This is a genomic window from Bradyrhizobium sp. 179 (assembly GCF_023073535.1).
In the GTDB taxonomy this organism is placed as follows: domain Bacteria; phylum Pseudomonadota; class Alphaproteobacteria; order Rhizobiales; family Xanthobacteraceae; genus Bradyrhizobium.
The window spans coordinates 57,672-110,960 of sequence record NZ_JADPJR010000059.1; the positions used below are offsets into that span (position 1 = coordinate 57,672).

The window sequence follows — 53,289 nt, forward strand, 5'->3', positions numbered from 1 at the left end:
TTTGCCAGCCATGCGCCGGGCTCGATTGGCGTATTCGATGCCGCCATGCTGGTGGCGCTCCCCGAATTCGGCCGCGAGGAGCTTCTGGCGACGCTGCTGGTGTTCCGCATCCTCTATTTCGTGATCCCGTTCGGTCTCGCCATCTCCATCATGGGCACGCGCGAGCTCTGGATGAACGTGGTCGCGCCGTGGCAGGAGCGGCGGCGGCTGGCGGAGGCCTGCACCCAGGCCAACCTGCCCAAGCAGGTGGCCGCGATGGAGCGCGAGCGTGCGCTGCGGCAGGCCGGCAAGCGGTAGGCCACTCAGACAAAGGTTGCGGGCGGGCAGCGATCCTCTCTTATTTCCGCCTCAACTTTGCCGTTGAACACGCGGGCCATGATCCCTCCCTCCTTTCGCACCCTCTCCGCAGGCGCCCTGCTGCTTGCCGGGATTCTGACCGCTTTGCCGCTCGAGCGCGCCGCCGCTCAAGACGCCGGCGCCATTCAGATCAGCTGGGAGGTGCGCAACCGCTTCCGCCTGTTCCGCGAGGAGCGCGATTTCCTGCTCCATGTCGAGAATGCGCGCAACCGCAGCATCCTGGCCGCCGAGCAGTCGCTGGAGCTCCAGAGCGAGGGCCGCGGCTGGGCCCGCAACATGGTCAACCGGCTCTGCATCGATCTCCAGGGCCGGGTCAACCAGCCCTGCACCCGCGACAACGTCAAGGAGAACTACATCACCCCGATCGATCATCCCGTCACCGTGCGCCTCGTCGGCACAGTGCCGGTCGGCGCCACCTGCGCCTGGTCGTTCGATGACGGCGACGGGCCGCAAGCGTCGACCTTCGATTGCGCCGAGCCGGTCAATTTGCGCGTCCGTTACGGCAAGCAGACGGTCGCGACCGTCGACGTCTCCTCCGGCTCCGATCCGACCCAGCGGGTCCAGGCCGAGATCCAGGTTCGCGACATTTTCGTCGCCGGCCTCGGGGACAGTATCGCCTCCGGCGAAGGCAATCCGGACCGGCCGCTGGCGCTGTCGGACGAAGGTTTCTGCTTCCGCTCCTATCTCGGCACCGCCGGCGCGCAGTACTATCGGCCGAGCCGCGCCGGCTTCAAAGGCGGCCGCGCCTGCGAGGCGCCGGACACGCTCGCCAACTGGCAACGCTACAGTGCGCTCTGGTTCAACGCGCCCTGTCACCGCTCGCTCTACAGCTATCAAGCCCGCACCGCGCTGGCGCTCGCGGTGCGCTACACCCATATCGCCGTGACCTTCCTGCCGCTCGCCTGCACCGGCGCCAGCATCGGCGACGGACTGCTCGGCTCGCAGCGCGCCCGCGAATGCCCGCCCGGCAAGACCGGCGTCTGCAACACCAGCGTGAACGCGCAGGTCGCCGAGCTGCGCGAAGCGCTCACCGCGGCGAAGAAGCGCCAGCCCGACCGCACGCTCGATCTCGTGCTGCTCTCGGTCGGCGCCAACGACGTCTATTTTTCCGGCCTCGTCGCCGACGTCATCGTCGACACCGCGACCGAGCGCGCGCTGTTCCGCCGCTCCGGCGTGATGGCGAGCGTCGACGATTCCCGCGACGCGCTGGCGCGCGAGCTGCCGCAGAATTTCGTCAAGCTGCGCGAGGCGCTGAAGCCGCTGGTCGGCGGCGACCTCTCACGTGTGGTCTATGTCTCCTACGCCAACCCGGCGCTCGCCGATGGCGGCGTGCCCTGCCGCGGCGGCCGTGGCGGCTTCGACATCCATCCATCCTTCAATGCCGATCCGCAGCGCCTCGCCCGGGTCTCCACCTTCGTCGACACCGAATTCCTGCCGCAGCTGAAGGGCCTCGCCACCTGCACCCGTGGCGCGCTCTGCCGCGATCCCGAAGCCGATCGCATGACCTTCGTCGATGCGCACCAGGCCGCGTTCGCCGATCACGGCTTCTGCGCCCATTCCGGCAACGATCCCGAATTCGACCGCACCTGCTTTGCCGAGAACGGCCAGAGCTTCAATCCCGACATCGTGACGGCGGCGAGTCAGCCGATGCTGTGCGGTCGCGGCGCCTCGGAATATCGCGCCTACCTGCCCCGTGCCCGCTGGATCCGCGACGCCAACGACAGCTATTTTGCTGCGATGACCTATCCGCAAGGATTGCCGGCCGCGAGCCAGCCGACCGACATCCATGACGCCACCTGGGGCGTGCTCTCCGCCGTCTATGGCGGCGCCGTGCATCCAAGCGCCGAAGGCCACGCCGCGATGGCCGATGCCGCACTGCCTGCCGCGAGCGCCGTGCTCGGGCTGGATGCAGTACCGCCAAGCGTGACGCGCGGATTTCTGCCGCAGCTATTGCCGAGCGCCCGGCAGTAAAAGCAAGAGCGAGCTCTCTCCACACCGTCATTGCGAGCGCAGCGAGGCAATCCAGAGTCCCTCTGCGGAAAGAGCCTGGATTTGCTTCGCTGCGCTCGCAATGACAAGTGCGGGGCTCACGGCTCTAATCTCCTCGCATCGTTCCCCTCATCTGCCGTTCCATCAATCCAAAAACGGCATCGATCGATACTCCCTTGAACTTGGACACTTTGCCCCGCGCGCCTCTAGGAGTCGCCTTGAGGAAATGTTCGAGTTCTAAGGAGGCGCGTGATGAGCGCAGTGGTGTCCGCGGCGGACGTGAGGAGGTCTCGCGTCAGGCTGTTCATCGTGACCATGTTGTTCCTGGTCACCACCGTCAATTATGCCGACCGCGCAACGCTGTCGATCGCAGGCCCCGCACTCTCCAAGGAGCTGCATCTCGATCCGGTCGCGATGGGCTACATCTTCTCGGCGTTCGGCTGGTCCTATGTGATCGCGCAGGTGCCGGGCGGCTGGTTGCTCGACCGCTACGGCTCGCGCCTCGTCTATGCCTTCAGCATCATCGTTTGGTCGATCTTCACGATGATGCAGGGCTGGGTCGGCTTCTTCAGCGCCGGCACTGCGATCGTCGTGCTGTTCGCGTTACGCTTCCTGGTCGGCATCGCCGAAGCGCCCTCCTTCCCCGCCAATGCGCGCATCGTCGCGGCCTGGTTTCCGGGCAACGAGCGCGGCACCGCGTCGGCGTTCTTCAATTCGGGGCAGTATTTCGCGACCGTGATCTTCGCGCCGCTGATGGGCTGGATCGCGCACGCCTACGGCTGGCGCTTCGTGTTCTTCGTGATGGGCGCGCTCGGCATCGTCATGGGCCTCGTCTGGATCAAGACCATCTACGGCCCGAAGGAACATCCTTCGATCAACGATGCCGAGTTCGACTACATCAAGGAGGGCGGCGCGCTCGTTGATCTCGACGCGCCCAAGGACGATCTGAAGCAGGAGCGCGCGCCTCAATCCGGCTCCGGGTGGGACCACATCCGCCAGTTGCTCTCCAACCGCATGATGCTCGGCGTCTATCTCGGCCAGTATTGCATCAACACGTTGACCTATTTCTTCCTGACCTGGTTTCCGGTCTACCTCGTCAAGGAGCGTGGGCTGTCGATCCTGCAAGCCGGCTTCGTCGCGACGCTCCCGGCGCTGTGCGGCTTCATCGGCGGCGTGCTCGGCGGCATCATCTCCGACGCCATCCTGCGCAAGACGGGCTCGCTGACCCTGGCGCGCAAGATCCCGATTGTCGGCGGCATGCTGCTGTCGATGTCGATCATCGCCTGCAATTATGTCGACGGACAGGCATTCGTGGTCGGCTTCATGGCGCTCGCCTTCTTCGGCAAGGGCATCGGCGCGCTCGGCTGGGCGGTCGTCTCCGACACCTCGCCGAAGGAAGCCGGCGGCGTGTCCGGCGGCCTGTTCAACACGTTCGGCAATCTCTCCTCGATCACCACCCCGATCGTGATCGGCTACATCCTGGCCGCAACCGGTTCGTTCAACGGCGCGCTGGTGTTCGTTGGTCTCAACGCGCTGGTGGCGGCGTTCGCCTACCTCGTGATCGTCGGCAAGATCGAGCGGGTGGTGCTCAAACGTTCCTCCTGAGAGCTCCGAGCAATCGGAGCGGACCAGGCAACTCAACGGCGGCTTAATCAGCCGCCGTCTTTGTTTTGGGGGTGATCGATGCTAGAAGTGCCGGGGAAACGCCTTATCCATCTAAGGCATGTATCGATGTTCGACCTCAACCAGCTCCGCTGTTTCGTCACGGTGGCGGAGGAATTGCATTTCGGCCGCGCCGCCGCGCGGCTGAACATGACCCAGCCGCCTTTGTCGCGGCAGATCCAGGTGCTCGAGCACATCATCGATGCGCCGCTTCTGGAGCGTACCAGCCGCTCGGTGCGCCTGACGCCCGCGGGGCGCAGCTTCCTGCCGGAGGCGCGGCGCATTCTCAAGCTTGCGGAAAGCGCCTCGCAGGTCGCCCGCCGCATCGCGCTCGGCAAGACCGGCTCGCTGAAGATCGGCTTCACGGCCGCCGCGGCCTACGGCTTCCTGCCTGAGCTCGTCGCCGCCTGCCGTGCAAAGCTGCCTGAAGTGGATTTCTCGCTGAAGGAGATGGTGTCCGGCGACCAGTTCGAGGCGCTGACCTCGGGCCAGATCGACGCCGGCCTGCTGAGGCCGCCGATCGCGCGTCCCGAGCTTGCCAGCCGCCGCGTCGTTGCCGAGCCCCTGCTCGCCGCGATCCCGAAGAAGCATCCGCTGGCGAACGCCGACAGCGTCACCATCAAGGATTTCGACGACCAGCCCTTCGTGATGTATTCGCCTTACGAGAGCCGCTACTTCCACGATTTGCTGGTGGCGCTGTTCACGCGCGCCGACGTGCTGCCGCGCTACGTCCAGCATCTCAGCCAGATCCACTCGATCCTCGCCATGGTGCGCGCCGGGCTCGGCCTCGCCATCGTGCCGGCGGCGGCGGCGAGCCTGAAGATCTCCGACGTGCGGCTGGGGCCGCTGAAGCTGCGCACCCGCCTTCCGGTCGAGCTCTTCATGGTCTGGCGCCGCGACGACGAGAATCCGTTGCTCTCGGCCCTCGTCAAAATCGCCGGTGAATTGTCCTCCGCGGAGGTGATAGAGGATTGATGCTCAATCTGCATCAGTCGATATAGGCTTTGGCTTGGACGCGCATCGAACGGTTTCCTAAACACCGGCCCATGGACGCGCAGGCTTGCGTCCTCCACAACACGCAAGAAGGGAGCCGCGCCCATGAGCAAGATGACCCCGCCGGAGATGGCCCAGAAGATCGGATCTGGCCTCCTGTCCTTCCCCGTCACGCCGTTCAGCGCTGACTACTCCTTCGACGAGGCGACCTATCGCGCTAACATGGACTGGCTGTGCGGCTATGACGTCGCCGGCCTGTTCGCCGCCGGCGGCACCGGTGAGTTCTTCTCGCTGACGCCGACCGAGGTTCCGCAAATCGTCAAGATCGCCGTCGAGGAGACCAAAGGCCGCGTGCCAGTGCTCGCCGGCACCGGCTACGGCACCGCAATCGCCCGCGAAATCGCCCTTGGTGCCGAGAAGGCCGGCGCCGACGGCCTGTTGCTGCTGCCGCCCTATCTCACGCATGCCGAGCAGGAGGGTCTCGCCGCCCATGTCGAGGCAGTCTGCGCTGCCGTGAAGATCGGCGTCATCGTCTACAACCGCGACAACGCCATTCTCCAGCCCGACACGCTGGCTCGCCTTGCGGAGCGCTGCCCGAACCTCGTCGGCTATAAGGACGGCATTGGCGACATCGAGCTGATGACCCGCGTCTATACCAAGCTCGGCGACCGCCTGACCTATATCGGCGGCCTGCCGACCGCGGAGACCTTCGCGCTGCCCTATCTCGACATGGGCGTGACGACCTATTCCTCGGCCGTGTTCAACTTCGTGCCGGAATTCGCCACCAACTTCTACGCCGCCGTGCGCAAGCGCGACCATGAGACGATCCACGCCGGCCTGAAGAACTTCATCCTGCCGCTGATCGCGATCCGCAACCGCAAGAAGGGCTATGCAGTCTCGATCATCAAGGCCGGCATGAAGGTGATCGGCCGCGACTCCGGCCCGGTCCGTCCGCCGCTGACCGATCTCACCGAGCAGGAGGTGGCGGAACTGACCGCGCTAGTAAAGAATCTGCCCGCCATCCGATCGACACAACAGGCAGCAGAATAGCGAACGACAATAGAGAGGAGCGTGCGATGGTCCAGACGGAGATCTCTGGCGCACCGGTCGTCACATCGATGCAAGTGATCCCGGTCGCGGGCCGCGACAGCATGCTCCTCAATTTGAGCGGCGCGCATGCGCCGTTCTTCACCCGCAATATCGTCATCCTCACCGACAATTCCGGTCATACCGGCGTCGGTGAGGTGCCCGGCGGGCAGAAGATCTGGCAAACGCTCCAGGACGCCCGCGATCTCGTGATCGGCAAGACCGTCGGCGCCATGAACAACATCCTCGCCGACGTCCGCACCACTTTCGCCGACCGCGATGCCGGCGGTCGCGGTAAGCAGACGTTCGACCTGCGCGTCATGATTCACGCGGTCACAGCGATCGAATCCGCACTGCTCGATTTGCTCGGCCAGCATCTGGGCCTGTCCGTCGCGGCGCTGCTCGGCGAGGGCCAGCAGCGCAACAGCGTCGAGACGCTCGGCTACCTCTTCTTCGTCGGCGACCGGCGCAAATCCCGCCTGCCCTATGTGGAAGGCGAGACCGGCAAGGCGGAATGGTTCAACCTCCGCCACCAAGAGGCGATGACGCCGGAGAGCGTGGTGCGGCTCGCGGAGGCCACCCACGACCATTATGGCTTCGCCGATTTCAAGCTCAAGGGCGGCGTGCTCCGCGGCGAGCAGGAGATCGAGGCCGTCACCGCCATCGCAAAACGCTTCCCGAACGCGCGCGTCACGCTCGATCCCAACGGCGCCTGGTCGCTCGATCAGGCTGTCCGGCTTTGCAAGGACATGCACGGCATGCTCGCTTACGCTGAGGACCCCTGCGGCGCCGAGGCCGGCTTCTCCGGCCGCGAGATCATGGCCGAGTTCCGCCGCGCCACGGCCTTGCCGACCGCGACCAACATGATCGCGACCGATTGGCGGCAGCTTTCTCATGCGCTGCGTCTCGGCGCGGTGGACATTCCGCTGGCCGATCCCCATTTCTGGACCATGCAAGGCTCGGTGCGCGTCGCCCAGACCTGCCGCGACAATGGCCTGACCTGGGGCTCGCATTCCAACAACCATTTCGACATTTCGCTCGCCATGTTCACGCATGTCGGCGCCGCCGCACCTGGCAAGGTCACCGCGATCGACACCCACTGGATCTGGCAGGACGGCCAGGCGCTCACCAAGGAGCCGCTCCAGATCAAGGGCGGCAAGATTGCCGTCCCGGACAGACCTGGTCTGGGTATCGAAATCGACAGGGCCGCCATCGACGCCGCGCATGACCTCTACAAGCAGCATGGACTTGGCGCCCGGGATGACGCTATTGCCATGCAGGACCTGATCCCCGGCTGGACCTTCGACGACAAGCGTCCCTGCCTCGTTCGCTAAGAAACTCAGGCATGATTCCGGAAAAGTGGGTACCGGTTTTCCGAGAGGGATCATGCCCCTAATGACTTGGAGGAATACATGACTGCGATCCTGAAGAACTTCATCGGCGGCGAATGGGTCGACGGCTCCGGCGTCACCAGGAATATCAACCCCTCCAACACCAACGACCTCGTCGGCGAATATGCCAAGGCCGACAAGGCGCAGACCGAAAAGGCGATCGCCGCCGCCAAGGCCGCCTTCCCCGCCTGGGCGCGTTCGACGCCGCAGGAGCGCTATGACGCGCTGAACAAGATTTCTCTCGAAATCCTGGCCCGCAAGGAAGAGCTCGGCCGCCTGCTCGCGCGCGAGGAAGGCAAGACGCTGCCGGAAGGCATCGGCGAAGTCGCCCGCGCCGGCCAGATTTTTGCGTTCTTCGCCGGCGAAGCGCTGCGCCTGATCGGCGAGAAGGGCGCCTCGGTGCGTCCCGGCCTCGACGTCGAGCTCACCCGCGAGCCGATGGGCGTCGTCGGCATGATCACGCCCTGGAATTTCCCGATAGCGATCCCCGCCTGGAAGATCGCGCCCGCGCTCTGCTACGGCAACACGGTGGTGTTCAAGCCGGCCGAGCTGGTGCCGGGCTCGGCGCACGCGCTGTCCGAGATCATCACCCGCTCCGGCATTCCCGCGGGCGTGTTCAACCTTGTCGTTGGCTCCGGCTCCGTGGTCGGCCAGACGCTGCTCGAACACCCGGACGTCGCCGCGATTTCCTTCACCGGTTCGGTTCAGACCGGCCGCAAGATCGCGCAGGCCTGCGTGCTGTCGAATCCGATGAAGAAGTTCCAGCTCGAGATGGGCGGCAAGAACCCGCTAGTCGTGCTCGACGATGCCGACCTCAAGACCGCCGTCGAGGTCGCCGTCAACGGCGCCTATTTCTCGACCGGCCAGCGCTGCACCGCTTCCTCCCGTCTGATCGTCACCGAAGGCATCCACGACCGCTTCGTCGCCGCGATGGCCGAGCGCCTGAAGGGCCTGTCGGTGGACGACGCGCTCAAGGCCGGCGTGCATATCGGCCCCGTCGTCGACCAGAGCCAGCTCGATCAGGACCTGCGCTACATCAAGATCGGCCAGGACGAGGGCGCCAAGCTTGCGTGGGGCGGCGAGCTGCTCAAGCGCGAGACGCCGGGCCACTACCTCCAGCCGGCGCTGTTCACCGAAGCCAACAACAATATGCGCATCGCGCGCGAGGAAATCTTCGGACCCGTCGCCGCCGTGATCCGCGCCAAGAACTACGAAGAGGCGCTGGCGATCTCCAACGACACCGAGTTCGGCCTGGCTTCCGGCATCTGCACCACCAGCCTGAAATACGCCTCGCACTACAAGCGCAACAGCGAGTCCGGGATGGTGATGGTCAATCTGCCGACCGCCGGCGTCGACTATCACGTGCCGTTCGGGGGGCGGAAGGGCTCGAGCTACGGCGCCCGCGAGCAGGGCTCGTACGCGCGCGAGTTCTACACCACGGTGAAGACGGCTTATACCTTCCCTGGCTGATAGGCCGGGATCGCGTCGCAAGCGTAGGTGCCCACCTCTCCCTTTGGGAGAGGTGAGCGAAAGCACGGCTTCTCCCGTTCTTGAGGAAAGCGTATGGACCAGTCAGTCGCAGCGAAAGAGCAACCCCGCTACATCAAGCTCAACGAGCGCGACAATGTTGCGATCGTCGTCAATGATTTCGGGCTTCCCGCCGGCACCCGCTTTGCCTGCGGGCTGACGCTGCGCGCCTTCGTGCCGCAGGGGCACAAGACGGCGCTGGTCGACATCGCGCGAGACGCGCCGATCATCCGCTACGGCGAGGTGATCGGCTACGCGCTGTCGCCGATCCTGGCCGGCGAATGGGTGGATGAGGCGCGCATTCGCATGCCGGAAGCCCCTGCCCTCGACAAGCTCGAAATCTCGACGGCCGTGCCCGCGCCGCTGCCGCCGCTCGAAGGTTTCACCTTTGAGGGCTATCGCAATCCCGACGGCTCGGTGGGCACCAAGAACATCCTCGGCATCTCCTCCTCCGTGCAATGCGTCAAGGGCACGATGGAATATGCGGTGAAACGCATCCGCGCCGAGCTGTTGCCGAAGTACCCGAACGTCGATGACGTCGTCCCCCTCACCCACGCCTATGGCTGTGGCGTCGCCATCACCGCGCCCGACGCGGTGGTGCCGATCCGCACGCTGCAGAACATCGCGCTCAATCCGAATTTCGGCGGCGAGATTCTGGTCGTCGGGCTTGGCTGCGAGAAGCTCGCGCCGGAGCGGCTGGTGCCGGAAGGCGTCAGCGATGCGATCGTGCGCATGCAGGACGAGGCCTTCGATGGCTTTGGTGCGATCGTCGATGCGATCATGACCCAGGCCGAGGCGCGGCTGAAGGTGCTCAACACGCGCAAGCGCGAGACCTGCCCGGCCTCCGACCTCGTGATCGGCCTGCAATGCGGCGGCAGCGACGCGTTCTCCGGCGTCACCGCCAATCCCGCCGTCGGCTTCGCCGCGGACCTGTTGGTGCGTGCCGGTGCCACCGTGATGTTCTCGGAAGTCACAGAGGTGCGCGACGCCATCCAGCTGCTCACGCGACGCGCCATCAACGAGGACGTCGGCCGCGCGCTGGTGCGCGAGATGGCCTGGTACGATTCTTATCTTGCCCGCGGCGGCGCCGATCGCAGCGCCAACACCACGCCCGGCAACAAGAAGGGCGGCCTTGCCAACATCGTCGAGAAGTCGCTGGGCTCGATCGTCAAGTCCGGATCGTCCGCCATCACCGGCGTGCTTTCGCCCGGCGAGAAGGCGACTCAGAAAGGCATGCTGTTCGCGGCAACTCCTGCCTCCGACTTCATCTGCGGCACGCTCCAGCTCGCCTCCGGCATGACGCTGCAGGTGTTCACCACCGGCCGCGGCACGCCCTACGGCCTTGCGGCCGCCCCCGTCATCAAAGTCGCAACCCGCAGCGAACTCGCGCGGCGCTGGAAGGACCTGATCGACTTCGATGCCGGCCGCATCGCCACCGGCGAGAAAACCATCGAGGAAACCGGCTGGGACCTGTTCCGCCTGATCCTCGACGTCGCCAGCGGCCGGACAAAACCGTGGTCGGACCGCTGGGGCATCCACAACGATCTCACGCTGTTCAATCCGGCGCCGGTGACCTGAAGAAAGCGATCGACGAAACGATCTTGAAACCGAACCCTGAAGCGTTTCGTCTTCCTTTCACCGCCGCTACCCATCGAGGACTTACCTCGTTCACGTCATGCTGCCCGGCATGAAGCAGCGCACGCGCGGATGGCCGTCGATATAGTGTTTCCACACCATGGTGCGGCCGATCTTGTTCGGCACGGTGATCACCGCGCCGTCGGGCACCACGACCCATTCGTTGTCGATGCGCACGCGGTAGCGGCCGCGATCGGACGCCCAATCGACGTCGGCGATGACGTAGCCGTCGGCGTCGGTGCAGCATTGTCCGAACTCGCTGTGCAGGCTTTCGAACCAGGGTTTTAGCGGCGAGTTGGCGTAGCGCCCGTCGTCGCGCGCCAGCGCCGATGTGGCCAGCAGCGTCATAAGGCCCAGCAGCGGGGCCGCACGCGATGTTGCAGATCTCATGTCGTCTCCGCGGATCGAAATCATCGCCGCGAGGGACAACGCCTGCCGTTCGCCTTTCGCGGCTCGGCGAAAGGCGTGAAGGACAGCGACTCACCCCCCAACAGCTTTGCGGAGGCTATGCAATTCCAGCGCCAGCACGCATTCCGGGGAACTACTGGCGGAGGGCGGAATGATCGACGCGTTGCGGCGGATGCGCACCATCATCGGGCTCGCCGAAGGCGAGACCCGGTGGCGGGCCGATGACGCCAGTGAATGGGAAAGCAGCCGGGATGATACCCAGCGTGAAGCGCCCTTACTGCTTGGGCGCCGGCGCCACCATCGCGCCGCCCTTCTTCGCCGCAGGTGCCGCCGGCTTCGCGGCGGCGGCCTGCGCAGGGAGATATTTTGCCACGATGGCAGGATCAATCTGCGCGATGTTGGCATCGGGCAGCCGCGTCCAGGTCTCGTCCTTACCGAGCAGCGCGATGCCAAGATAGCCGCGCAGCGTCAGGGTCTGGCCATCGGGACTGATCTTCATGTTGGCTTTCCAGATCTGGCCGTCGCGCGGATTGAGCACATTGCCGCCTTCGTACTTCAAGCCTTCGCGCTTCATGTTGCGGACGAAGGAGATGCCGAGCACCGGCGCGTTCTTGCGGTCGTCCGTGCACTTGCTGCAGACCTCGTTCGGATCGTCGCCGGGCCGCGGGAAGGTCTTCGCGATCACGCCTTCGAAGATGCCGTTGCGGTCGATGAAGAGAAACCATCCGACCGTCTTGCCGTCTTCGACCTTCTGCCAGAGCCCCGCCGCCGTTGGCTCGGCGGTCTGTGCCGCAGACGGTGTCACCGCAAGAAGCGACAACGCGAGCGCGAGGAGGGGGAGCAGCCGAGAGCTGGAAAGAAGATTCTGCATTAGATCACCTTGCTATGCCAATCACTTGCTAGCCAGGACTGGATGGCCACAGAGTACGGCGATTTCGCGAACGGCTCCAGCACCAGAAACATGGGACATGGCCTTCCGGCCCCAACCGCTCAGTTGACGCCGAGCTTCTTTTGCAGACTGGAGGACGAGGTCGTGTACTGGAACACCAGCCGCTTCTCCGGATAGACGTAGCGATGGGCTTTTTGCGACATCAGCGCCCCCTCGTGGAAGCCGCACAGGATCAGCTTGATCTTGCCGGGATAGGTGTTGATGTCGCCGATTGCGAAGATGCCGGGCACGTTGGTCTCGAACGCGGATGTCTCGACCGGCACCAGATTGTTCTCCAGCGCGATGCCCCAGTTCGCAACCGGCCCGAGCTTCATGGTCAGGCCGAAGAAGGGCAGCATGGTGTCGCAGGCAATTTCAGTCATGGTGTTGTCGTTGCCCTTGATGGTGGCACCAGAGAGCTTGCCATCAATGCCGGAGAGCGCCGTGACTTGGCCGAGCCGCAGATCCATCTTGCCGCCTGCGACCAGCGCGCGCATCTGCTCGACGCTGTGGGGCGCGGCGCGAAACTCGTCGCGCCGGTGCAGCAGCGTGATGCGCTTGGCAAGTGGATGCAGATTGAGTGTCCAGTCCAGCGCGGAATCGCCGCCGCCGACGATCAGCACGCTCTTGTCACGAAATGTCTCCATCTTGCGCACGGCGTAGTGCACTGAAGTGCCTTCATAGGCCTCGATCCCCGGGACCGGCGGGCGCTTGGGCTGGAACGAGCCGCCGCCGGCCGCGATCACCACCACCTTGCATTCGAACACCTTGCCGGCATCGGTGGTGCAGCGGAATGCAGGATCGCCGATCTTCTCCACGGTCTCGACCATCTCGCCGAGATGGAAGGTCGGATGGAACGGCTTGATCTGCTGCATCAGCGCCTCGGTCAGCCCCTGGCCCGAGAGCTGGGGAATGCCGGGAATGTCGTAAATCGGCTTTTCCGGATAGAGCTCGGCGCATTGGCCGCCGACCTTGTCGAGAATGTCGACGAAATGCGCCTTCATGTCGAGAAGGCCAAGCTCGAAGGCGGCGAACAGACCGCACGGGCCGGCGCCAATAATCAGCACATCGGTTTTGATCACGTCGCTCATGTCGTCTCTTTTATCGGTCGTTACCGGTTGGACGGCGTCCCTTAGGCCGAGGGTGACCCTGCCTGTCTAGCCAACGGGGATGGATCAGGGAAGGCATAAAAGCGGGAGCGCCCCGCAGCCGCACCCACTTGCCGGGTCAAACTAACTGGGCTGTAACGAGCAAGGATATGACGGAGATCAATCGGTGAACGCACCAAGCCACCTCGATACGACGCCGCGCCTGGAAGACTACCCATATCGCCTCAGCGACAACGTGCGCTTCGGCGATCTCGATCCCAACCAGCACGTCAACAACGCCGTCTACGCCACCTATTTCGAGACCGGCCGTGTCACGCTGATGAAGCTCCCGGAATATGGGCTGACGCCGCCGGGTCTTGCCTGGATCATGGTGCGGCTCGACATCCATTTCCGCGCCGAGCTGCACTGGCCGAACACCATCGAGCTCGGCCTCGGCGTGGTCAAGCTCGGACGAACGTCGGTGACCTTCGAGCAGGTCGTATTCTCGCAAGGAAAGTGCATCGCGTCGGCGAATTCGGTCGGCGTGATGATCGACGAAGCGTCGCGGCGGCCGACGCCGCTCACAGCGGAAGTGATCGCAAAGCTGAGACCCTGGCACAAGCGCGGCATCGAGGTCGCGCCGGCGAGGACATAGTTACCTAATCGAGTGGATCAGGCCTGGCGTTCCGGCGTCGCGACGACGAGCCCGTCGAGTTCGTCGGAGACCTTGATCTGGCAGGACAGGCGCGAGTTCGGGCGCACGTCGAAGCCGAAGTCGAGCATGTCCTCTTCCATCGGCGTCGGGTTGCCGACCTTCTCGCGCCAGGCTTCGTCGACATAGACATGGCAGGTCGCGCAGGCACAAGCGCCGCCGCATTCGGCCTCGATGCCCGGAATGCTGTTGCGGATGGCGGCTTCCATCACGGTTGCGCCGTTCTCGATTTCCACCGTGCGGGTTTCGCCCTTGTGGTCGACAAAGTGAATCTTGGCCATGTGTGCTCGTGCTGCCGCGGTGCTTGGAATGAAGGAGGGGTCCCGGCCTGTCCTATAACGGGTCGGTCAGCCCGGCGCCATAGCGTTTTCGGCGCGCGGTGAATCCCGCTTCGCGGGAAGAAAACGCGTCAAAACAAAAGAGTAGAACCCGGTTCTGACAGTACGCGCCTTAAGGCTTCAGCATCGCCTCGATGGCGGCGCGAGCCTCGGTGACCGCCTCTTTCAAGGCAGCAAGGGCGTGGGGCCGACCATGGCCGGTGCGGATCGCGGTCTCCAGGCTGCCTGCGGCATCGGCCACGGCAAAGGCGCCGATCCCTCGTGCCGAGCCTTTGAGCTTGTGGGCCAGTGCGCCCGCCTCGGCCGGCAGCGCCGTCATCGCTGCAACCAGGCGGACCGCCTGCTCGGCGAACATCGCCAGCACTTCCCGTTCCAGCTCGGCATCGCCGAGCGTCATGCGGGCAAGGTGATCGAGGTCGAGCGGACTGTCGATGGGTGCAAGCGGGGGCGAGGGCATCCAGTCCATCCGTTGCAGTTCAGGCGTCATGACCCAGGCCCCGGCAGCGCGCGATCGTCCCGCCGGTCCGGCGGTCAGGTTCCTCCCACCCAAGCATGAAAATGGTTAACGAAATGTTTGGGCCGTTTTACGCAATTCCGCCGATTTGTTGACGAGAAGTTGCCGCAATCGGCCGAGTTCGGTGGAGAATTGCATTTAGTGCTAAGGCGTTACGGCGCGATCCTGTTAACGATGATTAACATTGTCTTAATCGCAGCCATTTCATTCGCGACGCTCTGCCAATAGGATGTTGCAGAAATTGGCGGACAAGCCGTCCGGGTGGGGACGGCTCGGAGATCCGCGCAAGCGGCATGATCCGGTCTGTGGGCTTGCGTATCGCGCAGGGCTCGCGGGGGGACGCGTACAAGTAACGAGGGCTCGGACTGAACATGGCGAACACTCCGAAAAAGGCCAAAGACCCCACAGAAGTTGCGCTTTCTGCGATCCAGGAAGCCCTTAACATTAGTGACACCGCTGCGGATACCAGCCGCAACGCCGCGATGCGCAACGAGACGGTGCCTCCGGTGGGGCCGCCCGCGCCTCCGGTCTTCGACGAGCCGAGCTTCGAGTCGCGCCCCGCCGCCAACGAACGCGCAACTGCGTTCGACCCGATCGAGGAGCCGCGCACCTCCCGCCGCGCCGCCAATGATGACCGTGAGACCATCGGCCAGTTGCTCCAGGCGCTTCAGAGGGGCCGCCCTGCCCGCAACGTCTACACCTTCGCCACCATCTTCGCCGGCGTCTGGCTCGCCGCCTGCGCCGCGCTGACATTCGGCTTCCTGCCCTCGATCCAGGCCGCCATGGGCCAGAGCGGCGGCGTGCTCGTCGTTGCCGGCCTGATCGCGATGTTCTTCGCGCCCATCATGCTGTTCTACTTCCTGGCGAGCCTCGTTTGGCGCGGCCAGGAAATGCGCATGATCGCGCAGGCGATGGCGCAGGTCGCGATCCGCTTCTCCGAGCCGGAAGGCTCGGCCTCTGACTCCATGGTCACCGTCGGCCAGGCGATCCGCCGTGAGGTCGCAGCGATGGGCGACGGCATCGAGCGCGCCATCGCGCGCGCCGGCGAGCTCGAGACGCTGGTCGCCAACGAGGTCGCGGCGCTCGAGCGGGCCTATTCCGACAACGAGGTGCGCATCCGCGCCCTGCTCCAGGACATCGCGCATCAGCGCGACAACCTGGTCGGCCAGGCCGAGCAGGTCCGCAGCGCCATCTCCGGGGTGCAGATCGACCTGCGCCACGACATCGCGCTGATCTCGGACGCGATCGCCTCGCGCGTCGACGAGGTCGCCAAGTCCATCACCGGCGCGCTGGAAGAGCGCGGCGCCCACATCACCCAGGCCCTGAGCAATGCCGGCGACAACATGATCCTGGCGCTCGGTGAGCGCGGCGGCGACCTGCTCGATCGCCTCGAGGAGGCCAGCAACGAGACCACGCGCGCCGTGCTCGACGCCAGCGAGCGGCTGACCACCAGCCTCAACTTCAAGACCGGCCACGTCCACGACGAGTTCGTCGATCTCGCCGACCGCGTCCACGAGATGCTGAACGAGCGCATCGACCGCATCACCGGCGAGTTCGAGCAGCGCTCCGCCGCGATCGTCGACGGCATCTCCGAGCGCACCGAGCTGGTGCATGATTCCCTGAAGAATTCGTCGGACTCGCTGCTGCTCGAGCTTGAGCTGCGTTCCAACGACATCTCCGCCAAGATCGACGATGCCGGCAACCGGCTCGCCGGCCAGATCATGACGAGCGGCGACAAGGCGAGCGAGGCGCTGGACGCCACCGTCAACAACCTGGTCGCCAAGGTCGTCAGCCAGACCGAGACCGCGCACGACTCGCTGTCGCTCCAGATGAGCGCCTTCGACGAGCTCGTCAGGAACCAGGGCACCGAGCTGGTCGAGAAGTTCGCCCGCGATTCCGGCACGCTCGGCGCGCTGATCACGCGCCACATCTCCGAGTTCGACCGCACCGTGAAGACCTTCGGCGGCGAGATCGTCGAGCGCATGGGCCAGCGCACGCAGGACATCGCCGAGACGTTGAAGACCTATGTCGACAATTTCGACACCCGTTTCACGTCGAACGGCGGCCAGATCACGGCCGTGCTCGACCAGCGGCTGGTGCAATTCGAGACCACGATCGGGGAACGTGTCAGCAATCTCGACGCCTCGCTGGACGGCAAGATCGCCAGCCTCGACGGCACGATCGAAGGCCACATCAGGACCTTCGACCAGCAGCTCGTCGGCCGCGTCGCCGCGCTCGAACAGTCGTTCGACACCCGCGCCAGGTCCATGACCGAAACCATCGATGGCCGCATCAATACGCTGGCGACGTCGCTGAGCGATGGCGCCGTGCAAGCGATCCAGTCGATCGATAGCCGCCTCACCCACCTCACGACCTCGCTGACCAGCGGCGCATCGCAGGCCATCGAAACCCTCGACGCGCGCCTTAACCACCTCACCACCTCTCTGACCGACGGCGCATCGCAGACCATCCAGTCGATCGACACGAGGCTGACGCAACTCACGACGACGCTGACGGGCGGCGCCTCGCAGGCGCTCGAATCCATCGACTCCCGCCTCACTTACCTGACCTCCGCGGTGACGAACGGCGCCTCGCAGGCCGTGCAGTCGATCGACACGCGCCTCACGCTGCTGACCTCGACCCTCACGGACGGCACCGCGCAGGCGATCGAGGCGGTCGACCGCCGCATCACCGGCGTCACCGAGGTCATCGACGGCCGCACCGTGCATCTGACCGACACGGTCACGGCGCGCTTCCAGGAGATCCACCACGCCATCGAGACCAAGGTCGGCTCGGTCGCGAGCGACATCGACGTGCGCGTGGCGCAGTTCGAGGACCTGCTCGGCTCGCGCGTCGAGGCGGTCGCCGGCCGCATCGAGAGCAGCGGACGCCAGGCCAGCGAGGACATGATGTCCCGCGCCGAGATGATCTCGACCGCGATCCGCTCGCATGTCGAGGACGCCGAACGTTCGCTCACCAACCTCGTCGTCAACACCAGCGAGACCATCCAGACCGGCGCGCGCACCGCTCAGCAGTCGCTGCTGACGGTCTCCTCCGATGTCAACGCCCAGCTCAAGATGACCTCGTCCGAGGTCGAGCGCGCGCTGACCGCGGTCGGCACCGGTGCTGCGAACTCGATCCTGACCAGCGCCCGCGAGGCGCAGTCAACCCTGGTCGCCGCATCGGGCGATGCCTCCAATCAGATCAAGGGGCTCGCGGCCGACGTCGAACGCACGCTGTCCGCAGCGGGCTCGGCGACCGCGGCCTCGATCCTGGCCGGCGCCCGCGAGGTGCAGACCACGCTCGTCACCGCCTCTTCGGATGCGGCCAACCATGTCAAGACGCTCACCGCCGACGTGCAGCGTTCGCTGTCGCTGGCCGGCACCACCACAGCGGAGGCGATCGTCGCCGGCGCCCGCGATGCGCAGGGCGCGCTGATCGCGGCTTCGACCGAGACCGCCAACCAGATCAAGGCGCTGTCTTCCGATGTGCAGCGCTCGCTCTCGATGGCGGGCACTTCGACCGCCGAGACCATCATGAGCGGCGCCCGCGAGGCCCAGAGCACGCTGGTCACGGCGTCCTCGGATGCAGCGAGCCAGGTCAAGTCGCTCGCGGCCGAAGTGCATCGTTCGCTCTCGCAGGTCGGCCAGTCGACCGCCGAGACGATCACCACCAGCGCCCGCGACGCCCAGAGCACCCTGCTCACGGTCTCGGCCGAGCAGACCAGCCAGGTGCGTTCGCTCGCGGCCGAGATGCAGCGCGCGCTGGCAACCGCTGGCGGCGCCACCATCGAAGCGCTCACCAGCGGTATCCGCGAGGCCCAGGGCACGCTGATCTCCGCCTCGACCGACGCGGCGAGCCAGATCAAGTCGCTGACCACGGATATCGAGCGCACGCTGACCGCGGTCGGCGCCGACACCGCCTCGACGATCCTCAACAGCGCGCGTGAGGCGCAGACCTCGCTGACCTCGACCTCGGCGGATGCCGCGAGCCAGATCCGCACAATCTCGACCGAGATCGAGCGTACACTGAGCGCAGCCGCCGCGAACGCGACCAACGACATCCAGACCAGCGCGCTCAGCGCCCAGAACGCGCTGATATCCGCCTCTAACGAGGCCAGCTCGCGGGTCAAGTCGAGTTCGGCCGACGTCGAGCGCTCGGTGCTCGCCGCCAGCAGCAGCTTCGGCCAGGCCATGACCGGTAAGACCGACGAGATCGTCACCTATGTGCAGCAGCAGGCCGACCGTCTGTCGAACATGATTGACGCCAAGCGCGGCGCCCTGGTCGACGCGATCGGCTCCCAGACCAACCAGCTCACGCTCGACATTGATCGCGTCACCTCCGACGCGCTGAAGTCGATCGAGACGCGCGGCCAGGCCTTCTCGCAGACTATGATGGGCAACGGCTCGGAAGTCGCCCGCGCCATCAATACGGCGAGCGAGATCGCCACCGGCGCGGTCGGCAAGTCGCTCAAGGACCTCGAGCAGGCCTCGCGCTCGGCGATCGACCAGTCGCGCCAGGTCTCGATCGCGGCCGTGACCGAGATGCAGGAGACCAGCAAGATCCTACGCACCGACACGGTGGCGCTGTTCGAGCGGCTGCGCGAAGGCAACATCCTGCTTCAGGAGGTGCTGACCGGTGCGCACGACAACCTCAACTCGCTCGAGCGGGCGCTGGTGACGCGCGTCGCCGACTTCGTCTCGGCGATGAACGACGTCACCTCGCGCAACGGCGCCGCGACGCAGAACCTGGAAGACCAGCTCAACGTCTTCAACAGCAAGACCACGAAGGCGCTCCAGGACCTCGGCGAGCTGTCGACCCAATTCGACAAGCATGGCAAGGCGCTTGTCGAGGCCGCGCAGGTCGTCGAGCAGAGTAACAAGAACACCACCGCCTCGCTCGCCGAGCGCAAGCAGGCGCTGGAATCGCTCGTCACCACAATCGACCTGCGTACGGCCGATCTCGACCAGCGCCTGTCGCGCTTCACCGGCCTGCTCGATGAATCGCTGGCCGCAGCCGAAGAGCGTGCCCGCGACATCGCCCGCGTCGTCGCCGAGACCGCCGGCGCAGGCTCTGCCGCAATCACCCGCCAGTTCGAGGCGGTGCGCGCGGCGTCCGAAGAGGAGCACCGCCAGACCATCGAAGCCATGCACGACATCTACCGCCAGACCACCGACGAGGCGGATGCGATGTTCAAGCAGTCGACCGAGCGCTTCAGCAATCTGGTCGCAAGCATGAAGCAGATGGCGCTCGAGATGCACAACGAGCTCGAATCCACCCGTAACGAGCTGCGCCGCGGCGTACTCGAGATGCCGCAGGAGGCCGCCGAAAGCACCGCGCAAATGCGCAAGGTGATCGTCGACCAGATCGAGGCGCTCGCCGAGCTCAACCGCATCGTAGCCCAGCATGGCCGCGGCCTCGACGTCACCACGACGAGCCGCGGCAGCGTGCAGCGCCAGGAAGAGCCGGCGGTGCTGGCCGCAGTCGCAGGCCGCGCCACCGAGACCCGCATGCGCGACACCGGCAGCGCCTCGACGCTGCCGCCGCCGGATCTCGGCATGCCGGCTGCGCGCCGCACCGAAGCGCCGTCGGTCGCGCCTGCCGGCAATGACCAGGGCCGCGACGGCTGGCTGTCGGACCTGCTCAACCGCGCCGACACGGGTCCTGCCGCCTCGGCCGGCCGTGAGGCTCCCCGCGGCCGCGCGGCACCCGCTCCGCAGCCGCAGGCGCTGCAAGGTGGTGGCAATCCGCTGGAATCGTTGTCGCTCGACATCGGCCGGCTGATGGACCGCAACCTCGCCGCCGAGATGTGGGACCGCTACCAGCGCGGCGAGAACAAGGCCTTCACCAAGCGCCTCTACACGCCCGCCGGCCAGAAGGCCTTCGACGAGGTCGCCCGCAAGTATCGCGCCGACCGCAACTTCAAGGGGACGGTCGACCGCTACATCGCGGAGTTCGAGCGCCTGCTCGACGAAGTCGCCCGCGACGGCCGCGGCCCGCAGGAGCTGCACAGCCACCTGACCTCGGAGACGGGGCTGGTCTACACGCTGCTGGCCCACGCGGCGGGACGGCTCGGGTGAGCGGCTCGTAGCGTCACCGATTAGCGGATGAAAACGGAGGCCTCACGGCCTCCGTTTTGGTTTTGGGCGGCATCCTCGCTGTCGTGCCCCGGACGCAGCGTAGCGCCTCTTCGGCGGTGCGCTGCAGAGCCGGGGCCAATGTCGCACATCACACCGTGTTGCCTTCTGGGTCCTGGCTCTGCGCAGCAACGCTAAGGTCGTTGCAGCGCGTCCGGGACACGAGACCTGGCGCTCACAATACGATGGTGAGCGACACGCGAACGCCTCGCCAACTATCGTCTGCGCTCGCTCGCCGTCGGCTTTGGCGACTCGGGCGGCGGGGCGGGTTGCGATGAGTTGCTGGCGCCGAACAGGACGCGGGTCGGGTTGCGGTCGAAGTTGTTCACGGCGCGGCTGATGTCGCCGAGAGTGCGGCGGCCATCGCTCATCAGCGCGCCGGAGCGCTTGTCGAAATCCTCGGCCAGTTCGCGGATCGACTTCACCGCCTGGAACAGCTCGCCGCCGTCCTTGCCGCCGGCCAGCGTGTTGAGGCCGAGCATGAGATTGTCGGCCTTGAGCATCACGCCGTCGACCTTGGCCATCACGCCATCGATCTTCTCGGAGTTGCGGGCGAGCGAGTTGGTGAAGGTCTCCAAATTCTTCAGCGAGTTCTTCACCGATTCCTGATTGTGGGCGACGATCTTGTTGATGTTCTGGAGCGTGCCGCGGATCGCCTCGGTGACGTCCTGGAGCTTGTTGGGATCCGCCGTCAGCGTCGGGATGCCGTCCTGGTCGAGCGGCGGCGGGGCCGCGTCCTCGTCGCCGCCCTTGAGCGAGATGGCGGCTACACCGGTGAGGCCCTGGAATTCGAGCCCGACCAGCGTGTCCTTGCGGATCGGGGCGTTGTTCTCGATCATGGCGAGTGCGACAACCCGCCGCGGGTTGTCCAGCTTCACCGAGACCACCTCACCGACCCGAATTCCGTTGAAATTGACGCTGCCGCCGTTGCGCAAGCCCGCCGCGGGGCCCTCGAACACGACGCGCAGGGGGCTGCGCTGCTTGGTGGTGTGCAGCGACTGAAACCACAGCACGAAGCCGATCGCAGCGGCGATCACCGCCAGCGTGAACGATCCGATCAGCACGTAATTTGCGCGCGTTTCCATCAGCTACTCCGGCACCTCAGCCCATCACCGCGCGGGCGCGCTTGCCATGGAAATATTGTCTCAGCCAGGGATGCTGCGAGGCCTGCATGTCGGCGATCGACCCTGCTGCAATGATCTTACCGTTTCCTAGAACGGCGATGCGGTCACATGCTGTGTAAAGGCTATCGAGGTCGTGCGTTACCATGAAAACGGTCAGTCCCAAAGTGCGCTGGAGCGTCCTGACCAGCTCGTCGAAGTCGCCGGCGCCGATCGGATCGAGGCCCGAGGTCGGCTCGTCCAGGAAGACGAGATCCGGATCCAGCGACAGTGCACGGGCGAGTGCCACGCGCTTGATCATGCCGCCGGAGAGCTCGGACGGGAAGCGCTCGGCAACTTCCGGCCTGAGACCGACCATGGCCAGCTTGGCCATGGTGATCTCGTCCATCAGCCGCTGCGACACGCGCAAGTATTCGCGCATCGGAAACTGGATGTTCTGCCGCACCGTGAGCGAGGAGAACAGCGCGCCCTGCTGAAACAGCACGCCCCAGCGCCGCTCGACATTTCGCCGTTGCGACGTGCTGGAGGAATCGAGGTCGACGCCGAACACCTCGATGGAGCCTGCGACCTTCGGCACGAGGCCGATGATGGTGCGCGTCAGCACCGATTTGCCGGCGCCCGAGGGACCGACGAAGCCAAGGATCTCGCCGCGCTTGACGTCGAGGTTGAGGCCATCGAGCACGCGCGTTGCGCCGAACTGCACGGTGACATCGCGGACTTGGATGATGGGGTTCTGGATCTCGCCTGCCATCGTCACATCCCGATCGAGGCGAAGAAGATGGCGAAGATGCCGTCCATGACGATGACGAAGAAGATGCCCTTCACCACCGACGCGGTCGTGTGCTGTCCGAGCGATTCCGCGCTGCCCTGCACGGCAAGCCCTTCGACGCAGGCGACGATGCCGATCACCGCGGCCATCACGGGTGCCTTGACGATACCGACGATGAAATGATCGATCGAGATGGCGTCGCGCAGCCGCAACAAGAAGGCCTCCGGCTGGACACCGCCATAAAGCCAGGCGACGAGCCCGCCGCCATAGAGCGCGGCCATCGCGCCGAGGAAAGCGAGGATCGGCAGCGCAATCACGAGCGCCATCATGCGCGGCAGCACCAGCACCTCGATCGGGTCGAACCCCATGGTGCGCAGCGCGTCGATCTCCTCGCGCATCTTCATCGAGCCGAGCTCGGCGGTGTAGGCGCTGCCCGAGCGGCCGGCGACCATGATCGCGACCAGCAGCACGCCGATCTCGCGCAACACCAGCACGCCGAGCATGTCGACGACGAAGATATCGGCGCCGAACCTGCGGAAATGGAAGATGCCTTGTTGGGCGATGATGCAGCCGATCAGGAAGGTGATCAGCACGATGATCGGCACCGCGCGCCAGCAGACCTGCTCCATGTGGTGCACGGTCGAGGTCAGGCGGAACGAGCGCGGGTGGATCAGGACGCGAAAGCCCGCGGCGAGCACCGCGCCGAGCATGTCGACGAGGCCCGCCATCGTACCGGCAACGCCGGCGACCGCCCGGCCGATCTGCTCCAGCATGCCGATGATGGTGATCGTGCTGCCGTCGACCACGGGTGTCGCCCTGACCCGCCGCACCTCGTCCACCAGGCTCGAATAATTGGCGGAGAGCCCCGCGATCTGGGCCTCGACAGGTCCTTTCGTCAGGCTGCGGCGCAGCCGCTCGATCAGCCAGGCGCCGAACGTGTCGAGCTTGGCGACCTCGGAGACGTCGATGAAAATGCTTTGGGGGTTGCCGGCGAGCTGCTCGGCATCGGCCACCAGCCGCTCCAGGACCGGCGCGAAGCTCGCGGTCCAGGTCCCGGTGGCGCAGAGTGCAAGCGCATTGCCCTTGGCAACCCGTTCCAGCTTCGGATCGCCGCTCAAGATGTCCGCTCCCCTGCCGGGACGGAGGAAAACAGAAGGTTGCGCACGCGCCCTTACCTAGAGAAGGTATCCCCAACTGGCCACTATTAGTTGCTACAGGTAACCAGCAGGTTCAGATTTCGCCAGAGTTCAAAATGACTTCCAGCAAACTTGTCTCCCTGGCGGCACGAATCGAACGCTTTCCGATTGCCGGCAGCTTTACCATCAGCCGGGGGGCCAAGACCGAGGCCGTGACCGTCGTGGCGGAGGTCAGTCAGGACGGGCTGACCGGCCGCGGCGAGTGCGTGCCCTACCCCCGCTACGGCGAGACTCCGGAGGCGACGCTCGGCGCCATTCAGGCCATGCAGCAGGCCGTGGCGGGCGGGCTGACGCGGCAGGCCCTCCAGGCGGCAATGCCGCCTGGGGCGGCTCGTAACGCGCTAGATTGCGCCCTGATTGACCTCGAGGCCAAGGTGGCCGGCCTGCGCGCCTGGAACCTGCTGGGCCGCCCGGAGCCCGGCGAGCGTACGACCGCCTACACCATCTCCCTCGGCACGCCCGAGAGCATGGCCGCGGCAACCGCCAAGGCCGCACACCGGCCGCTGCTCAAGATCAAGCTGGGCGGCGAAGACGATCCGGCGCGGATCGCGGCGGTGCGCAAGGCCGCCCCCGAATCCGAGCTGATCGTCGACGCCAACGAGGGCTGGAGCGAGGCCAATCTGGAGCACAATCTTGCCGCCTGCGCCGACGTCGGCGTCACGCTCGTGGAGCAGCCGCTGCCCGCCGGCAAGGACGAGGCGCTGGCACGGATCAAGCGTCCGGTCACGGTCTGCGCCGACGAGAGCGTGCACGACCGCTCGTCGCTCGAGCCCCTGCGTGCGCGCTACGACGCCGTGAATATCAAGCTCGACAAGACCGGCGGCCTCACCGAGGCGCTGGCCATGGCCGATGCCGCGCAGTCGCTCGGCTTCGAGATCATGATCGGCTGCATGGTCGCGACCTCACTGTCGATGGCGCCTGCGATGCTGGTGACGCCGCAGGCGCGCTTCGTCGATCTCGACGGCCCGCTGCTGCTGGCGCGCGATCGCGATCACGGCCTGCGTTATGACGACAGCCTGGTTTACCCGCCGGACGCTTCGCTCTGGGGATGAGACTTGAGCCGGTGCCGCGCCGACCAGATCACCAGCGCACCGGCAGCGGCCATCGCGGCCATGACGTAATACAGGCCGTCGCCGATGCGGGCGTAGATCGCGCCTGACGCGATCGAGGTCGTTGCGCCCAATAGACCGTTGCACGCGGCGTAGTAGCCCTGTCCCCGCGCGATCTGGTGCGGCGGCACGCGCTGCACCAGGAGATTCATGGTGCCGACGATGGTCATGCCGAAGGTGAGACCGTGGCCGAGTTGCACGATCGCGAGCAGCGCCAGCGGCGGCTCGTTGGCGGTGACGATCCAGCGCACCACCGCGCTGAGCCCCCCGATCGCCATCATCGTGGACGGATGCAGCGAGAAGCGCGGCGAAAGGGCGAACACGACGATCTCCGCGATCACACCCAGCGTCCACAGGGCCGCGATCGTCAGCCCGCCGAGACCCTGGAGCTGCCAGTTGATGGCCGAGAAGGTGTAATAGGCGACGTGGCTGCCCTGGATCAGCGCCGCCGAGGCGATGATCGCCCAAAAGCCGCCATCGCGCAGCAAGGCCTTGCCGGCATGCGTCTCGGCGGTCCTGCGCCTGACCTCGTCGAGCGGCTGAAGCAGCAGGCTGGCGAGAACCGCGACTACGGTCCATGCGACGATGACCCAGATCAGATCACGCGGCGCGATGCTGTCGACGAGATAGCCGCAGGCGAGCGAGCCTGCGGCGAACGCCGCCGAGCCCCACAGCCGCAACGGCCCGTAATCGAGCCCGTAACGCGCGACACCGCGCAGCGCGTAGGCATCGGTCAGCGGCATCGTCGGCGTCCACATCATGCAGGTCAGCGCATAGATCAGGAACAGCGCCAGCGGCTGCTGCTGCAAGCCGACCGCGGTAAAGCCGATCGCCGTCACCAGCACCGATACCATCATGGCGGCGCGAATAGCCTGCCGCTTTTCGGCAAAGGCGGTCACTTGCGGCAGCGTGGTGAAGCGCGTGATCGCCGGCAGCGCGTTGATGAGGCCGATCCAGGCCGCGTCGACGCCGATCGCCTTCAGCCACACCGGGAAGAACGGCAGATGCGTGCCCGAGACCGCGAAGACGGCCGAATAGAACAGGGCGAGGCTCACGGCGAATCGCCGCTTCTTGGCTTCCGCGATGGGGATTTGTGATTCGCCTGCCATCAAACCAATTGCGATTCGGTCGATATCGTGGTGATCGTTACAGTAACGCGCGGTGATTTGCGCGACGAGATTGTCATGGCCAACGAAGCATTCGCCCTTTCGCCCATGTCTGCCCGCGCGGCCGAGCCGAACGAGCAGGATTACGACGCGATCCGCGAAGCCTTCATGGAGACCGCGCGCGGCCGCTGGTTCCTCGGCGAATATGCCAAGCGCAACCGCAATGCCGACACCCGCATGGTGCTCGATGCGGTTGCGAAGATCGAAGAAACCCTTGCGGCACAGCGACAACCCGTCGTCGAGGACCGCCTGCCCGAGGCGCTGGTCGATATCCGCCGCGCCATTCGCGAGGCCGAGACGATTGCGATCGCGGCGTTCGATCCCGCCGCGATCGAGGCGAGCCTCGCGCCGATCCCGCGCGGGGTGCGTATCATCAAGGAGATCTCCTGGCGCTGGCGCGAGATCGGCGCCGACGGGCGAATCTGCGACCTCATTGATTCGCAGCTCGCCTCGATCGAGGCGGCCTGCGGACAGATTTCGACCATCGACCCCCGCGTCGAGCTCCAGGCGGCCTTCGATCTGCTGAGGGATCGGCTCGAGCAACTCGACGGCGGCGCAACGCCCCAAGCGGCGCCTTACGAGCCGGCTCCGAGGCAGGAGGCGCCGTCGTCTGCGGCAGACCTGCCGCCTGCCGAAGTCGCACCTGGCGCGATGGCCAGCGAAGCCCCCGTGGCTTCTACGGAGGCGCCGCAGGACATCGCAGCCACTCCGGAGGTCGAAGCACCTGGCGTCACTGAGACGTCGGCCGTTGCCGAGCGGGCCATGGACACCGCAGTCGCGCCGGAGATCGTCGCCGAAAGCCAGATCGCTCCCGAAAGCGCTGCGCTCGACAATGTCGTGCCTGATGATGCCGAGCTTGAAGGCGCCTCGTTTGAAGAGCCGGCCACTGAACCGGCCGCCTTGACGGAAGCAACCGATGCGTTCGCGCTCGATGCCGCCGCGGAAGCCGAGGACGAAGCCATCCTCGAGGCCATCGCGCTGGAGATGGCCGCGCCGGATTCCGACTTCGACGAGATCATCGAGCCGGTGGAGAATGAAGCGGTCGCTCCGGAGCCGGCAGCTGCCGAGGTCGCAGCTCCCGTTGCGGCGGAGTTGCCGGAGCCGATCGCGCCAGAGCCGGTCGTCGCAGCGGTCGAGGAAGAGCCCGCAGACGCGCCGATCGCGATGGAGTCGCTCGCGCGCCTCACCGACGCCATCGCGGAAGCTGCCGCCGAAGTGATGGAGCAGCAGGCCCCGGCCATGGCGGCCACGGCAACATTCGCGGCAGCGCCAACCGCGCCGCTGCCGATGCCCTCGCCGCTGTCCGCGTCCTTGCCGGAGCCCTCGCTCGGCGCCACCATCCTCGCCAGCGGCATCTTGCAGAAGCCCCGCGCGCCGGCGAACGACCCGCTCGCGCCCATCCGCCGCATGACCCAGGCCGAGAAGATCGCGTTCTTCTCGTAAACCTCAGCACCCCACTCCCGTGTCCCGGATTAGCAGCAACGCCCTTTGCGTTGATGCGCAGAGCCGGAACCCAGAAGCCACGTTCCCCGCTGCTACATGGGCGCCGACTTCGCGATCTTGTACGATCTCGTCTGCCGATTGCGAGCAAGCGTCGCGTCAGGCTGCCACGGCCGTACTTGGAACAAGCCGCAATCAACGCGTCCACATCGGCCGAAGCGTAGGTAGCTCCGCGACAACCGTTTCGCTGTTGATGCTCTCGGCTTGCGAGGTCAGTGCACATCTTGGCGGCAGCGCAATGCCATCTCCTGGTGCGAGGAGATTAAGCTTGTGACTATCCAGATCGTGAGTGCGTTTGCGGCGTAGGACAGCAATTCGCAGACACATTCGATAAGTTGATCTGTTCCATGTCGAGCGAAACTGGGATTGCTCAATGCGCAACAGTAAACGAAGCATGTGGAACTCTGGGATTCCGTCTGGCCGTAGGGTTTTACCCATGCGCATTTTGCAATTGCATTGCTGCCCGCGGTGCACTTGCATCGAAATCGTGGAGTTGCGCGGTTGAGCGTTGAGATTGTTGTTGAGAGCGAAGGCGTCTGGAAAATGAATTGGATATCAGTGCGTGTAGAGAAAGCAGACTTAAGCAAATGTTGAGATCGCTGTTCGGTGCCGCTTCGAATGGAGGAAGCGGTGCAAGCGTTACCGCGGCTTCGCTGTGGTAATGGCTTCCGGCGGATTTGGTAACCGCCTTCTTGCAACACTTCCGCGATCAGACTTCGATCTGCTGGCGCCCGAGCTGGAGACGGTCGTCCTCGATCACAACGCGGTGCTCTCGCGAGCGGGCGAGCAGGTCGATTACGTCTTCTTTCCTCATGCCGGCGCCATCTCGCTGATGGTCGACATGGCGGATGGCCGGACGGTTGCAACCGCAGTGATCGGGCGTGATGGGGTCGTAGGCAGTCTTTCGGTGCTGGGGCCGTCGCCTTCGGCCATTACCGCCATCGTTCGGGTGGCGGGCACCGCCTCTCGGATTTCCGCGTCGCGATTTCACGCCGCTTTTGGCCGGAGCCCTGCGATCCGCCACGCAATCCAGAGCCACGTTAGAGCGATGCTCATCCAGTTTCAGCTCGGCTCGGCCTGCCATGCGCTGCATCCGGTCGAAGCCCGCATGTCGCGTTGGCTGCTTCAGTTGCGCGACTGCGTCGACCAAGACGTCCTTCCGCTCACCCAGCAGGAGCTGTCGCAAATACTCGGTGTCCGACGAACGACGGTGACGCTCTTGATGCGCAATCTGCGCGCGTCCGCTGCGATCATCTCTGATCGAAGAGGCCAGATCGAAATCGACCGGTCCCGACTGGCGGCGGCCGCCTGCGAGTGCCACGACACCATGCGGCGCGAAATCGAGGAGGTGTTCTCGATGGGGATGGGCCGATCACGCGAAACGGCCGTTTCGCGTGATCGGCGAATCCTGACCAGCGAACCCGGCGGCGCTGGGTAAGCTGCTTTCAATTGGGTCGAGACACGCCGCAACCTTGCACGATTGCCCTCCTCCTTCCGAGGAGGTCAGGAGGGCGCTGGTGAACTAAAAGCCAGTTGCCGGAGAGAGAAGGACGGAGCGTCGAACCTGATCACGTTCTCTCGGGTCGATCACTGTCCCCTGCAGGTTTGCATTGCGCCTCGATTTTCGCAAGCTCGCGCAGCACCGCCGCCACCTCGCGCAGTTCGTTGCGCGCGGGGCCCGGCTTCAGTCGTCGTGCTTCGTCAAGAAATTCTCTGGCCTGCATCAGGAAGACGGAGCGTGCATTGGTTGTTTGCGTCCCCGCCATCGTGTCCCTCCAGATTACGATCCACGAGCTGTGGGGTCGGTCAGGCCGTGTGCCACGGCTGCGGCGCTGCGCGAGCGCTCGGCTCATCCACCCAGCCTTCCTGTGCAAACCAGGCGTGATCGGCCTGACAGATCGGACAATGGGTGCGCCTGAAAAACACAATGCTGCGCAAAAAACTCTCGCGATCGGCCTTGATGCCGGTGGGGATAGCGCGGCCGCTTCGCGGGCATTTGATCATGACCATTCCCATGTGACCTCCCTTTGCACGTCAGCTTGCATTCCGAAACAAAGGCCGGCCCGTCAGATTGCGCCTCTTATTGGTGCGGCTACTTGGGGGGCATCGCGCACCTGGCCATTATTGGTCGAGCATGTGGGGGCATGTTCGTGGCGAGGCTTGTTCCGACGGGCCGGTTTCCCTGCTGAAGGACTCCTGGACGAGAGCTTTTTAGCTGGCCGGATGCAGGACCTTGGCGAAGTACTTCTTGATCGGCTCGCCGGCTTCTTTCGCAAGCTTCTCCCCAAGCCCCCACAATTCCTTGTTCTGGGCGGACGCGGTGTCGAAGGTCTTGCGCGCCTGCGCAACGGACAAGGTGAAAACATCCGGGACTGACTTACTACCCAGGGCCTGCGCGAAGAAGTCGATCGCAGACACCGTATTGGCGTTCGACATTTCGATCAGCTTGGCCGCGTAGTCGGTTGCGCCCTTGGCATTGCTCGAATACGTCTCACGCAGCGCTTCCGCCATCTCCGCCGACGCGACCTTGATCTTCTCGCAGCCTTGCTGTGCGCTGGCGACCCCCTGCTCGGCGAAACCGCCGATCGCGCTAGACAGCGGGATATTCGGGAACCCGAATAACGGAATTGCGTAACCATTCGTCCCGTTCAGTCCAACTTTCACTTCGCTTTCACTCACGGCACCATCCTCGTTCTCAAGCGGCATCATTTCCCGAGAGGTTGACTTGCCTCATGGGACTGGAGGCGAGGACATGTCCCCGCTTCATGTTCGATCAGATTCAAAGGAGCTCTTAACCCCGGCCCTGAGATGCCATCATGCGCGAAGCAAGCGGACGCTGTCGGTTCGATGTGCGACTCTCGGTGAAATTTTTCTCTCAGATGTCAAGACACGCAGTCGTCATATCTACAGGAATTGTGCTGTGCGGTGGGAGCCTCGTCAGGGGTGTGAGGCACTCCGCGCGAGCGCGCTCTGAATCGTTCCTGCGTCGGTGGCGGGCGTCGCGCCATTTCGGAGTATGCTATCGCCGCCAAAACCGGCCAGCTCTCCGACCCAGTCCAGTTGAAGCACTGTCGCCGTAATGCAAATCGCCGTGGCGAAGGAACTAGCGGCGCGCCATTCTACCCTCGGGCACGCGTCTCGCTGCGACGCGGCCCGGCCTTGGCGCGAGCCGACCTTGTCGTTAGGCGCAGGCCATCGGAGTGCGGCTCTGAGATTCGGGTCCAACTGCTCTCGCCGCCAAAGGCGAGCGGCCATCCACACGCAGCCGACTGTGACCAGTAGTCCATGCGCCATGCGGAGGGGCTGCGCGCCAAAGAATTGCGGAACGTATAAAGGACATCCCGATGGCAACGGACGCCGCTTGCCTTCGGAGAGCGACAGGAGCGCCAAAGCGCCGTTGTGGTCCCATTTTCATCGGCCGCGGTGCCCCGGCTCTGCAGCGCATCGCCGAAGGAGCGCTGCGCTGCCTCCGGGGCGCGAGAGCGCCGCGCGAGCAATCACCCGCAATTCCAGATCGGCCCGATCGGCGTCCGCGTCCAGCACGGCCCGAAACTGCCGCCATTGTAGCGGCCGCCGCCGAAGCCGGGGCGGCCGAAATAGTGCCACTCGCCGTCCCAACGGTAATACTGAGGAACCGGATCGATGTACCAGTGGCGCCGGTCGGCGCGCGACAGGCGACGCATCGCGTCCTTCTGGTTGTAAAGCGGGATGCTGTTGCTGAGCGGCTGCCGATAGCCCGGCAGAAAGCCGTAGCCTTGCCAGACCGGCTTGGGCCGCTTTTGAATTGACGCAGCCGGCGCGACGGCGGGGAGCAGCGACAGGATGACAGCAACAGATAGACACACAAGGCGAGACATGAATCGACCATAGTCGGTCGGTTGCGCGGAGGCCATTCAAATTCGGGTGCAGAGTTCTGCGCGACCTTGCGCAGAATTATTCCCTAGCTGATCACGCCCTTGCGGATCAGGAAGCAGCCATAACCTCGGCTGTCGCCCACCTTCACGACGCCGAAGCCCGCCGCCGCCGCGCGATAGAAATGCGCCCGTGAGAGTTTGCCGGGAGCAACGGAGCCGCCGGCCGCGTTCGATCTCCGCCAACACGGCGCGCTGCACCTCCGGGACTCGATCGGAATCGTCCACCGGCATCATCACGCGCACCGGATCGGGATCGAAATCGTCGAGCGGATAGAGCGTCATGATGGCGCGGACGGCCGTCTCCATGCGCATGCCAGGCAACTGGATCAGGCGCTGCGACGAGGTCGCCGCGGCAATGCGGGTTGCGGGCTGGTTGGCGTCGACGACCACGAGATCGTCGCCGTGGCCCATCGAGGCGAGCAGCCAGAGCAGGTCGGGCGTCAGGATCGGATCGATCGATTTCGGCATGTGACGGACTGTCCTCCCAAGCGATGGCAAACCACAGCAGGTTCCAAACGTGATTCAGATCACGGAGCCTACCATCGTGATCGTGATCACGGACGTCAAACTCGAACGCGGTCAGGCTCCTTCGCAACCAATCTCGCATCGAGATGAGTGCCAAAGGAGCACGCCATGTTCCGCCTAAAGCATTTCCTGATGACTGCGGGTCTCCTGGGAAGCCTGTTCGGCTTCGCCTGCGGGCCCGTTTCCGCGCAAGTCGCCCCGGTTGCACCGGCTTCCACTGCGCTGCAAGGCCCGGAGCAGCGGGTCGCGCTGGTGATCGGTAATGCGAACTACCAGAACGCGCCGCACCTTGCGAACCCCGACGATGACGCGCAATCGATGGCGCAGTTCTTGAACTCGGCCGGCTTCGAAGTGGTCGCCGCGACCGACTTGACCCAGAACGACATGCTGCGCGTCGTCCAGGACTTTTCCGCCAAGGTCGCTTCGCGCGGTCCGAACACGGTGGCGATGGTCTACTACGCCGGGCACGGCGTGCAGCTCGCCGGCGAAAACTATCTCGTTCCCGTCGACGCCAAGGTGTCGAGCCCGACCGAGCTCGTCAACAATTCGGTGCGCCTGGTCGACGTAATGTCGACGCTGGAGACGATCCCGAGCCGCATGCGCATCGTCATCCTCGATGCCTGCCGCAACAACCCCTTCCCCCAGGTCAACGACGCCGGCCGCGGCCTCGCCATCGTCGATGCGCCGAACGGCTCGATCGTCGGCTACTCGACCGCGCCGGGCGCCGAAGCGCTCGACGGCACCAACGGCCACAGCCCCTACACGCAGGCCTTCCTGAACGTCGCGCGCGAGCCCAACGTGCCGATCGAACAGCTGTTCAAGCGCGTGCGCCTGCAAGTGAACCAGACCACCAGCGGTGCGCAGATCCCGTGGGAAAGCTCGTCGCTGACCTCGGATTTCACCTTCTTCGGCGACACCGCCGTTGCCGCCAACCGCGCGCCAGTGAAAGCGCCGGTGGTGCAAATGGCCTCCAACCTGCCGAGCCGCTCGACCCGCCAGGCTTATGATTACGTCGTGTCCGAGGGCCGGCCGGAATATTATCAGGAGTTCATTCAGTTGTACCCGCACGACCCGCTTTGCGACCACGTCCGGTGGCTGCTCAACAATCTCCTGATCTCGCAGGCCTGGCACAAGGCTGTGCTCGCGAATTCGCCGGTGGGTTACAAGAGCTTCCATGACAGCTTCAGCAACAGCCCCTATGCGCAAGTCGCGCTGAAGCTGCAGGCGCAGCCGAAGGAGATCCCGTTGATGCAGGCGACCAAATTCCTGGCGCCGCAGAACATTGCCCCGACGCTCAAGATCGGCAATCTCGGTCAGCCCAAATACATGCCGCTGATGCAGCAGGGCAATGGCGGCGCGCATGTAAACGGCGACCTGCCGGTCGTGCAGAAGCCGCTCGACGGCAATGTGATCGGCAAGCTCGGCAATGGCGGCCAGATCGTCAACCTGCCGGCAGGCAACAACCAGTCGAACCAGCAGAACGGCACGCCGTCGCAGACCCCGGGCAAGATCGTCACCCTGCCTGCGCCGACCAACACCATGCCGAATGGCGGCAACGCCAACGGCAAACCCGGCAGGATCGTGAGCATGCCGGTCAATGTCGGCAAGGGCGGCCCGAACGTCGAGGCAAAGCCGGTCAACGTTCAGACCCAGAACCACCCGATCCGCATCAACAACGGCAACACCGGCATCGTGAAGCTCAACAACAATCCGGTGAACAAGGTGCAGGTCCAGAACAACGTGGCGAACAATCGTCCGCAGCTCAACACGATGCCGACCCGCATGGTCAACAGCGGCAACAACTTTCGCCAGTCGATGAACCAGGCGCCGAGCATGGGCGGTAATCGCCGGAGCTTCATGCACTGACCGCGCGGAGAAGGTGCGCGCCCTCCCCGCTTGCGCGGGAGGGCGGGGAGAGGGTGCTTCCACAGTCGAGGCCCTCGCAAGAGGAAAGAGCCCCCACCCGGCGCTTCGCGCCGACCTCCCCCGCAAGCGGGAGAGGTTGCACCGAGCAAGGGGCAAGCTGAATCCGCCAAGCCACAAATGCAAAAGGGGTAGAGCGGCAACGCTCTGCCCCTTCTTCATGTCAGCTCTTGCACATCGTCATTCCGGGATGCGCCTAGAGGCGCAAGCCCGGAATCCATTAAGCCACCAGCTCGGCGAACAGATCCGCATCGACATTGCCGCCGGAGAGCACGATCACGACGTTCTTGCCGGCGACGTCGAGACGTCCCGCCAGCAGCGCGGCAAGGCCAACGGCCCCGCCCGGCTCCACCACGAGCTTGAGCTCCCGATAGGCAAACGCCACGGCAGCACCGACTTCGGCATCCGACGCGGTGACACCGCGCGCGAGCAGCTTGCTGTTGATCGCAAACGTCATCTCGCCGGGCATCAGGGCCATCAGCGCATCGCAGATGGTGCGGCCTGCCGGCGGATGCGGCTCGCGATGACCCGCGGTCAGCGAAATGCCGTGATCGTCGAACGCCTCGGGCTCCGCGACCACGATTTCGGCCAGCGGATAGCGCGCCTTCACGGCCGTCGCGACGCCCGCGATCAGGCCGCCGCCGGAAGCCGGCGCCACCACGATGTCGGGGGCAAGGCCGAGGCCCGCCATGTCCTCGGCGATCTCGCGGCCGGCGGTACCCTGCCCCGCAATCACGAAGGGATCGTCATACGGCTTGACCAGCGTCGCACCGCGCTTCTCGGCAATGCCGCGCGAGATCGCCTCGCGGTCGTCGCGGTCGCGATCGTACAGCACGACCTCGGCGCCGTAGGATTTGGTGCGCTCGCGCTTGGACAGCGGCGCATCCGCCGGCATCACGATCGTCGCCTGCATGTCGAGGATCTTCGCCGCGGCCGCCACGCCCTGGGCGTGGTTGCCGGAGGAGAATGCGACGACGCCGCCGGCGCGCTTGTCCTGCGGGATCGAGAATACCTTGTTGAAGGCGCCACGGAACTTGAACGAGCCGGTGCGCTGGAGCATCTCCGGCTTCAGGAAGACCTTTGCGCCGACGCGCTCGTTGAGCACGGGGAAAGACAACAGCGGGGTGCGGATGGCGTAAGGCGCGATCACGCGCGCTGCGGCGTCGATGTCGGCGGGGCCGACCGGGAGGAGCTGTTCGATCATATCAGACCTTATCGCGGCCTGGGAGCCGCGAGCAAGACATCTCCCCGCGAGGATTTTTTGTCGATTAGGCCACGAAGCGCGGCGGTTCCGCCCCTTTCCGGCCGGGCAGCACCGCGCCTAGCGCCTCGATGCTGGCCAGGAAAGCCCGGGCCGAAGCCTCCCAGGTGTAATTGGCGGCGAACCAGTCCTGCCTGGAGATGTCGAGCGCGGCGAAGCAGGCGGTGCGCAGATCGTGATCGAGCGCGCCGACCGCCGCATTGCCGATCACGTCGCGGGGTCCCTTCACCGGAAAGGCCGCCACCGGCAGGCCACTTGCGAGCGCCTCCACCAGGACCAGGCCGAAAGTGTCGGTCTTGCTCGGGAACACGAAGACGTCGGCCGCAGCATAGATTTCCGCCAGCGCCTCGCCGTGCTTCTCGCCGAGGAAGATCGCATCGGGATAGGCCTCTTCGAGCGAGGCACGCGCCGGACCGTCGCCAACGATCACCTTGGTGCAGGGCAGGTCGAGGTCGAGAAAGGCCTCGAGGTTCTTCTCCACCGCGACCCGGCCGACCGAGAGGAACACCGGCGCCGGCAGACAGAGGTCGATCGCGCGGGGACGGAACAAATGGGTGTCGACGCCGCGCGGCCACAGCACGACATTGTCGAAGCCGCGCTCGGCGAGCTCGCGCGCGAGCGCAGGCGTCGCCGCCATCACGGCGCGGCTGGGCGCATGGAAGCGGCGCAGCGCGCGCCAGATCAGCGAGCCCGGCACTGGCACGCGAGCCCGGACATATTCTGGAAAGCGGGTATGGAAGCTGGTCGTGAACGGCAGCTTGCGCTGGCGGCAATAGCGGCGGACCATCAGGCCGATCGGCCCCTCCGTCGCGATGTGGATGCTGTCCGGGCGTGCTTCTTCGATCAGCTTTGCAATTCGCGCCGGGCGCGGCATGGCGAGGCGCACGTCGCGATAGCTCGGCATGGCAAAGGTGCGGAACGATTGCGGCGTCAGGAACGTGAACGCGACGCCGAGCCCCTCTGCCGCGTCGGCCAGCTTGGTCAGCGTCCGAACCACACCGTTGACTTGCGGGTGCCAGGCGTCGGTCGCGACCAGGATGCGCATCAGGCAGCTCTTGCCGCGACCTGCGGGACGGTTGCCGGCTTCTGCAAATGATCCGCCCAGGTGATGATCTCGAAACGGCCGTCGTCGTGCTCGACCAGCGCGGTGCAGCTCTCGACCCAGTCGCCGCAATTCATGTAGCGAATGCCGGCCTCGTCGCGGATCACGGCGTAATGGATGTGGCCGCAGATCACGCCGTCCGCGTCGTGACGTCGCGCGTCGGCGGCGAGCGCCTGTTCGAACGCGCCGATATAGTTGACGGCGTTCTTGACCTTCTGCTTGGCCCATTGCGACAGCGACCAATAGGGCACGCCGAACAAGCGGCGGAAGAAGTTGACGAGGCGGTTCATCTGGATCGCGAAATCGTAGGCCTTGTCACCGAGATGAGCGAGCCAGCGCGCGTTCTGCACCACGAGGTCGAAGATGTCGCCGTGAATCACGAGATAGCGCTTGCCGTCGACGCCGGTATGCACGGTGTTCTCGACCACGTCGATGCCGCCGAAATGCGTGCCGTAATAGTTGCGCAGGAACTCGTCGTGATTGCCGGGAATGTAGATGACCTTGGCGCCCTTGCGCGCCTTGCGCAGCAGCTTCTGGACGAGATCGTTATGGGATTGCGGCCAGTGCCAGCTCGATTTCAGCGCCCAGCCGTCGACGATGTCGCCGACGAGATAGATGGTGTCGGCATCGTGGTAGCGCAGGAAGTCCAGCAGAAGATCGGCTTGAGAACCGCGGGCTCCGAGATGGACGTCGGAGATGAACAACGTGCGAAAGCGCCGCTCCGGGCTCTCGTCACTCACATCGTAACTTCCCATGCGCCAGCCTGTAACAATGTCCCGTGACAGGGGGATGACCGATTGAACTTTTGAGGCACCTTCCGATACGAATCACGCCTTGCCTCGCCTGCCCTGCGAATATCAGTCGCATGCGACAATCAGGCGACATGGCGCGCAGAGCCTCGTCCAAGATCAGGTTCGCACTGGAAGCCCGGAGGGCAGGCCGCTCCCTCTCCCGCTTGAGCGAGCGGTCGTCAGTAGAACTTTTGGAAATGATGGATCGGCCCGTGGCCGTGGCCGACGCTGAAGCGGTCGGCGGCGCCAATCGCAGCGCTGATCCAGGCCTTGGCGTTGCGGACCGCCTGCTCGAGCGCCTCGCCTCTGGCGAGACCCGCCGCGACGGCCGAGGACAGCGAGCAGCCGGTACCATGGGTGTTCTCGGTGGCAAGGCGGGGCGCCGCGAGCGCGATGGCGTTGTCGGCATCGACCAGATAGTCGACGCTCTCCGCGCCCTCGCCGTGTCCTCCCTTGATCAGGACCGCGCGGCAGCCGAGCGCCAGCAGGCGGCGCCCCTGGCTTTCGATCTCGGCCTGGTTGGCCGCGACCGGTGCATCGAGCAGCGCAGCGGCCTCGGGCAGGTTCGGCGTGATCACCGAGGCCAGCGGTATCAATCTCGTGCGCAACGCCTTGACGGCGTTGGAGGCCAGCAGCCGGTCGCCGGATGTTGCCACCATCACGGGATCGAGCACCACGTGCCGGGGCGCCCAGCGCGACAGCGCGGCCGCGATCGCGTCAATGCTGGCGGCCTGGGCCACCATGCCGATTTTTACGGCGCCGACATCGAGATCGGAAAACACCGCATCGATCTGCGCGGTGACGAACTCGGCCGGCACTGCGTGAATACCCGTGACGCCGCGCGTGTTCTGCGCCGTCAACGCCGTGATGGCGGAGGCGCCATAGACGCCGAGCGCGGCAAAAGTCTTCAGGTCCGCCTGGATGCCGGCGCCCCCGCTCGAATCGGAGCCGGCGATGGTGAGCGCCACGGGCGTCGTCATCGCGGGAGACATCTGCTTGATCCGGACACCGCCATGGCCTGTCCTAGCGCGATCGTGGAACACCAGCAAGCGCGACCAGCTGCAAGCGACGCTGAGTCGCGACACCGCCGTGCTCCAGCGAAGCAAGCGGACGCGGCGTGGGCCGCAATCGTGCAGGCTTTGCAAAATGCAACCTCACCCTTCTCTTGGTATGGTCTTGCCCCTCAGCGTGCTTCGCCGATGCGTGAGACGTCAAGTGGTGGACTGTCCGCCGCCGCCAGTTGAGGGCCGCCCGGACCCGAAAGTCCATTTGGCGCGGGAGCCTTGCGCGCAAATGTCGAGATCAGGACGAGCTCGGGCTCCGGCATGATCATGGCCTTCGGATCGCGCCCAGCTTGAATCCGGGCCGCGCGCATGCGCAAGCGATCGTGCTGACCAAGCCGTATCGCAAGGTCGAGCTCGCGCAGCGGCTCAGGGATGCATTCGCCGCGGCGGCCGTCACCTGCTGAGCGCCGGACCGACATCTGGCGGCAGGCAAGTTCGCTTGCTAAATCCGGCCGATTTTGGCCTATTAGCCGGCGAGATGTGCTTTCGGAGTGACCGCGATGGTTCCCTTTTTCGTCCAGATCAAATGCAAGCTCGGCCAGTCCTATGTGGTCGCCAATGCGCTCGCCGAAGCCGAGATCGCCTCCGAGATCTATTCCACGGCCGGTCAATACGACCTCCTCGTGAAGTTCTACGTCGACAAGGACACCGACATCGGCCATTTCGTCAACGAGAAGGTGCAAGTGCTGCCAGGCATCCAGGACACCCTCACCATCATCACCTTCAAGGCGTTCGGCACCGGCTAACGGGCGTCATCGATGCGGGATGAGCTTGGTTATATCGATGCGAGCCAACGGTTCACCTCTCCCGAAGGGAGAGGTCGGATTGCATCGATAGATGCGATCCGGGTGAGGGGTTACAGTCTCACGATCGAGCTAGCCTTCATCACGCACTAGCTGCCCTGCTTGCGCTTGGGCGGGGTCGGGCCGTCCACCGGCGGCAGCGATTTGACGTAGTCCGCCATGGCCGCGAGATCCGCGTCCGGCAGTTGCGAGGTGTTCTTGATCACGCGCGTCATTGCGCCGCCGACGCTGTCGCCATCGGGCAGTTCGCCAGTCTTGAGGAAATAGGCGATGTCCTTCGCGCTCCACTCGCCAAGGCGCTTCTGGGTGATGTTGGGGACCCAGCCCTCGCCTTCCGGATCGGGCCCGCCGGCAAACCGCTCGCTCGCGATGATGCCGCCAAGCGCGTTGCGCGGGCTGTGGCATTCGGCGCAATGGCCCAAACTGTTCACGAGATAGGCGCCGCGATTCCATGCCGGCGACTTCGCGCCGTCGGCGACGAACGGCTTGCCGTCCAGAAACAAGAATTTCCAGATGCCGACATTGCGCCGGATGTTGAAGGGAAAACTGACGTCATGGTCGCGCACCTTGCCGGCAACAGGCGGTAGCGTTTTCAGATAGGCAAAGAGGTCGAGCACATCCTCACGCTTGGCGTGCCGATAGGACGTATACGGAAACGCCGGAAAATAGTGCTGCCCGGCCGGCGAGACCCCGTGCATCACCGCGTTAACGAAATCGGCGTCGGTCCATTTGCCGACGCCGTCATTGGGATCGGGCGAAATGTTCGGCGCGTGAAACGTTCCGAACGGCGACTTGATCGCGACGCCCCCACCGAGCCTGAGACGATCAGGCTGATTCGGAACGGCATGGCAGGACGCGCAGCCGCCGGCGTTGAACATCACCTCGCCATTGGCAAGATCAGGCGCGTGCCGCGTGGTGCCCGCGGCTGCCACTACGGGCGCGCTGAGCCACCAATAGACGCCACCTGCGGCAAGCGCGGCAAGCAGCGCCACGAGAATTGTTCGTTGCAACATGCACGTCCATTCGTTCTTGCGGCGAACCTACGACCGATCTCCGCGCGGCTCCAGCCACGAAGAATTTAGCCCCGCCCCCGCCGGAGACGGGAATAAACTGAAACGTCGGCTGTTGGAAGTTTAGCAGCCCAAACGGGTTCAGCAGGGAGAATGTCATGAACAAGACCGTCATCGCCATGTCAGTGCTCGCGGCCGCTGCTTTTGCAGGGCCGGCCAGCGCCGAAAAGCTGAAAGCAACGCTCGACGCCAAGTCCGAGGTGCCGGCAACGACCAGCAGCGGCACCGGAACGGCCGATCTGGACTACGATGCGGCCAGCAAGAAATTGTCCTGGACTGTCACCTATTCCGGGCTCTCTGGCCCTGCCACAGCCGCTCATTTTCATGGCCCGGCCGAAGCGGGCAAGAACGCCGGCGTTGCGGTCGCGATCCCGAATGCGACATCGAACCCGGTCAAGGGCGAAGCGACGCTCACCGAGGCGCAGGCCGCCGATCTGCTCGGCGGCAAGTATTACATCAACATCCACACCGCGGCGAACCCGGGCGGCGAGATCCGCGGCCAAGTGACAAAGTAAGCGCAAACGCTGCGTCGTCGCGGAAGGGCCGGGCGCAGGAGGGGCGCCCGGCCTGTTCGATTCTCGCCACGCTCAAGCCGCGTTCAGTGCCTGCGTGAGATCTGCGATCAGGTCCGACGGATGTTCGATGCCGATCGACAGCCGGATCGTGGAATCGAGGACACCGATTTTCCGGCGGATGTCGGCGGGAACGCCGGAATGGGTCATCGTCGCGGGCAGGCTGGCAAGCGATTCCGTTCCGCCGAGGCTCACCGCGAGCTTGAAGATCTGGAGCGCGTCGAGAAATTTGACCGCCGCGTCCTTGCCGCCGACGATGTCGAACGAGAACGTGGAGCCGGCCCCCGAGCACTGCTGCGAGAACACGCGTCCGGCCGGCGATGTATCCTCGTGGTGACCGAGATAATGGACCTTCGCCACCTTGGCGTGATCGCGCAAAAAGTCGGCCACGAGGCGCGCATTCGCATCGGCCTTCTCCATGCGCAGGCTCAGCGTCTCCAGCGACCGGTTGATCATCCAGCAGGAATGCGGATCGAGCTGGGTGCCGATGGCGCCGCGCAGCGCCTTGATGCCCTTCATGATTGCTTTGGAGCCGAGCGCGGCGCCCGCGATCAGGTCGGAATGACCGCCGACATATTTCGTGAGCGAGTACAAGGAAATGTCCGCACCATGCTCGATCGGCCGCTGAAACACCGGTCCGAGCAGCGTGTTGTCGCAGGCGATGATCGGTGTGTGGCCCTGGCTTTTCCCTATGGCCTCGGCGACACGGCGCATCATCGCAATGTCGACCAGCCCGTTGGTCGGATTGGCGGGAGTTTCGATCAGAATCATCGACACCCGGCCCTTGCGCATGGCCTCCGCCGAGGCCTCGCTGACCGCAGCTTCGTCAACGCCATCGGCGAAGCCGACGGCGCCGATCGACAGACGCGCAAGCGTATTCGTCAGCAGGGTTTCCGTCCCACCATAGAGCGGCTGCGAGTGCAGAATGACGTCGCCTGGGCGGACGAAGGCAAGGATCGTCGTCGCGATCGCCGCCATGCCGGATGAGAACAGGGCGCAGCTCTCGGTGCGTTCGTAGATCGAGAGCCGGTCCTCGACGATCTCGCTGTTGGGATGATTGAAGCGCGAATAGACCAGGCCCGCGCCCATCCCTTCCGGCGGCTCGCGCCGGCCGGCGACGAAATCGAAGAAGTCCTGGCCGTCATCGGCCGTCTTGAAGACGAAGGTCGAGGTCAGGAACACCGGCGGCTTGATGGCGCCTTCCGACAGTTGCGGATCATAGCCATAGGTCAGCATCAAGGTTTCCGGATGCAGCATATGGTTGCCGATGTGCGTCTTCGACGGGAACGGTTTTGCCATGGCCTGTCTCGCTGTTGCTTCAGTTCCTCGCCGGGCGTTGGAACCCTGATGTCATGAGGCAGTCAGGCGCGAGATGCGCCAGCATGCAACAGCTCACATCAATGCCGCCGCGGCTGGAGCAAAGATAACCGCTCTCGCGGCGATCCGTCAGGCCTTGCGGACGGGATTTCGCGCTGGGCCGTGCGCCAACGCAAAAAAGGCGGCTGCTTGCCAACCGCCCTTTTCCCGTACCCCGGATGATGTTGGCGTCAGCCGTTCTTCACGCGGTAGGTCTCGTGGCAGCCGCCGCATTCCTTGCCGATTGCAGGCATCGTCGCCTTGAGCGAGTCGAGGTCCTTGATCTTGGCCTTGGCCTCGCCGACGAGCTTGGCAAAGCTCGCGACCTTGGCGTCGAAGCCGGCCTTGTCCTCCCAGACCTTCGGCGAGATGCTGTAGTCTCCGTCGAGCTTCACACCCTTGGCGCTAGCCGGAAACAGGTTCGGCAGCTTCTTGGCGGTATCCTCGAACTGCGCCAGCGCGCTGTTCACCGTAGCCTGATCATAGGGCTTCTCGCCCTTGACCATCGCCGACATCGCGCCGGCGTTCTTGCCGTTGGCTTTCATGAGGGTTTGGACTTCCTTGGCGGAGTCCTGCTGCGCCCAAACCGCGCCCATACCGAACAGGAACGCGCCCCCGACAACCAACACTCGCTTCATTCGCAAAGTCCTTTTTCCATGATGCAGGATCGTGCCGACCCTCCTGAGGCCAACACCGCTCGGCAGGGTTCATTCCATCGCGTGAATCACAGGCTGTGGCGCCGGTGGTGCTCGTTAATCGCGATCCACACCCGCTCGGGCGTTGCCGGCATGTCGATATGGTCGATCTTGTATTCGCGCCAGAGCGCATCGACGATGGCGTTGACGACGGCCGGACAAGAGCCGATCGCGCCGGCCTCGCCGGCCCCCTTGACGCCCAGCGGGTTGGTCTTGCAGGGGACGTTGTTGGTCTCGAACACGAAGGCTGGCCCGTCCGCCGCGCGCGGCACCGCGTAGTCCATGAAGGTCGCGGTGATGAGCTGGCCGTCGCCCGCGCCATAGACCACCTGCTCCATCAAGGCCTGGCCGATGCCCTGCATGGCGCCGCCATGCACCTGCCCCGCCAAGAGCAGCGGATTGAGCGTCTTGCCGAAATCGTCGACGATCACATAATTGACGATTCTGATGATGCCGGTGGCCGGATCGATCTCGACCTCCGCCAGATGCGTGCCGTTGGGATAGGTGCCGTCCGCGCTGGCGAAGGTCGCGCTGCCGTTCAGCTTCGACGGATCGGCGCCGGGCCGCTTGGCGAGGTCGGCGAAGGAGATCGAGCGGTCGGTGCCGGCGATCCGGATCACGCCGTCGGTAATCTCGAGATCGCCCGCGCTCGCTTCCAGCGCCTGCGCTGCGAACTCCTTCAGCTTCTTGCCCAGCTCGCCCGCAGCACGCTCCACGCAAACGCCGCCGGTGGGTATCGAGGCTGAACCGCCGGTGCCGAGACCTGTCGCGATCTCGTCGGTGTCGCCCTGACGGATGTGCACACGCTCCGGCGGCAGGCCGAACTGTTCGGCGACGATCTGCGCATAGGCCGTCTGATGGCCCTGCCCGCTCGATTGCGTGCCGATCAGGACGGTGACGTCGCCATTGGGATCGAGACGGACATTGGCGGTCTCCTCGCCCATCACGCCACAGATCTCGACATAGCTGGCAAGGCCGATGCCGCGGATCAGCCCCTGCTTCTTGGCCGCCTTGGCGCGCTTTCCGAACTCCTTCCATTCCGCGATCTCCATCGCGCGCTTGAGATGCGCGGCGAAGTCGCCGGAATCGTAGATCTTGCCGGTCGCGGTCTTGTAGGGCAGCGCTTTCGGTGGGATGAAATTCTTGCGGCGGACGGCGTCCGGCGTCATGTCAAGCTTTCGCGCGCAGGCGTCGACGAGACGTTCGATGACATAGGCCGCCTCCGGCCGCCCGGCGCCGCGATAGGCATCGACCGGTACACTGTGGGTGAAGATGGTGCGCACCCGGCAGTGGAAGGCCTGGATGTCGTAGAGGCCAGGCAGCATGCCGGCGCCGCCATGCGGGATGTAGGGCCCGAAGGTCGACAGATACGCGCCCATGTCGCCCATCAGGTCGCAATCCATTGCGAGGAACTTGCCGTCTTCGGCCAGCGCCATCTTCGCGGTGGTGACGTTGTCGCGGCCCTGCGCGTCGCCCATGAAATGCTCGGTGCGGTCGGCCGCCCACTTCACCGCCTTCTTCAGCTGTCGCGCGGCGACTGCCATCAGGGCGTATTCCCGATAGGGAAACAGTTTTGTGCCGAAGCCGCCGCCGACGTCGGGGCAGATCACCCGCATCTTATCGGTGGGGATATTGAGCACGTTCTGGCAGAGGATGTCGCGCAGGCGATGGCTGCCCTGGCTGCCGACGGTGAGCGTCAGATGGTCGCGCTTGGCGTCGTATTCGCACACGGCCGCGCGCGTCTCCATGAAGCTCGCGACCACGCGCGGATTGACGATGGAGATTTCGGCGACTGCATGCGCCTTGGCGAAGGCGGCTTCGGTCGCTTTCTTGTCGCCGATCGAAACGTCGAACAGCACGTTGCCGGGCTTGTCCGGCCAAACCTGTGGGGCTCCGGGCTTCACGGCGTTCACGACACCGGTCACCGCCGGCAGCGGGCTCCATTTGACTTCGATCGCCTCGATCGCGTCGCGGGCCTGGTCGATGGTCTCGGCGACGACGAAGGCGACGGCATCGCCGACATGGCGCACCTCATCCTTGGCCAGGATCGGGTAAGGCGGGCCGGTGAAGGGATCGGTCTCGAGGTTGAACAGGCAGGGCAGATTGCCGAGATCTGCAACGTCATCTGCGGTCAGGATCAGCGCGACACCCGGCAAGCCGCGGGCGCGGCTCACGTCGATCGTGTATTTGGCATGCGCATGCGGCGAGCGCAGCATCAAGCAGCGGAGCGCGGCCTGCGGCGCGTAATCGTCGGTGTAGCGGCCCTTGCCGCGGATGAGTGCGTCATCCTCCTTGCGCAGCACGCTTTGGCCAACGCCGAACTTGATGGGAGCCGCCATTTTCTTTCCCGTTCTCATGGTTGTTTTGAGGGCATATTGCCGTGGAAAAACCGGCAAGGCAAACGGGTTTGGGCATGCAGGGTCCGCCAAACTCGTTCGCCGCCCTCACCTGTCAGAGCGGGATGGGCGCAAAGGTCGCAGCCCGGTCATTTTCCTGCGAAGATCGGTCCGGTTATTGGCATGATAGTTGCCGAACCAACCCCGCGGCGCACTCCTATGAACAAGCAGCCGTGCTGACCGCCGCTTGCTCGCAAATCGCATGTCTGCTTCTGACGCCGGTCAGTCACATCACACCACGGCTCCATAGATGCGTCGTGCTATCTCTCAGCCTATCGATAGCTCGTTGAGATGTGATGTAGTCGATCTCGCCACGCGTCAAGCCGATATCCATCAGCTCCCTATCACTCAGGTTCTGCAATTTGACTCGCGAGCCCTGGCGCCAGCGACGCTCCTGAAACGCACGCCAATATCGCTTGAGCAAGCCCGGGACGATTCGCGTCGATGCGGTCGTCGGTCCAGCAGCATACTGACCCGACAAAGCGTCGTCCGGCGCTGCAATGGACGCGTTGAAGTGCGCTGCCGCCAAAGCCTCGTCCATTGCCTCCTTCGCTAACACGATAGGCAAGTCGAGGCGGAGCGCCGCGCCATCGCGCTCAGTCCCGCATGGAATGTTCGTCAGTTGGGGTGGCATCGGATGCTCCTGCTGTTGAGCCGGCAGGGAGCGTGGCCACAAAAGAGGCCCCGTCCGATGCCGGCGGGGCCTGGTGGAAATACGTCGTGGTCGATTCCTAGCGCACGACTCCTTCCACGGCCCGGCCGAAGCGGGTCATGTGGTTGAAGGTGACTTTGCGCGACGATTTGATCATGAGGTTCCAATAGCACGACAATCGTGCAAAATCAAGAGATGTGCGGAAGTTGATTGCAGCCTGAGGGCGAGCACAGCTCTAGCCATGCACGTCGGCCGCAGGCCGCGAAAAGCACCGCTCGCCCATCACGGCAGAATCGCCCCAGGCAGCGCCGGGCCTGCGGCATGACCGACGCCCTATGTCCGCTCGATAAGGTCCCAACGATTGCCGTAAAGGTCCTCAAACACCGCGACCATTCCATAAGGCTCACGGCGCGGCTCTTCGAGAAACTTCACGCCTCGCACTCGAAATGCTGCGTAATCGCGATCAAAATCGTCGGTCGCCAGGAACAGCAAGACGCGGCCGCCGCTCTGGTTGCCGATGGCCTGTGCCTGGGCCGGGTTCGCGGCCTTTGCCAGCAGAATGCCGCTCTCGGTGCTGCCAGGCGGCGCGACGACGACCCAGCGCTTATCTTCGTCGAGACGCGTGTCTTCCCGAAGCTCAAATCCGAGCTTGTTGACAAAGAATGCAATCGCCTCGTTATAGTCTCGTACGACCACCGCGGTAAGGCTCAGATGTAGTCGCATGCAGAGCTACCAATTTGTTTCCACCTACGAACAACTGGTCGGAGCCACTATAGCTGGTTCAATCCTCAGTTGAGAACAGGGCCCTAACCGCGCACCAGCGAGACCAGCCAGCTGCGGCCGAACAGGACCAGGATCGCGAGCGCGTAGACGATGGTGCCGCCGACCGCGAGCAGGAGCAGCATCGCCTCGTCCCGGAAGTGCATCGCGCCCAGCCAAGAGCCGCTGAAGCGCGCAATCAGCCAGAAGGCGGCGGCAAGGATGATCCCGATTAGCAGGAATTTGCCGAGCGACATCAGCCAGGCGCGGTCCAGCACGAGAAAGCCTCGTCGCACGGCGAAGAACAGCACCAGCAGGAGATTGGTCCAGACGCCGATAGCGGTGGCGAGCGCAAGGCCGATTTGCGCGAGCGATCCCATCAGGGCAACCTTCAGGGCGACATTGACCGCGATGCCGGTCAGCGAGGCCCGGACCGGCGTTGCCGTATCCTTGCGCGCATAGAAGGTCGCGACCGCGCTGCGGATCAGCACGAAGGGGATCAGGCCGATCGCGTAGGCGGCGAGCGTTGCACCTGCCGCGGCCGCATCGGCCTTCGAGAACGCCCCGCGGGCGAACAGCGCGCGCATGATCGCATCAGGCACGGTGATGAAGGCCGCGACGAACGGCACCGAGAACAGCAGCGTGAAGTCGAAGGCCCGGCGTTGCGCCTTCATCGCACCTTCGTGGTCGCTGGCGGTGATCCGCCGCGACATCTCTGGCAACAGCACCGTGCCGATGGCGATGCCGATCACACCGATCGGCAGCTGGTTGAGGCGGTCGGCGTAATAGAGCGCCGACAGCGCGCCTGCGGGCAGGAACGTCGCGATGATGGTGTCGGCGAACAGCGCGACTTGCGTGCCCATCGAGCCCAGAGTCGCTGGTCCCAGCGCTTTGAAGAAGCCACGGACGTCTTCATCGAGCCTGAGCGGTGCGAAGCGCGGCAGGCCGCCGTGGCGAGCCAGATCGCCGGCGAGCAGGACATATTGCAGGAAGCCGGAGATCAGCACGCCCCAGGCCGCCGCGTGCCCTGCGGTCGGAAACCAGGCGGCGACCGCCAGCGTCATCATCATCGAGATGTTGAGAAAGATCGACGCCGCCGCGGCGCTGGCAAAGCGCTGCATCACGTTGAGCATGCCGCCATAGAGCGTCACCAGCGTGATCAGCAGGAGATAGGGAAAGGTGATCCGGGTCAGCTCGATCGCGAGCTTGCGCTGCTCGGCATCCTCGGAAAAGCCCGGTGCAAGTATGCTCATGGCTTGCGGCATGAACAGCCAGGCGACGATCAGCAGCCCGATTTGCGAGGCCAGCAGCAGCGTGAAGATGCGGTCGGCAAACAGTCGCGCCGCCCCCTCCCCGCGCTCGCCGTGAACGTGGGCATAAGCCGGCACCCAGGCCGCATTGAAGGCGCCCTCGGCGAAGATCGCGCGGAAATGATTGGGCAGCCGCAGCGCCACGAAGAAGGCGTCGGCCACCGGGCCGGCGCCGAGAATCGCCGCGAGCATGATGTCGCGGGCAAATCCCGTCACCCGCGAGAGCAGCGTGTAACCACCAACCGTGAAGATGCGTCCGAGCATGCGGACTGTTTTAGAGCATGGCGAGATCAGGTCTAGGTGCAAACCGCAGCGAAGGTGTGCTCCCTCCCCCGCTTGCGGGCGAGGGTTGGGGAGAGGGTGGATCGACGACGAAGACTCCCCCAGAGGAGAGAACCCTCACCCGCGCCTTCGGCGCGACCTCTCCCTCAAGCGGGAGAGGTGGAAAGCTCAGCCCGCCAGCGCGCCGCGCACGGCGGCGATGACCCGCTCCTGGTCCGCTTCAGTCAAATAAGCGTGCATCGGCAGGCTGATGACGTCCTGCGACAGGCTCTCGCAGCCGGGCAGGCCGCCTTCTGCGACCGGGTAGTGCCTGTAGGCGGTCTGCTGATGCATCGACTTGCCGTAATAGATCGCGGTCGGCACGCCCTGGGCCTTCAGCGCGGCGGCAAAACCGTCGCGGTCGGTGCCTTCAGGCAGGCGGACGGTGTACTGCGCCCACACCGATGTGTTGCCGGGGCTAAGACGCGGCACGGTGACGACATTGGACAGGCCACGCGCGTAACGTTCCGCAACCCTGTTGCGGGCGGCGACCTCGTCGTCGAAAATCTTCAGCTTTTCGATCAGGATCGCGGCCTGCATGGTGTCGAGCCGGCCGGTCAGGCCGAGGCGGACGTTGTCGTATTTGTCGACGCCCTGCCCGTGCACGCGGATGCTGCGCAGCGTCGCGGCAAGCTCGTCGTCATCGGTGAAGATCGCGCCGCCGTCGCCGAAGCAGCCGAGCGGTTTGGCCGGAAAGAAGCTGGTCGCGGTGGCGAGCGCGAGCGTGCCGAGCTTGCGGCCTTTGTAGCTCGCGCCGAACGCTTGCGCGGCATCGTCGAGCACGAACAGCCCTTCGTCCCTGGCGATTTCGGCGATGGAATCGTGATCGGCAGGCTGACCGAACAGGTCGACCGGAATGACCGCGACGGGCTTCAGCCCCGCCTTGCGGGCAGTCACGATGCCGCGCTTCAGCGATTCCGGGCTCATGTTGAAGGTCGCCTCGTCCACGTCGACATACACCGGCGTCGCGCCGGTCCGCGCCACTGGCGACGCTGTCGCGATGAAGGTGAAGGACGGACACAGCACGGCATCGCCGGGCCCGACATTCTTCGCCATCATGACCATCAGGATCGCGTCGGTCCCGCTGGCGCAGCCGATCACGTGCTTGGCGCCGCAATAGACCGCAAGCTGCCTCTCGAGCTCGAAGACCTCAGGGCCGTTGACGAACTGGCAATGGTCGAGAACCCGCTTCACGGCGGCATCGAGCGAGGCGCCGAGCCGGCGGCGCTGCGCGCCGACATCGATGAAGGGAATGGGATCGGAACGCAGATGCTGGTTCATGGCGCTTTGCTGGTTTTCTCGCGAAGTTGAGAAGTCGACATGGATAAAGAATTAGCCGGCGACGCGGCGCGGGGCCTTGCGCGCAGGCGCCGTGGCCGCGGGCCGCGCTGGCGTCTCCAGGCACCGCGTCGCGATCTCGAGGCTGGCGACGCCTTCGTCGCCGGTCACCGCCGGCGTCTCGCCGTTAGCCACTGCCTTCAAGAACGCGATCAGCTCGGCGCGCAGCGGCTCGTCATGGCCGACCGGCAGATGCCGCATCGAATAGCTGCCGTCAGGCTTGAAGCCGAAGCATTCGGTGACCTGGCGCGTCAACAGATCGCCCATCACGTATTTGCCGCGCGTCGCAACCGTGACGCTGCGCGCCTTGAACGGCGTCAGCCAGTTGGTGTTGATGTGGGCGAGCACGCCGCTCTCGGTGCGGAACTGCAACAGCGCAATGTCCTCGCGCTCGGCGACCGCGCTCGACAGCTGCGGCTGCACCTCAACGATGTCGGACTCGGTGAACCAGCGGATCAAATCGATGTCGTGCACGGCGAGGTCGATGACGACACCGACATTGGACATGCGCGGCGGGAACGGGCCGACGCGGGTAATCGCGATCGACAGGATGTCCTCGCCCGCGATCGCCTGCTTGACCGCGGCAACCGCCGGATTGAAGCGCTCGACATGACCGATCATCAGCGTGACGCCGGCCTTTTGCGCAGCGGCGACGATCTCACGGCCCTCTTCGACCGTCGATGCGATCGGCTTCTCGACAAGCACGTGGATGTTCTTGGCGATGCAGGCGAGCGCGATCTCGTGATGCAGATGGGTCGGCGCCGCGATGGTGACGGCATCGGGGCCTTCGGCGAGGAGCTGGTCGAGCGTCTCGAAGCCCGGGCAGCTCGCAAGCTCGATGGTGCGCGTCCGGTGCACCGGCGAAGGATCGACGATGCCGACCAGACTGACGCCGGGAAGGCCGCTAAGCACGCGCGCGTGGTTACTGCCCATCACGCCTGCGCCAATGACGCCGACACGCAGGCCGGCCTTTGCCGGTGCAGACCCTTTGGAACTCATTTGATAGAACCCCGATTCAACCCAAATCCCCGGCGCCGCTTCTAGCACGGGCGCCACATTTGTGGCGAACGCCGCGCTAGCCAGCCGGACACGATTTGATTCAAAAAATTACACGTTCCCCCGGTCTTGAACCGGAGCAGATACCGCTCTTTCGACCCGGGCCGCGCGATTCGGAGCTTGGTGGTTACGACCTTTGATAGTCGTCTTCAATCCGGATGATGTCGTCTTCCCCGAGATAGCTTCCGGTCTGGACCTCGATCAGCTCCAGCATGATTTTACCGGGGTTCTCCATCCGGTGAACGGCGCCCATCGGAATGTAGATCGACTCGTTCTCGTGCACCGCTTTCACGGTGTCGTTGACCGTCACCTGTGCCGTGCCCCGCACCACGATCCAGTGCTCGGCACGATGGTGATGCTTCTGCAGCGACAGGCGGCCGCCCGGCTTCACCACGATGCGCTTGACCTGGTGGCGCGCGCCGTTGTCGACGGACTGGTAGCTGCCCCAGGGCCGGTGCACCTTGAGATGCTCCTCGGTGACCTTCGGCGCGACCGCCTTCAGCTTGGCCACCAGACGCTTCAAGCCGTTGGCGTCCTTCTGCCGCGAGACCAGCACCGCGTCCGCAGTCGCGACCACCACGAGATCGTCGACGCCTTCGAGCGCGACCAGCGCGGAATCCGTCGTGACGTTGCAGTTGCGGGAATCTTCAAACACCGCGGTGCCGTGCGCGGCGTTGCCTTGCGCGTCCTTCTCCGACAGCTCCCACACCGCGAGCCAGGAGCCGACATCGGACCAGCCGCAGGACACCGGCACGACTGCTGCACGCGAGGTCTTTTCCATCACCGCATAGTCGATAGAGATCGCCTTCGCCGCGCCGAAGGCCTCGGGCTCCAGCGTCACGAAGCCGAGATCGCGGCCGGCATTGGTGACGGCGCTCGTAACCGTCTCGATGCTCGCCGCATCGACCCCGCGATATTCGTCGAGCAGCACGCCGGCCGGGAACATGAAGTTGCCGCTGTTCCAGAGATAGCCGGAATTGACGTAGTCCGATGCCTTCACCGCATCCGGCTTCTCGACGAAGCGCGCAACCGCATGCACCTCGCCTGATATCACCTCGCCCGGGTTGATATAGCCGTATTCGGTCGCCGGCCGCTCCGGCTTGACGCCGAACGTGACGATACGTCCGACATTCGCAGCCGCAAGGCCTTCGTGGCAGGCGGCGACGAAAGCAGCATTGTCCCGCACCACGTGGTCGGCGGCGAGCGCGAGCACGATCGCCTCGTTAGCGCGGTTCTGCGCGAACACCGCACCCGCAGCGATCGCAGGTCCGGAATCGCGCCGCATCGGCTCGAGGATCACGTCGGCCTCGATCCCGATCTCGGTGAGCTGCTCCAGCACCATGAAGCGATAGGCTGCATTGGTGATGACGATCGGCCGGTCGAACAGCGAGGGATCGGAGACGCGCAGCAGCGTGTCCTGGAAGGTCGAGCGGGCGCCAAACAGCGGCAGGAATTGCTTGGGCCGCACCTCGCGCGAAGCTGGCCACAGCCGCGTGCCGGCGCCGCCGCACATGATCAGGGGGATTATGCGTTTGTCCATCGTCATCTCAAACCTTGAAATAGTCCCGATACCAGGTGACAAAGTTACGGACCCCATGCTCGATCGGCGTTGACGGCGCAAAGCCGGTGTCGCGCATCAGATCCTCGACATCCGCGAACGTTTCCAGCACATCTCCCGGCTGCATCGGCAGCAATTCTTTGATCGCCGTCCGGCCCAGCTCCCGCTCCAGAAGACCGACGACGTGCATCAGTTCCTCCGGATGGTGATTGCCGACATTGTAGAGCTTTGACGGCGCATTTGCGGCAGCCGGATCGTCCGCAGGCACGAGATCGATCAGCCTGGATACTACACGGCTCACATCATCAATATAGGTGAAGTCGCGGCGCATCCTGCCATGGTTAAAGAGCCGGATCGGCCTGCCCGCCATGATGGCATCTACAAAGAGAAACATGGCCATATCAGGCCGTCCCCACGGCCCGTAGATCGTAAAGAAGCGCAGGCCCGTGACCGGCAGCCGGTAGAGATGGCTGTAGGACTGCGCCATCACTTCATTCGCCTTCTTGGTCGCGGCGTAGAAGCTCACGGGGTGGTCAGTGCGGTCCTGCACGGCGAATGGCATTTTTGTGTTGGCGCCATAAACGGAGGATGACGATGCGTAGACGAGGTGACGACAGCCATTGTTGCGGCAGCCTTCGAGCACGTTGAGAAAGCCCTGCAGATTGGAATCGGCGTAGGCATGCGGCTGCTCGATCGAGTAGCGCACGCCGGCCTGGGCCGCGAGATGCACCACCTTGGCAAATTGATGTCGCGCAAACAGCGCCGCGATCGTGTCACGATCGGCGAGGTCGGCCTCGACGAAGGAGAAACCGGGCTCCTTCTTGAGCAGTGCAAGGCGCGCTCGCTTCAGCGCCGGATCGTAATAGCTGTTGAGATTGTCGAGCCCGACGACGGACCGGCCTTCGGCCAAGAGCTGGCGGGCAACGTGAAAGCCGATGAAGCCGGCAGCGCCCGTGACCAAAATCGCCTGATCCGTCATTCTGTTCCCCAGGGATCCCTTGCCCACAGAGCCTGTTTAGCCGCCGCATCGTGGAGGTCGCAATAGGCCTGCCGCTCCTCATGCAGGCCTTTCAAACGCCGCTGCACAGCGTCTTACATCGGCTATTGCAAGATCGGCGCCAAAACCATACCAAAGCGGCCGAATTCGGCGCCTCGCGTCGGGTTGCCTCCAATCTTCGCAAACCTGTTCATGCGGGC

At 64.8% G+C, this 53,289-nt stretch carries 44 protein-coding genes and 1 pseudogene (1 of these 45 cut by a window edge); 16 read left to right on the forward strand and 29 right to left on the reverse strand.

The features are described from left to right. From IVB12_RS15110 to garD, 8 genes are all read left to right on the forward strand, one after another. Window positions 1–297 carry the 3' end of a YbhN family protein gene (locus tag IVB12_RS15110; protein ID WP_247278693.1) on the forward strand. The gene continues 786 nt to the left of window position 1, outside the view, so only the last 297 of its 1,083 coding nucleotides appear in the window; its start codon lies off the left edge, out of view; the stop codon is at window positions 295–297. Between the two features lie 78 nt (window positions 298–375). Further along, complete coding sequence (locus tag IVB12_RS15115; RefSeq protein ID WP_247300144.1) at window positions 376–2,328, forward strand: hypothetical protein; 1,953 nt, start codon at window positions 376–378, stop codon at window positions 2,326–2,328. Between the two features lie 270 nt (window positions 2,329–2,598). Then, window positions 2,599–3,951 carry an MFS transporter gene (locus IVB12_RS15120; protein ID WP_247278695.1) on the forward strand — a complete coding sequence of 451 codons (1,353 nt, stop codon included), beginning with the start codon at window positions 2,599–2,601 and terminating at the stop codon, window positions 3,949–3,951. A gap of 126 nt (window positions 3,952–4,077) precedes the next feature. After that, entirely contained in the window at window positions 4,078–4,983 is a 906-nt protein-coding gene (locus tag IVB12_RS15125; protein ID WP_247300146.1) for a LysR substrate-binding domain-containing protein, read from the forward strand. A 123-nt stretch (window positions 4,984–5,106) separates the two neighbouring features. Further along, complete coding sequence (gene kdgD, locus IVB12_RS15130) at window positions 5,107–6,051, forward strand: 5-dehydro-4-deoxyglucarate dehydratase (RefSeq protein ID WP_247300148.1); 945 nt, start codon at window positions 5,107–5,109, stop codon at window positions 6,049–6,051. Window positions 6,052–6,077: 26 nt separating this feature from the next. Continuing rightward, window positions 6,078–7,421, forward strand: coding sequence for a glucarate dehydratase (gene gudD, locus IVB12_RS15135; RefSeq protein ID WP_247300150.1), 1,344 nt, complete (start codon window positions 6,078–6,080; stop codon window positions 7,419–7,421). A gap of 78 nt (window positions 7,422–7,499) precedes the next feature. Continuing rightward, entirely contained in the window at window positions 7,500–8,948 is a 1,449-nt protein-coding gene (locus tag IVB12_RS15140) for an aldehyde dehydrogenase family protein (protein ID WP_247300152.1), read from the forward strand. A 93-nt stretch (window positions 8,949–9,041) separates the two neighbouring features. Further along, window positions 9,042–10,583 (forward strand): galactarate dehydratase, encoded by a 1,542-nt coding sequence (gene garD, locus IVB12_RS15145; protein WP_247300154.1) that lies wholly within the window; start codon window positions 9,042–9,044, stop codon window positions 10,581–10,583. A 90-nt stretch (window positions 10,584–10,673) separates the two neighbouring features. Here the strand turns inward: garD and IVB12_RS15150 are convergent, their stop codons facing one another. From IVB12_RS15150 to IVB12_RS15160, 3 genes are all read right to left on the reverse strand, one after another. Next, complete coding sequence (locus IVB12_RS15150; RefSeq protein WP_247300156.1) at window positions 10,674–11,030, reverse strand: hypothetical protein; 357 nt, start codon at window positions 11,028–11,030, stop codon at window positions 10,674–10,676. A 292-nt stretch (window positions 11,031–11,322) separates the two neighbouring features. After that, complete coding sequence (locus IVB12_RS15155; protein WP_247300157.1) at window positions 11,323–11,919, reverse strand: DUF2147 domain-containing protein; 597 nt, start codon at window positions 11,917–11,919, stop codon at window positions 11,323–11,325. A gap of 119 nt (window positions 11,920–12,038) precedes the next feature. Next, a complete protein-coding gene (locus IVB12_RS15160; protein ID WP_247300159.1) occupies window positions 12,039–13,067 on the reverse strand; it encodes an NAD(P)/FAD-dependent oxidoreductase in 1,029 nt (342 codons plus the stop codon). Window positions 13,068–13,251: 184 nt separating this feature from the next. On the opposite strand from IVB12_RS15160, the gene IVB12_RS15165 reads away from it, so the two are divergent. Further along, on the forward strand, window positions 13,252–13,719 hold the full coding sequence (locus IVB12_RS15165; protein ID WP_247278704.1) for a thioesterase family protein: 468 nt from the start codon (window positions 13,252–13,254) through the stop codon (window positions 13,717–13,719). Window positions 13,720–13,736: 17 nt separating this feature from the next. On the opposite strand, the gene IVB12_RS15170 is transcribed toward IVB12_RS15165, so the two are convergent. Then, window positions 13,737–14,057: a 2Fe-2S iron-sulfur cluster-binding protein gene (locus IVB12_RS15170; RefSeq protein WP_247278705.1), complete on the reverse strand. Its 321-nt coding sequence runs from the start codon at window positions 14,055–14,057 to the stop codon at window positions 13,737–13,739. A gap of 169 nt (window positions 14,058–14,226) precedes the next feature. After that, complete coding sequence (locus IVB12_RS15175) at window positions 14,227–14,601, reverse strand: Hpt domain-containing protein (protein WP_247300162.1); 375 nt, start codon at window positions 14,599–14,601, stop codon at window positions 14,227–14,229. Between the two features lie 398 nt (window positions 14,602–14,999). On the opposite strand from IVB12_RS15175, the gene IVB12_RS15180 reads away from it, so the two are divergent. Continuing rightward, complete coding sequence (locus tag IVB12_RS15180; protein ID WP_247300164.1) at window positions 15,000–20,708, forward strand: apolipoprotein A1/A4/E family protein; 5,709 nt, start codon at window positions 15,000–15,002, stop codon at window positions 20,706–20,708. A gap of 272 nt (window positions 20,709–20,980) precedes the next feature. On the opposite strand, the gene IVB12_RS15185 is transcribed toward IVB12_RS15180, so the two are convergent. The 3 genes from IVB12_RS15185 to IVB12_RS15195 are packed head-to-tail and all read right to left on the reverse strand — an operon-like array spanning window position 20,981 to window position 23,773. Continuing rightward, complete coding sequence (locus IVB12_RS15185) at window positions 20,981–21,850, reverse strand: MlaD family protein (protein WP_247300166.1); 870 nt, start codon at window positions 21,848–21,850, stop codon at window positions 20,981–20,983. Window positions 21,851–21,866: 16 nt separating this feature from the next. Further along, on the reverse strand, window positions 21,867–22,637 hold the full coding sequence (locus tag IVB12_RS15190) for an ABC transporter ATP-binding protein (RefSeq protein ID WP_247300168.1): 771 nt from the start codon (window positions 22,635–22,637) through the stop codon (window positions 21,867–21,869). Window positions 22,638–22,639: 2 nt separating this feature from the next. Beyond that, window positions 22,640–23,773 carry an ABC transporter permease gene (locus IVB12_RS15195; protein WP_247300170.1) on the reverse strand — a complete coding sequence of 378 codons (1,134 nt, stop codon included), beginning with the start codon at window positions 23,771–23,773 and terminating at the stop codon, window positions 22,640–22,642. A gap of 134 nt (window positions 23,774–23,907) precedes the next feature. Here IVB12_RS15195 and dgcA point away from each other — a divergent pair, with 134 nt between their 5' ends. Further along, the gene (dgcA, locus tag IVB12_RS15200; protein WP_247300172.1) at window positions 23,908–24,903 is read left to right on the forward strand and encodes an N-acetyl-D-Glu racemase DgcA; all 996 of its coding nucleotides are present in this window, start codon (window positions 23,908–23,910) and stop codon (window positions 24,901–24,903) included. On the opposite strand, the gene IVB12_RS15205 is transcribed toward dgcA, so the two are convergent. Beyond that, window positions 24,873–26,069, reverse strand: coding sequence for a major facilitator superfamily domain-containing protein 6 (locus IVB12_RS15205; RefSeq protein ID WP_247300174.1), 1,197 nt, complete (start codon window positions 26,067–26,069; stop codon window positions 24,873–24,875). The two genes, dgcA and IVB12_RS15205, sit on opposite strands and share 31 nt — an antisense overlap. A gap of 75 nt (window positions 26,070–26,144) precedes the next feature. Between IVB12_RS15205 and IVB12_RS15210 the strand changes: the two genes are divergently transcribed. Further along, window positions 26,145–27,569, forward strand: a complete 1,425-nt coding sequence (locus IVB12_RS15210) for a hypothetical protein (RefSeq protein ID WP_247300176.1) — start codon at window positions 26,145–26,147, stop codon at window positions 27,567–27,569. Between the two features lie 718 nt (window positions 27,570–28,287). After that, complete coding sequence (locus tag IVB12_RS15215) at window positions 28,288–29,064, forward strand: Crp/Fnr family transcriptional regulator (protein WP_247300179.1); 777 nt, start codon at window positions 28,288–28,290, stop codon at window positions 29,062–29,064. Between the two features lie 130 nt (window positions 29,065–29,194). Here the strand turns inward: IVB12_RS15215 and IVB12_RS15220 are convergent, their stop codons facing one another. The 5 genes and pseudogenes from IVB12_RS15220 to IVB12_RS15240 form a co-directional block, all read right to left on the reverse strand. Then, window positions 29,195–29,392: a hypothetical protein gene (locus tag IVB12_RS15220; RefSeq protein WP_247300180.1), complete on the reverse strand. Its 198-nt coding sequence runs from the start codon at window positions 29,390–29,392 to the stop codon at window positions 29,195–29,197. A gap of 40 nt (window positions 29,393–29,432) precedes the next feature. Further along, window positions 29,433–29,642, reverse strand: coding sequence for a hypothetical protein (locus IVB12_RS15225; RefSeq protein WP_247278716.1), 210 nt, complete (start codon window positions 29,640–29,642; stop codon window positions 29,433–29,435). Between the two features lie 195 nt (window positions 29,643–29,837). Beyond that, the gene (locus IVB12_RS15230) at window positions 29,838–30,305 is read right to left on the reverse strand and encodes a phasin family protein (protein ID WP_247300182.1); all 468 of its coding nucleotides are present in this window, start codon (window positions 30,303–30,305) and stop codon (window positions 29,838–29,840) included. Window positions 30,306–31,123: 818 nt separating this feature from the next. Next, the gene (locus IVB12_RS15235; protein WP_247300186.1) at window positions 31,124–31,483 is read right to left on the reverse strand and encodes a hypothetical protein; all 360 of its coding nucleotides are present in this window, start codon (window positions 31,481–31,483) and stop codon (window positions 31,124–31,126) included. Between the two features lie 83 nt (window positions 31,484–31,566). After that, a pseudogene (locus tag IVB12_RS15240) lies at window positions 31,567–32,008 on the reverse strand (RbsD/FucU domain-containing protein). Between the two features lie 165 nt (window positions 32,009–32,173). Here IVB12_RS15240 and IVB12_RS15245 point away from each other — a divergent pair. Beyond that, the gene (locus tag IVB12_RS15245) at window positions 32,174–33,931 is read left to right on the forward strand and encodes a caspase family protein (protein ID WP_247300189.1); all 1,758 of its coding nucleotides are present in this window, start codon (window positions 32,174–32,176) and stop codon (window positions 33,929–33,931) included. A 277-nt stretch (window positions 33,932–34,208) separates the two neighbouring features. Here IVB12_RS15245 and IVB12_RS15250 read toward each other — a convergent pair whose 3' ends face one another. From IVB12_RS15250 to thiD, 4 genes are all read right to left on the reverse strand, one after another. Then, window positions 34,209–35,192: a threonine/serine dehydratase gene (locus tag IVB12_RS15250; RefSeq protein WP_247300191.1), complete on the reverse strand. Its 984-nt coding sequence runs from the start codon at window positions 35,190–35,192 to the stop codon at window positions 34,209–34,211. Between the two features lie 64 nt (window positions 35,193–35,256). Next, window positions 35,257–36,294, reverse strand: a complete 1,038-nt coding sequence (locus IVB12_RS15255; RefSeq protein WP_247300193.1) for a glycosyltransferase family 1 protein — start codon at window positions 36,292–36,294, stop codon at window positions 35,257–35,259. Then, entirely contained in the window at window positions 36,294–37,106 is an 813-nt protein-coding gene (locus IVB12_RS15260; protein WP_247300194.1) for a UDP-2,3-diacylglucosamine diphosphatase, read from the reverse strand. The genes IVB12_RS15255 and IVB12_RS15260 overlap by 1 nt, the downstream gene beginning before the upstream one ends. A gap of 215 nt (window positions 37,107–37,321) precedes the next feature. Beyond that, entirely contained in the window at window positions 37,322–38,122 is an 801-nt protein-coding gene (gene thiD / locus IVB12_RS15265; RefSeq protein WP_247300223.1) for a bifunctional hydroxymethylpyrimidine kinase/phosphomethylpyrimidine kinase, read from the reverse strand. 584 nt (window positions 38,123–38,706) lie between these two features. Between thiD and IVB12_RS15270 the strand changes: the two genes are divergently transcribed. Next, window positions 38,707–38,952, forward strand: coding sequence for an Lrp/AsnC family transcriptional regulator (locus IVB12_RS15270; RefSeq protein ID WP_061878884.1), 246 nt, complete (start codon window positions 38,707–38,709; stop codon window positions 38,950–38,952). Between the two features lie 146 nt (window positions 38,953–39,098). Here the strand turns inward: IVB12_RS15270 and IVB12_RS15275 are convergent, their stop codons facing one another. Further along, a complete protein-coding gene (locus IVB12_RS15275; RefSeq protein ID WP_247300195.1) occupies window positions 39,099–40,022 on the reverse strand; it encodes a cytochrome c in 924 nt (307 codons plus the stop codon). 155 nt (window positions 40,023–40,177) lie between these two features. Between IVB12_RS15275 and IVB12_RS15280 the strand changes: the two genes are divergently transcribed. After that, a complete protein-coding gene (locus IVB12_RS15280) occupies window positions 40,178–40,594 on the forward strand; it encodes a CHRD domain-containing protein (protein WP_247300196.1) in 417 nt (138 codons plus the stop codon). 72 nt (window positions 40,595–40,666) lie between these two features. On the opposite strand, the gene IVB12_RS15285 is transcribed toward IVB12_RS15280, so the two are convergent. The 10 genes from IVB12_RS15285 to IVB12_RS15330 form a co-directional block, all read right to left on the reverse strand. Continuing rightward, the gene (locus IVB12_RS15285; protein ID WP_247300197.1) at window positions 40,667–41,950 is read right to left on the reverse strand and encodes a cystathionine gamma-synthase family protein; all 1,284 of its coding nucleotides are present in this window, start codon (window positions 41,948–41,950) and stop codon (window positions 40,667–40,669) included. A 248-nt stretch (window positions 41,951–42,198) separates the two neighbouring features. Then, a complete protein-coding gene (locus IVB12_RS15290) occupies window positions 42,199–42,645 on the reverse strand; it encodes a cytochrome c (RefSeq protein WP_247300198.1) in 447 nt (148 codons plus the stop codon). Between the two features lie 86 nt (window positions 42,646–42,731). After that, complete coding sequence (locus IVB12_RS15295) at window positions 42,732–45,041, reverse strand: xanthine dehydrogenase family protein molybdopterin-binding subunit (protein WP_247300199.1); 2,310 nt, start codon at window positions 45,039–45,041, stop codon at window positions 42,732–42,734. Window positions 45,042–45,324: 283 nt separating this feature from the next. After that, entirely contained in the window at window positions 45,325–45,732 is a 408-nt protein-coding gene (locus IVB12_RS15300) for a DUF1127 domain-containing protein (protein WP_247300206.1), read from the reverse strand. 351 nt (window positions 45,733–46,083) lie between these two features. Beyond that, window positions 46,084–46,473: a VOC family protein gene (locus tag IVB12_RS15305; RefSeq protein WP_247300208.1), complete on the reverse strand. Its 390-nt coding sequence runs from the start codon at window positions 46,471–46,473 to the stop codon at window positions 46,084–46,086. Between the two features lie 83 nt (window positions 46,474–46,556). After that, window positions 46,557–48,083: a murein biosynthesis integral membrane protein MurJ gene (murJ, locus tag IVB12_RS15310; protein WP_247300210.1), complete on the reverse strand. Its 1,527-nt coding sequence runs from the start codon at window positions 48,081–48,083 to the stop codon at window positions 46,557–46,559. Between the two features lie 186 nt (window positions 48,084–48,269). After that, window positions 48,270–49,421 carry a DegT/DnrJ/EryC1/StrS family aminotransferase gene (locus IVB12_RS15315; protein ID WP_247300212.1) on the reverse strand — a complete coding sequence of 384 codons (1,152 nt, stop codon included), beginning with the start codon at window positions 49,419–49,421 and terminating at the stop codon, window positions 48,270–48,272. 51 nt (window positions 49,422–49,472) lie between these two features. Further along, entirely contained in the window at window positions 49,473–50,477 is a 1,005-nt protein-coding gene (locus tag IVB12_RS15320) for a Gfo/Idh/MocA family oxidoreductase (RefSeq protein ID WP_247300214.1), read from the reverse strand. 184 nt (window positions 50,478–50,661) lie between these two features. After that, window positions 50,662–52,074, reverse strand: coding sequence for a mannose-1-phosphate guanylyltransferase/mannose-6-phosphate isomerase (locus IVB12_RS15325; RefSeq protein WP_247300216.1), 1,413 nt, complete (start codon window positions 52,072–52,074; stop codon window positions 50,662–50,664). 7 nt (window positions 52,075–52,081) lie between these two features. Then, window positions 52,082–53,071 (reverse strand): NAD-dependent epimerase, encoded by a 990-nt coding sequence (locus IVB12_RS15330; RefSeq protein WP_247300218.1) that lies wholly within the window; start codon window positions 53,069–53,071, stop codon window positions 52,082–52,084. Between the last annotated feature and the right edge of the window lie 218 nt (window positions 53,072–53,289).

What these genes read in the sequence shown, in the direction of transcription:
- IVB12_RS15125 (WP_247300146.1), top strand. Translation starts at nt 4,078, where the DNA reads ATGTTCGACCTCAACCAGCTCCGCTGTTTCGTCACGGTGGCGGAGGAA.
- IVB12_RS15275 (WP_247300195.1), bottom strand. Translation starts at nt 40,022, where the DNA reads ATGTTGCAACGAACAATTCTCGTGGCGCTGCTTGCCGCGCTTGCCGCA.
- IVB12_RS15235 (WP_247300186.1), bottom strand. Translation starts at nt 31,483, where the DNA reads ATGTCTCGCCTTGTGTGTCTATCTGTTGCTGTCATCCTGTCGCTGCTC.
- garD (WP_247300154.1), top strand. Translation starts at nt 9,042, where the DNA reads ATGGACCAGTCAGTCGCAGCGAAAGAGCAACCCCGCTACATCAAGCTC.
- IVB12_RS15140 (WP_247300152.1), top strand. Translation starts at nt 7,500, where the DNA reads ATGACTGCGATCCTGAAGAACTTCATCGGCGGCGAATGGGTCGACGGC.
- IVB12_RS15160 (WP_247300159.1), bottom strand. Translation starts at nt 13,067, where the DNA reads ATGAGCGACGTGATCAAAACCGATGTGCTGATTATTGGCGCCGGCCCG.
- IVB12_RS15150 (WP_247300156.1), bottom strand. Translation starts at nt 11,030, where the DNA reads ATGAGATCTGCAACATCGCGTGCGGCCCCGCTGCTGGGCCTTATGACG.
- IVB12_RS15255 (WP_247300193.1), bottom strand. Translation starts at nt 36,294, where the DNA reads ATGCGCATCCTGGTCGCGACCGACGCCTGGCACCCGCAAGTCAACGGT.
- IVB12_RS15325 (WP_247300216.1), bottom strand. Translation starts at nt 52,074, where the DNA reads ATGGACAAACGCATAATCCCCCTGATCATGTGCGGCGGCGCCGGCACG.
- IVB12_RS15120 (WP_247278695.1), top strand. Translation starts at nt 2,599, where the DNA reads ATGAGCGCAGTGGTGTCCGCGGCGGACGTGAGGAGGTCTCGCGTCAGG.
- IVB12_RS15295 (WP_247300199.1), bottom strand. Translation starts at nt 45,041, where the DNA reads ATGGCGGCTCCCATCAAGTTCGGCGTTGGCCAAAGCGTGCTGCGCAAG.
- IVB12_RS15270 (WP_061878884.1), top strand. Translation starts at nt 38,707, where the DNA reads ATGGTTCCCTTTTTCGTCCAGATCAAATGCAAGCTCGGCCAGTCCTAT.
- IVB12_RS15315 (WP_247300212.1), bottom strand. Translation starts at nt 49,421, where the DNA reads ATGAACCAGCATCTGCGTTCCGATCCCATTCCCTTCATCGATGTCGGC.
- IVB12_RS15175 (WP_247300162.1), bottom strand. Translation starts at nt 14,601, where the DNA reads ATGACGCCTGAACTGCAACGGATGGACTGGATGCCCTCGCCCCCGCTT.
- IVB12_RS15320 (WP_247300214.1), bottom strand. Translation starts at nt 50,477, where the DNA reads ATGAGTTCCAAAGGGTCTGCACCGGCAAAGGCCGGCCTGCGTGTCGGC.
- murJ (WP_247300210.1), bottom strand. Translation starts at nt 48,083, where the DNA reads ATGCTCGGACGCATCTTCACGGTTGGTGGTTACACGCTGCTCTCGCGG.
- dgcA (WP_247300172.1), top strand. Translation starts at nt 23,908, where the DNA reads ATGACTTCCAGCAAACTTGTCTCCCTGGCGGCACGAATCGAACGCTTT.
- IVB12_RS15250 (WP_247300191.1), bottom strand. Translation starts at nt 35,192, where the DNA reads ATGATCGAACAGCTCCTCCCGGTCGGCCCCGCCGACATCGACGCCGCA.
- IVB12_RS15205 (WP_247300174.1), bottom strand. Translation starts at nt 26,069, where the DNA reads ATGGCAGGCGAATCACAAATCCCCATCGCGGAAGCCAAGAAGCGGCGA.
- IVB12_RS15185 (WP_247300166.1), bottom strand. Translation starts at nt 21,850, where the DNA reads ATGGAAACGCGCGCAAATTACGTGCTGATCGGATCGTTCACGCTGGCG.
- IVB12_RS15245 (WP_247300189.1), top strand. Translation starts at nt 32,174, where the DNA reads ATGTTCCGCCTAAAGCATTTCCTGATGACTGCGGGTCTCCTGGGAAGC.
- IVB12_RS15190 (WP_247300168.1), bottom strand. Translation starts at nt 22,637, where the DNA reads ATGGCAGGCGAGATCCAGAACCCCATCATCCAAGTCCGCGATGTCACC.
- IVB12_RS15170 (WP_247278705.1), bottom strand. Translation starts at nt 14,057, where the DNA reads ATGGCCAAGATTCACTTTGTCGACCACAAGGGCGAAACCCGCACGGTG.
- IVB12_RS15280 (WP_247300196.1), top strand. Translation starts at nt 40,178, where the DNA reads ATGAACAAGACCGTCATCGCCATGTCAGTGCTCGCGGCCGCTGCTTTT.
- IVB12_RS15330 (WP_247300218.1), bottom strand. Translation starts at nt 53,071, where the DNA reads ATGACGGATCAGGCGATTTTGGTCACGGGCGCTGCCGGCTTCATCGGC.
- IVB12_RS15215 (WP_247300179.1), top strand. Translation starts at nt 28,288, where the DNA reads ATGGCTTCCGGCGGATTTGGTAACCGCCTTCTTGCAACACTTCCGCGA.
- IVB12_RS15260 (WP_247300194.1), bottom strand. Translation starts at nt 37,106, where the DNA reads ATGGGAAGTTACGATGTGAGTGACGAGAGCCCGGAGCGGCGCTTTCGC.
- IVB12_RS15210 (WP_247300176.1), top strand. Translation starts at nt 26,145, where the DNA reads ATGGCCAACGAAGCATTCGCCCTTTCGCCCATGTCTGCCCGCGCGGCC.
- thiD (WP_247300223.1), bottom strand. Translation starts at nt 38,122, where the DNA reads ATGACGACGCCCGTGGCGCTCACCATCGCCGGCTCCGATTCGAGCGGG.
- IVB12_RS15285 (WP_247300197.1), bottom strand. Translation starts at nt 41,950, where the DNA reads ATGGCAAAACCGTTCCCGTCGAAGACGCACATCGGCAACCATATGCTG.
- kdgD (WP_247300148.1), top strand. Translation starts at nt 5,107, where the DNA reads ATGAGCAAGATGACCCCGCCGGAGATGGCCCAGAAGATCGGATCTGGC.
- IVB12_RS15220 (WP_247300180.1), bottom strand. Translation starts at nt 29,392, where the DNA reads ATGGCGGGGACGCAAACAACCAATGCACGCTCCGTCTTCCTGATGCAG.
- IVB12_RS15300 (WP_247300206.1), bottom strand. Translation starts at nt 45,732, where the DNA reads ATGCCACCCCAACTGACGAACATTCCATGCGGGACTGAGCGCGATGGC.
- IVB12_RS15115 (WP_247300144.1), top strand. Translation starts at nt 376, where the DNA reads ATGATCCCTCCCTCCTTTCGCACCCTCTCCGCAGGCGCCCTGCTGCTT.
- IVB12_RS15305 (WP_247300208.1), bottom strand. Translation starts at nt 46,473, where the DNA reads ATGCGACTACATCTGAGCCTTACCGCGGTGGTCGTACGAGACTATAAC.
- IVB12_RS15180 (WP_247300164.1), top strand. Translation starts at nt 15,000, where the DNA reads ATGGCGAACACTCCGAAAAAGGCCAAAGACCCCACAGAAGTTGCGCTT.
- gudD (WP_247300150.1), top strand. Translation starts at nt 6,078, where the DNA reads ATGGTCCAGACGGAGATCTCTGGCGCACCGGTCGTCACATCGATGCAA.
- IVB12_RS15290 (WP_247300198.1), bottom strand. Translation starts at nt 42,645, where the DNA reads ATGAAGCGAGTGTTGGTTGTCGGGGGCGCGTTCCTGTTCGGTATGGGC.
- IVB12_RS15225 (WP_247278716.1), bottom strand. Translation starts at nt 29,642, where the DNA reads ATGGGAATGGTCATGATCAAATGCCCGCGAAGCGGCCGCGCTATCCCC.
- IVB12_RS15155 (WP_247300157.1), bottom strand. Translation starts at nt 11,919, where the DNA reads ATGCAGAATCTTCTTTCCAGCTCTCGGCTGCTCCCCCTCCTCGCGCTC.